Origin of the sequence: Gardnerella leopoldii, from assembly GCF_003293675.1 — a bacterium.
In the GTDB taxonomy this organism is placed as follows: Bacteria; Actinomycetota; Actinomycetes; order Actinomycetales; family Bifidobacteriaceae; genus Bifidobacterium; species Bifidobacterium leopoldii.
Genome location: NZ_CP029984.1, coordinates 115,344 through 173,014 on the forward strand (window position 1 = coordinate 115,344; position 57,671 = coordinate 173,014).

Sequence of the window (57,671 nt, forward strand, 5' to 3'; positions counted from 1 at the left end):
ACGTGCGTGAAGTGTTGGGTCGCATTTACGATTTCGCTAACGAAGTTCGTTCCGGCGCTTGGAAGGGCGTTACCGGCAAGAACATTAAGACCGTTGTAAACATTGGTATCGGCGGCTCTGATTTGGGTCCGGTCATGGTTTACGAAGCTTTGAAGCCATATGCTGACGCTGGTATTAGCGCTCGCTACGTTTCTAACATTGATCCAAACGATATGGCAGAAAAGACCAAGGATTTGGATCCAGAAACCACTTTGTTCATCATTGTTTCCAAGACCTTCACTACTTTGGAGACTTTGACCAACGCTCGTACCGCTCGCACTTGGTTGCTGAATAAGCTTCAGGAGTGCGGTGCTATTGACGGAAGCGACGCAAAGAAGGCTGAAGCTGTTGCTAAGCACTTCGTGGCTGTTTCCACCAACCTCGAAAAGGTTGAAGAGTTCGGCATCAACCCAACCAACGCTTTTGGCTTCTGGAGCTGGGTTGGCGGTCGTTACTCTGTGGATTCCGCTGTCGGCACTTCTTTGGCTGTTGTTCTCGGTCCAGAGCGCTTCGAAGAGTTCTTGAAGGGCTTCCACGCAATCGATACTTACTTCGCTGAGACTCCATTCGAGAAGAACGTTGTTGTGCTTCTCGGTATGCTCAACGTTTGGTATCGCAACTTCTACAAGGTTGCTTCTCACGCTGTGCTTCCATACGATCAGTACTTGCACCGCTTCCCAGCTTATTTGCAGCAGCTCACCATGGAATCCAACGGTAAGTCTGTGCGCTGGGACGGCACTCCTGTAACAAGCGAAACCGGCGAAATCTTCTGGGGTGAGCCAGGCACCAACGGCCAGCACGCTTTCTACCAGTTGATTCACCAGGGCACTCAGCTTATTCCAGCTGATTTCATTGCTTTCGTGAACACGCCAAATCCTACTAAGGATGGCGATCAGGATGTGCACGAGCTCTTCTTGGGCAACTATCTTGCACAGACTAAGGCTCTTGCTTTCGGCAAGACTGCTGATGAAGTTCGCGCTGAAGGCACTCCAGAGGAGATTGTGCCAGCTCGCGTGTTCAAGGGCAACCGTCCAACCACGTCCATTTTCGGCGATGCTTTGACTCCATTTAGCTTGGGCGAGCTTATTGCTCTCTACGAGCACATTACCTTCGTTGAAGGCACTGTGTGGGGCTTGGATTCCTACGATCAGTGGGGTGTGGAGCTTGGCAAGCAGCTTGCAAAGCAGATTACTCCTGCAATTTCTAAGGATGATGAAGCTTTGGCAGCTCAGGATGCTTCTACACAGAGCTTGATTCGCTTCTATCGCGCTCATCGCAAGTAAGATAGTAGTCATATAGGCAATCGTTTTTAGCGATTGTTGATTTATAAGCCTCTTGGCGTCAATTCGTCAAGAGGCTTTTTTGTTTAGCATCTGTCACTGAGTTTTGTAATCGTTAGACTGCGTAGAGCGCGCGGCGTGTCGCGTCAGAATGGCGGTTTTGCAACGGTTTTGCGGCTGGTTGGGGGAGTATTAAAGAGTTTCCTGAGAGTTTTCTGAGAAAAATCTTTAAAAACCTTGAAATTGACATTTTTACGAAAAATAACGCATAATACTGTATTTTTTACTCTTAAAAATAGTTTGACTGAAATATTTCCGCAAAAACATCGATGTTTTTTGTTAATGAGCTGCGCGTCTGCTCTTGACTTTTGCGAACGGGGGGGGGGTATGTTAATAGCAGCTTCCAGCCAGACGTTCTGCGCTGGTAGTTATTCACAAAAACTTAAGTTGTGAATATTTAGATTTTTCTTCGCACACATGGTGCGAAGGAGAAGAAGAAAGGAAAATATTATGTTGAATAAGAAGGCTATCGCCGCATTTGCTGCTGGCGCCACCCTCCTCTCTGGTTTCGCTTTTGCTGCTCCAGCAATGGCTTACAGCACAGTGTGCCCAGTACCAGCGCCTTATCATAAGGATGCTAAGCGCGTTGCAGACGCTGCTTACGATACTTATATTGGTGCCCAGACTGTTCTTAATGGTATGACTGTTTCTCCAGCTCCTGCAAAGGATTCTGAAGCTGAACATTATACTAAGACTAACGCTTCTGGCTTGTTGGAAAATACTGCTGATCCAGCTGCAGTCTCACATAATTTGTTTGAGAGGGTTCAGAAGTATGTGGATGCTTACAATGCTCATGTAACTTCTCAGAAGGCTTTTGATGAGCAATCTCGCCATGTAGCTGATCTTCAGGATGCATATCTTGGTGCGAAGTATATTCTTGAGCATTGCGCTAAGCCAGATTTAACTGAGCATGATATTAAGTTGGCTCTTATTAACAAGGTTCGTATTGCTAAGATGAACTTGGACAATGCTGATAACGAGTTTGCTATTGCCAAGAAGAACCTTATGGATGCTTATAAGGCTGCTGTTGCAGCTCAGGCTGAGTACAACAAGCGCAAGGCTGATTTTGATGCCGCTGAGCGTGCTTACCAGCTCTTCAAGGCTTCTGGTGTGAACGATTCTGCTACCGAGACTCGTTTGTTTGATACCATGAAGCGTGCTGCTGCTCATGTGACTCGTACTCTTGCTGCTTGGCAGACCGCTAAGGGTAATTATGATGATGCTTTGAAGAAGGCTCTCAAGGCTGAAGTAATTTACAATAAGGCTTTGGCTCTTTACAAGGCTGCTTACAATGAGGCTGTTGCTGGCGGTGTAGATCCATCTTTGTTGCCACCAGTTAAGACTTCTGATCCTTTGGATCCAAAGCTGAAGTCTATTCCAGGCATGAATGAAGCTTATGCTTCTGCTATGAATAGCAAGTTTGGTAAGGAAGTTAAGGCTACTACTCAGAAGGGTAAGGATACCAAGGCTTCTGCTCAGCAGAACAACAATGCTAACGGTGCTGCCGCTGGTGCAAACGGTGCCGCTGGTGCAAACGGTGCCGCTGCCGCTGGTTTAGCTAAGACTGGTGCTGCTGTAGCTATGGCTGCTGTTGCTGCTTCTGTGCTTGCTGGCATGGGTGCTGCTCTTCGCAAGATCCGTCACTAAGCTAAAAGCGCTAAATGTACATGGTGAGCGTATTTCAAATATGAATGCGCTCACCGCAATAATCTTGCACTCAACAATGGCATAGAGTGTAGGGCTCTTTGCTCTGGCGGATTTAAGTTTGCTTGTTTTACTGGCTATGCTGTTTTGCTAAAATTCCTTTTTTCACGGCATTTGCTAGTTCTTGTTTGCTTTTTCTGCTGTTGGGTGTGTTTGGCTTTCGGTTTTGTTTGAGCTACTAGGGGCTCATTCAAAGCCGAAAGCTTTTTTATTGCGTAAAAATCCTATTTTTAAACGATAAAGCTGCGCCTTTTGCGGCATTGCAATGTGTTTTGCTGCATGTTGACACAACTGCAACAATAATTTATAATGAGCACGGTCGGTAGGTAAGGCTACCACGGGGATACGGGTTGCTGCCGCAACACAGTGGAGACACTGCACGCTGGTTAACAGTCGTTGTCGAATTCAAGGCTTCGACTAATGCAACGCCACCGCCCTGCGAAGCTGAAGCTTGAACGACGTGGCACGCTTAACATGCGTTTGTGTGTTTTGGTGCGCCTCTGTTCTCTTGTAAACCTCCGATTCAATGATGAAGATTTGCGCCGGCAGCGCACTAACTTAAGGAGGTGATTTGCCGTGAAACATGACAGTAAAAGCCATAATTCTAGTACTCGTACTGATGAAGGCTCTGACACTATTGGCAGTAGTAGTTCGGATGTTCCTCCTGAATATATGAAGCCGGCAATCACCGAATTTAGGTTGCAAAACTTGCGAAATATATAACTTACGAAATACAACTTACGAAGTATAATTTACGAAATATAATTTGTGGAGTTAAAACGTGAGTTCTAGTTATTTGCGCCTGTAACGTAATCAATGGTGATACGGCTACGCAAGAATTTACGAAAATCTAAATAGAAATTCGCATAGAAATCTCAATAGATATCTGCGTAATAAATGAATAGAAATAAAAAATACACGAAAGTGAACCCACTTATTGCCTATTCGAGGACTTTATTATGACCGTATTTACAACTTCGCGCAAAGAAAGCGCAGGCGCGCAAGTCGACGAGAACACTCGTTTCTGGTCGGATATTATTGTGTGCGTTGGCATTATTGCCGTTTTTGGCGTAACTGCCTTCCTTATTCAGCGCATAAATCAACCGATTGGTCCAAGTGGCATACCATCTAAGGTATCCACGGACTTAATCAATCTGCCTTACTACACTTTGCGCTCAGTATTTCGCATGCTGATCGCATTAGTTGCATCTCTTATATTTACTATTGTTTATGGCTCTATTGCAGCTCGCAGTCGTAGGCTTGGCAAGGTGCTTATTCCTCTTCTAGATATTTTGCAATCAGTTCCAATTCTTGGCTTCCTTTCGGCAACTGTCACGATTTGGTTGGTAATTTTCCCTGGATCGATGCTTGGTGTTGAAGCCGCTTCGATTTTTGCTATTTTTACGAGTCAAGCATGGAATATGACTTTTTCGTTCCACCGTTCGCTGCTCAGCGAGCCAAAGGAACTGGATGAGGCAGTTCGTAGTTTGCAACTCACGCATTGGCAACGTTTCTGGGTGCTAGACATGCCTAACGCAATGATTCCTCTGCTTTGGAATTGCATGATGTCTGTTGGAGGCGGATGGTTCTTCCTTACAGCTTCGGAAATGATTTCCGTAAATAATCACACTTACGCTCTTCCTGGCATCGGTAGTTTTGTGGCACAAGCTGCTGCTGAAAATAAGCTTGGTCTTATTTGGTGGGCTATTGTGTCGATGGTGATTGTTGTTTTGGCACTTGACTTCTTCTTGTGGAAACCGCTTACAGCTTGGGCTGAGCGTTTCCGCATTACGCAAAGCGCATCTGATAATGAGCGTCACAGTGCTATTTTGACTCTTATTCGTCACTCTCATGCAGATGAAGTTATTAGTAAACTGTTTTTGCCAATTCGCGAGTGGCTTGAAAAAGTAACGCGCCCATTCGGTCGCACAGGCTCCAAGTGGCCTCACAAGGCTGCTCAGCATAAGCTTGGTGATTGGGTATTTAACGTTATTATGCTAATTATTGTGGCTGCTGGCGCTGCCCATATGCTTTACTTTGTGTATACAACTGCAGGTTTGCATGAGTTTATTACTGCAGGCATGCTTGGTGGCATCACTTTTATACGCGTTGCTGTGTTGATTTTAATAAGCTCGCTTATTTGGGTTCCTGTTGGTGTTGTAATCGGCATGAATCCTAAGATTTCGCGTATTATGCAGCCTATAGTGCAAATTCTTGCTAGCTTCCCAGCAAACTTCATCTTCCCGTTTGCTATGGCTTGGTTTATGGCTTGGCATATTGATCTTGGTTGGGGAAGTATTATTTTGATGGCTCTTGGTACGCAATGGTACATTCTGTTCAATGTTATTGCAGGTGCTAGTGCTATCCCTGATGATTTGCGTGAAATGACGCGCAGCTTCCGCTTGGATCGTACTTTGCGATGGAAGACGCTTATTTTGCCGTCTATTTTCGGTTCATGGTGCACTGGCGGTATTACAGCTGCAGGCGGTGCATGGAATGCTTCAATTGTGTCTGAGATTGTGGAATATGGAAAGAATCACATGGAAACTCAGGGTTTGGGCGCATATATTACTAATGCAACCACTTTAGGAGATTCTGCGCGCACTTTAGTTGGCGTAACTGTTATGAGCTTGATTGTTGTTTTAAGCAACCGATTATTCTGGTCGCCAATGCAACGTATTTCCGAAAAACGTTACGTATTGAATTAAATCGACTAATAAAATTTACTAATAAAATTTACTAATAAATCGCTTAAAATAACAAAATTTTATGAAAAAGATTGGCAAAATTATGAATACTTTAAAGAGCAATGCAAAAAAAGTGCAATCCTCAATTACAAGCGATATTATCGACGCAAAGCACATCAGTCAAAGCTTCACTTCTGACAGTGGCACTACTCAGCACGTTTTGCACGATATTTCTTTCACCCTTCGCGAAGGTGAAATCGTAGCAATATTAGGACGTTCTGGTGCTGGAAAATCAACTTTCCTACGCACAATGGCTGGTCTTGTGCAGCCAACAGAAGGCACAGTAACATATCGCGGACGCGAGCTGACAGGCCCAAACCCAGGGGTTGCAATCGTATTTCAAACCTTCGCTCTTATGCCGTGGCTTACAGTACAAGACAATGTGGAACTTGGTTTGCGCGCTAGAGGCGTTAGTAAAGAAAAGCGTACTGAGCTTGCTTTAGCTGCAATTGACGCAATCGGTTTGGACGGCTTTGAAACAGCATATCCTAAGGAACTTTCCGGCGGTATGCGTCAGCGAGTTGGTATTGCGCGCGCGTTGGTGCTACGACCGGATGCATTGTTTATGGACGAGCCATTCTCTGCTCTCGATGTGCTTACTGCAGAAAACTTGCGTCAGGAAGTTCTTAAGCTGTGGTCTAGCGAGGAGCGAGATATTAAGTCTGTGCTTATTGTGACGCACAATATTGAAGAAGCTGTGCAAATGGCTGATCGCGTTGTGGTTCTTGGATCTCATCCAGGTCACTTAATTGCTGATGTGAATGTTGATTTGCCTCGTCCTCGAGATAAGCACAGTGCTGAATTTGAAGCGATGGTTGATAATCTGTATGCTATTTTGACTGGTTCTGCTCCAGAAAGCGCTGCAGAGCAAGACGCTTCCGAAGATGCTGATTCTCAAGATCAAGCAAATAATGCAACTAATGAAGATGCTGAAGATAACGAAGCTGCAGCAATTGCAGATATGCTTATTCAGCGCCACCATGACGATGAAGATGAAGATAAGCAAAGTGAGGATGAAGCTGAAGCAGGTGAGGCAAAGGCAGAGCCTGTGGCTGTTCATTTGCTTCCAAACGCTACACCAGGTGGTATGGCTGGTTTGCTTGACGTGATTTCTGAAAACCCAGATGGCATTGATTTGGCTGATTTGGCAGCTGATTTGTCGTTTGAGATTGATGATTTGTTCCCACTTGTCGATGCGGGTACGATGCTTAATTTACTTACTGCAGAAAACGGTCATATTACTATTACTTCTGAGGGTGAAGAGTGGCATAATGCCGATATTTTGCACAGTAAGCAAGTTTTTGCTCGTCTTGCGATTGAACATGCACCTCTTGTGCACGCAATTGATCAAGCTTTGAGTAGGAATCGTAACGGAAAGCTTCGTGGCGAGCTGATTTTGGATTTGTTGCGCAGTAAGCACACGGATGCTTTGGCACGTCAGCAGTTTGATATTGCAATTAGCTGGGGTCGTTACGGCGAGTTGTTTGATTATGACGCTGATGATGACGAGTTGACTCGTACAGTTGAAACTGCTCCTCTCGATGGAGTTGTGCGCTGAAATAGTGCGGAATAGTGCGGAATTATGCTCAATAATGTCCATTATTGAGCATAATTTGGTATTTGTATGCTTTCGATAAAGGGATGCCGCATAGTTCTTTTATCTTTTAGGTCTAGTCGCTTCTTATTTAAGATTGCGCGGATCGGAAGCCCCCTAAAAGCGAACTTTTTGGGGAAAGAATTGCGTAGCACATTTGTTGCTAACGCTTACTATGCGTCGATATGCGGCGGCGATGGAGGAATATTATGGTAAATGCTGTAGAAGCATTTGATGCTAAGCATCTTAAGGCTGCTGAAGAAATTCCAGCTTTCCGTCCTGGTGATACCGTTGATGTCAACGTTAAGATTCAGGAAGGCAACAACACTCGTATTCAGACTTTCACCGGCGTTGTGATTGCTCGTAAGGGTGCTGGCGTGCGTGAAACTTTCGTTGTTCGTAAGGTGAGCTTCGGCACTGGTGTTGAGCGTCGTTTCCCACTTCATTCTCCAGCTATCGATTCGATTAAGCTGGTTCGTAGCGGTCGCGTTCGTCGCGCTAAGCTTTACTACTTGCGCGCTTTGCGTGGTAAGGCTGCTCGTATTGCCGAGCGTCGCGATAACTCTGCTAAGTAAAATGGAACTTATGTGAAGGGTATTTGTTATGACTGATGACACGCAAATTAGCGATACTCATATCGTTTCAGTAGCGGGTCATGGTATAGATCCTTCACCGGTTCCACCAGAGCCGGAAGGAGATTTACCTTCCGGCTCTCGCATGTTTAAGCGCAAAAATAGAAAAGGTAAGCATTTTGCACATTCTAAGCGTGCTAAAAATGACCGCCTAACTTTGCGCGATGCTATAACATGGTTCGGTATTCCAGTATTAGTAGTGATACTTATTCGTGTGTTCCTATTTGGAGCTTACACAATTCCTTCTGGCTCTATGCTAGATACTATTCATATTGGCGATTATGTTATTACAACTAAGCTAACTCCGCGCTTATTCCCATTAAAACGTGGAGATATTGTTGTTTTTGAGGATCCTGCACATTGGTTGAGTGGTGAAAATTCTTCCGGTGCTGTTGGCAAGGATTTAATTAAGCGTCTTATTGGTTTGCCTGGAGATACTGTTGAATGTAAAGGCGCTGGGCAGCCTATTGTTGTGAACGGTGTTCCAATACGAGAATCTTCCTATATTCGTCCTGGTGTTGACCCGAGTGCTTTTCCGTTTAAAGTAAAAGTCAAAGCCGGTCACGTGTTTGTTTTGGGTGATAATCGTTCTAATTCTGCAGATTCACGATACCATCGCAATGATGGCGATGACGGTTTAGTTCCTATTTCCAAAATCGAGGGCGTTGCTGTGTTTAGATCGTGGCCGCTTGATCGAATTGGTCTTTTAGACGAACATCATGATGATTTTAACAATGTGCCTGATCGTCCTGCAAAATAAAAGTATTAGCGCAATGAGTATTAACGAAATTGTATTAGCGCGACTTATATCAACTGATTTCAATTATGCCAAATAAATCATCCAATATACCGCTTGTTCCATCATTTAAATATGAGCAAGATCTGCTTTGCGAAGGCTATGATTGGGTTATTGGTCTTGATGAAGTAGGAAGAGGCTCTCTTGCAGGTCCTGTGATGGTAGGAGCTGTAGTTATTGGAATTAAACAAGTAAAAGAAAACTATATGCCTGAAGGCTTAGCTGATTCTAAATTGCTGAGCGAAAAGCGTCGAGAAGAGCTTTATGAACCGTTGCAAAAATGGTGTACAACTTGGGCAGTCGGATCTTGCACTAACACAGAAATTGATGAGTGGGGCATTAGCTATGCGCTTGGTGTCGCTGCATTAAAAGCAATTTCTAAAGTTGAAGAAGATATTAAAAAGCTAAGTTTTAGCGTAAATGCGAATACGCGTGCGAATACGCGTGCGAATTCAAACTTTCGTATTGCCGCAATATTGGATGGACCTTGCGATTATATTGACAAAGTCGCAAATACTTTTGACGCTCCTTACGTTCCTGAGCCTGTAAAAGTTCATACTTTAGTAAAAGCAGACAGGCAGTGTGCGAGCGTAGCTGCAGCTGCAGTTTTGGCAAAAGTTACTAGAGATAATCTTATGGTATCTCTTGCTAAAAATCCGCAATATGAAGCCTACGATTGGGCAAGTAATAAGGGTTACGGTTCTTTAGCTCATCGCAATGCCATTAAAAAAGTAGGACCTAGCGATTTGCATAGATTGTCTTGGCATTTATAAGCGAGGGTGCATATGGCAAAAAATGAAGCAAAACGCGTGTCAATGATCGATGTTGCGCACGCTGCTGGTGTAAGTCATCAAACTGTTTCTCGCGTTATTAATAATTCTCCTGATGTTTCTGCTAGCACGCGAATTAAAGTTCTGCGAGTTATTGAGCAGCTTGGGTATTATCCGAGTAATTCAGCACGCGCATTAGCAACTAAGAAATCGCGTACTTTAGGGCTTATCGTTGGTGCAGAAAATAGAACATCTCGAAACATTATTGCTCCTATAGAAGCGCAAGCAAAATCTCGTGGTCTTTTTCTTTCTATTAGCATGGTCAACGAAACATTATGTGAACAAAGTGATATTCAAGATTTATGCGAGAGTTTTGAAGAGCAAAATGTCGACGGATTAATAATTGACGCTCCAACAGATGCAATATTTACGTCACTGTGTCGTACGCGTATTCTTAAGCCGTGCGTATGCGTTACTGCTACTCATGGTGCAATAAGCGCGCATGAAGGCATGAATATGTTGCGTTCTCATAGCAACGTTGAGTATTCAATGATTGGTATTAATCAATCTCGCGCAATGAACGATATTGTGTCACTTATTGCGCATTATGGACATCGAAATGCCATTTATATAGCAGGTCCTTCGCAATGGAGAGGTGCTGCAACGCGACTCATTGCATGGCGTTCACTTTCAACTGCTCAAGGTATTCATTCGCATATTGTGCAATGTACTTCGTGGAAGTCTTCTGAAAGTTACGCGCGAATGAATCATATGATTGAGAAATTTGGCATAGATGGCATTGCATTGCCGACTGTTATTGTTGCTTCAAGCGATGAGCAGGCAGTAGGAGTTGTGCGTTCCTTGTATGAGCACGGTTTGAAAATTCCAAGTGATATTAGTGTTGTTGGTTTCGGCGATATTCCGGCAATAAGTGATTTTTTCCCACCTCTTACAACTGTGAGTCTCGATATGCAGCAATTAGGGTCGTTGGCAGTGCGTGAAGCTTTGAGATTAATGAATCATGGGCCTGAGCCAGCATTCCCAGATATGTCTCATGGAGTTGGGCAAATACCTGCTGGCTTAAAATTGCGTTCTTCTATTGGTGCCGTATTGAGATAATTTTGCGATTGTGAAAAATTGCATTAAAAAATTATTGAGAATAGAATTAAGAATGGTATTTTTAATTATTTAAATATTGCGTGAAACAGTTGTGAAACAACTTTATTTTCTTAATGCTAATATCTGGCAAAATGGCTTAAAATCAGCATAATTACGCGGATGCCGGCGTGTTGATGGTGTGTGTGAAGCGTAATCTTAACATCAGTTGGGAGTGTGTGGTTTTTTGAATAAATATGGAATAAAGAAAAGGATCAGGAGATGATAAATCGCTGCTTTGCGTTCGTGCCAGGAATTAAGCATCTAGTTATTTTAAGGTCGGCGTGTCTTGCGATTTCTTATCTTGTAAACATAGCTTTTGTCTACGTTTGCGTTGGGATGTTGTCTCCAGTATTAAGACCTGTTCGTTCTACTGGAACTTCTTTAATGAGTTCTGTTGAATTTACGTCTTACATTATTGCTTTAGCTGCTATTATTTTGCTGAAATATGCAGTTTTTTACTGGTCGTGTACTGTTTGTGCAGAAATTGAGTCGCGAATAGCTATGCGTTTGCGCCCTAAAATGTTGCACGCAATGTTATCTCTACGTTCTGTAGATATTGAAGATTCTCATGACATTACTTCTTTGCGTGTAAATGAAGATATTTTTGCAATACAAAGTTTTGTTGCTTCTTTAGTTCCACAAATTATTGCAGCTATTCCTGTTCCTGTAGTTGTTTCTGCAGCACTATTTACAGTTAACCCTGCTATAGCCGGGATTTGCGCATTAGCTGCATTGTTTAATGTCGCTTCTCTTATATTCTCGTTGGCACTAAGCCCAGTATCGTGGCGTTGTGTAAGTGCGTTATTTGCCTATGTTATTGCTGGACTCGCAATTGTTGCAACTGTTTGGTTATCTTCCGTTAAAGGTGTAGGTCTTGCTGCAGCTCTGTTAACAATGCCCTTGTTAATGTTAAGCGTCCAGCCACTGAGAATTGTTGGTAAGAATATGCATGTAGTTAAGCATGCTGTTCATGGTTTGGATCATGTTGAAGCATTGTTGAAAATGGTTACTGATTCTCCTGCTCCAATAGCATTTAGTGACGATGGTTCAACATTATCTTTGCCTGATGGCTCAACCAATATTGCTTTGCGTATGCGATGCAATATTTCGGAAAATAATGCGAACACTAATGAAGCCCAGCGTTTATCGATAATTGCAAAATCTGGTGAATTGCAAGTTATTCCAAGTAAATATCATCATGTTATGCGTGAGAAAATACTTTCTGGTACAGGTTTTAACAAATCTGCTGACATATTGCTTTCTTATAGCGACCGTTATGATATTCATGAAGATGATGTTTCTCCATTTGTAGTTTCTGAAGTATTTGACGCAAACGATAGTGCATCTTACTTGTCGTTGAATGATGCAAGTTCTGCAGCTTTAGCAGATATTGTTACTATAGTTAGCGAGCGAAGTCATCTATTTTCCACAACATTGCGAGAAAACTTACTTTTGGCTGCTCCAACAGCTACGACTACTGCGATGTGGGATGCATTGCGAGCTGTGCGAATAGATGGCGTTGTTTATGCCGATTACGACGGTCTAGATATGCCAATAGATAGACTTTTTAATAATCCTGAAGCATCCTATAATTCTGAAGATTTAAAGCGTCGTGTTATTCTTGCTAGAGCAATTTTAAGACACACTAAAGTGTACGTTTTTGATTATTCCCAATGTGATATTAGCAATCATGAAGCTGAAGAAATTGTTAAAATATTGCGTCGCATAGCGCGTTATGCGAATGTAATAGTGTTAATGCCAAATGATGCTGGAATTAGCGCAACTGATGAAATAGCAACTGTAGAATCGTATCGTCATGTTGCTAATGATAGTTCTAAAAATATTACGCAACTAAATCAATTAAACGAATCTCAGAACTCGCAAAACTCACGAAACTCGCAAAACGTTGAGCAAGCTCAGCAAGATCCTAATAAAAACAAGCATATTTCTTCTATTGCAAGTATTGCTTACACTTATGAAGTGAGAACAATCTCAAAGTTCAAACGTGCTATTTTTGCTTTTATATCAATGTTTAGTACTGCTCTCAATCTTGTTTCTGCAGTATGTATTCCTGTTGCTATTGTTTCAGCAATGTTTGCTGTTGCAGGACGTCCAATATTTGGTTTTGTAATGCAACAGTGTGTGCTTGTTGCTGTTGCTTGTATGGCAGTTCGTGCATTAACTCTTGTTACAACATTTGCAGGTGTAGATATGCATCACGAACGTTGGCATAAAGCTCATATCAGCATGAATGTTGGAATGATATTTGCAGTTGTGCCGCTTATGGTTGTTTTGTACTATTTCGATGCGAATTTGTCTTATGTAGCTATTGCTTCGTGCGTGTTTATTATGTTTATTGTTCCTCGATACTTACTTATACGCTCCAAGCATATTGCAAATAAAGTGCGCATTGAACAACATGAAGTTGAGAATGAAGTAAGTGATATTGAACTTGGTATCGATGAAGTACTTGCATTTAGGCAAGGTGAGCATTGCGTTAATCGAATGGTTACTTCAATGCATAAAGTTTCTCAACAAAGAATGCGTTTGGCTCGTAAAAGTGGAGGCATGTCGGCACTTGTTCTTGCTATATCGTTAATTAGCATTTCTGTAGCAGCACTAGTGGTTTCTCACACTATCCATCCAGTTCCAGCTAATATTCCAGCATGGAGCACTGTTTATGCTGTTATGGCAATGGTTTTGCTTGTAATTATGATTCAGCAAGTTGTAGATGTTGTTTTACAAAGAATACCGTCTGTTATGAGAGTTAAGAGCAGTAACTAACTTTAATTTAAAAAATATAGAATATGCATAAGTTGGGTTGGGGGACTGGACATGCGTAATCGTTGTAACAAGAGGCAGTTTCTTGCGCTGTTTTGGATGCTGTTGTTTGCTGTTTTATGTGGGATTGTTATTGGCTTGTTGCTTCCTAAAATAAACAGTAACGTTGGGAAGATTACAGGAGAATATGAAGCAAGCGGAGAAGCTGCGCAAGCATTGAAAAAATTGCGTATATCTAAGCCTTATCGTTACGGGTACGAGCGTCAAGTATTTGGATATCGTACTACTGACGATGACGGTAACGGATGTGACGTTAGGGAAGATGTTTTAGCGCGTGATTTACAAAATGTGAAATACAAGTACGCAGGATCTTGCCAAGTGCGTTTCGGCTTGTTGCATGATCCGTATACTGGCAAAGATATCAACTTCGTGCGTGGGCGAAAAACTAGTGCCTTAATTCAAATAGATCATGTTGTTGCATTACAAAATGCGTGGGAATCTGGAGCATGGAAATGGAATCGTGCAAAACGATTAAAATTTGGCAACGATATGATGAATCTACTCGCGGTTGAAGGAGCTGCTAATCAAGAAAAAGGTTCCGCGTCCGCAGCTTACTGGCTTCCTTCAAACAAAACCTTTAGGTGCGAATATGTTGCTAGGCAAATAGCTGTTAAATATAAATATGGTTTAACTGTAACTCGCGAAGAAAAGCAGAGTATGGAAAGCGTATTGCATAACTGTTCTGCACAGAAATTGCCAAAGTAAGGATTTTGCTCAGTCTAGTATCCTTAAAAGCGACTTAGTAAGCGTTTAATAAGCATTTAGTAATGATTATGGGTGTGATCGTGCATTACGTCGTGATGCTCTGCTGAATGAGGAATATGCAAAACGCGCATACGGTCAATAGCTCTACGCGCAAGATTGTGAGCAGAACCTGTGCCTTCGCCCTTGACTCCAAAAATAACGATAAGAGCCATAATTCCCGTAATAATAGCACTAATGCGCAAAGTCCATTGAACTCCAAAAATACTAGCAGCAACATCGGCAGCGTGACCTGTGCCAGAATGGTGAAGAGTTGTCAATACTGTCATTGTAACTACTAAAACAGGTGCTCCAATAGCGCCCCAAAGCTGACGCATAGTATTAGTTACAGCCGAACCGTCGCCAAGCTCTTCCTTACGCAAACAATTAAGTGACCACGTAGTTATTGGCATAAGCAAGAATCCCATGCCAATTTGGCGAGTAAACTGCCAAATGGAAATCCACCAAATCCACGTATCCATGTCAATAAGACTCATCATTACAGTGCCAAAAAACAGAATAATAGAGCCTGCCATAGCAACTGGGCGCACTCCAAAGCGATCTAGCATACGACCACCAAAATACTGCGAAATAGCCATGCCGAACGCTCCAGGAAGCAGAATTAAGCCGCTCATAGTTGCTGAAAAACCACGATCAGACTGAATATAAAGCGGAATAAGCACCATAATTGAGCTGAAAGCAAAAAATGTAAGGCAAGCGCAAATAGTACCTACCATAAAGTAGCGGTTTTTAAGCACATTAAGACCAAGAAGAGGAGTGTGACCGCGTTTTTGCGCTCGCAACTGCCTTATAACAAACCAAGCAATTCCAAAAGCACCAATAATCATAGGAGCCCAAGATAATGGGTGGGAAATTCCGCATCCTTCAATATTAGTGAATCCAAACATGAGTCCGCCGAAGCCGATAACCGAAAGACCAACCGAGAAGAAATCAGCATGCGCGTTAAGATCATGTTCTCCAAAATTATGCAAGAAAAATACTGCTAAAACGACGGATAGCGCTCCGATAATAGTAAGAGAGCAGAAAATAGAACGCCATCCATTAATATCAGTTTGCAAACCGCCAATAGTAGGACCGATTGCTGGAGCAATACTCATAGCCATGCCAACGCTTCCCATTGCCACACCTCTGCGAGTAACAGGGTAGACGGAGAATACGGTAATTTGTAAAACAGGCCACATTACGCCAGTGCCAATAGCTTCAAGAGTTCTGCCAACAAGTGCCATCATAAAGTCGCTACTAAGCCATGCAAGTACGGATCCAAAAGTAAAAAGCGACATGGAAGTAATAACAATTTGGCGAGTAGAAAAGCGTCTTGTTAAAAATGCTGTAAGTGGAACCATAATTGCCATAATCAGCTGGAAAATAGAAGTAAGCCACTGACCAGTTGTGACGCTTATGCCAAATTCTTGAACTATTGTTGGCAATGCTGCAGTAAGTTGTAATTGTGCGAAATTGCCAATAAATGTAATAAACGTAAGAATAGCAAGAGAAATTAAAGCAGGACGTGTAAGACGATTGTTATTGTATGCTTCTTCGCCTGTTAGCGCATGGCTGAGATTTTGGCTTTTATTAGACAGCCATGTTGAGTGCATCAAAATAAAACATCCTTTTTATTCTTAAACGTAGTTTTTCTTAAGCATATTTTTAAGCATAGGTGGCAAAAGTCAATCGACTTAAGTCTATTCTCTTATCTATTACAACGAAAAATTGTAAGACTTAATTTGCGCAAAACAATAATATCTAGACTGATTCTAATCAGTAGCTGTGGTAGGAAAGCCAATGATTGTAAGCGCCTTGAATGGAGCCATAACGACCATTGCAATAATTCCAGAACCAGCGGAGCTGAGTTTGATAGTTAGTAGCCCAATCAGCTCCGGCAGAAGCCATTTTTCCGCCTGGCAAAGCTTGAGGTAAACCGTAAGCTCCAGAAGGATTCATTGCGTTTACGCGCCAGCCAGATTCATGAGAAATAATAAATACTGTTGCAGTAAAATCAGCTTCACTATAACCGTTAGAAATAAGCCAATCGTGAGCCCATTGTTGCATCTCGCCAGCAGGAACAGTCGTGCCGATAGAAGCAGCTAAGCCAAGTCCGGCAGAAGAACCGCCAGTTCCAACAAGAATAACCTTATCTTTTGGAGCTTTTTTAACATAAGAAGCAAAAATATTAGAGGAAACTATTTTTCCCTTAGTTCGAGTAACTATTTTTGCTGTTTCCATTACGCCGTTAGCGCCTTCACTTTGCACCTTCTCAGTACCTTTTGGAAGTGCAGCAGTTTCCTTTTTAACGACGTTAAACGCGATTGGGTCGTCGGAATTTTCTAATTTTGCGCCTGCACGATTAATAGTAATAACAGTTGATTCGCTAACTTTAGTTGTAAGAGATGGAGTAACAACATCGTGTGGCTCAAGAGTGATATCCCCGGCATCAAGAACGGATTTTACATCAGTGAAATTAGTGCCCAAAATAGTACGATGATGACCATTTATAACAACGTTAACATATGAAGTTGCGCTATCATGCAACATGCGACGGCTAGCACTACGAGAAACTTGCGAAGAATCGGTTGCCGAATAAGAAGTAACCTGAACAGCGTGACCTTTAGACGAAGCGTAAAAATCTCGCGAGGCAAAACCAAGTATCACCAAAGCAATGAAGCCTAAAATAACCGCGCTAACTCTAGCCCACTGTCGTAAACTGAGTGAACCAAGCGTAACAGTATGCTTACGGTGACTGGCCATAACCCTCCTTATTTCTGCAATTACTCTATTGATATTTGCAAACGCTCGCAACGTAGAGTAATAAAACTAAAATGTATGTGCAAAACGTATATGCAAAACCTCACATATTGTATCTCATGGCATAGTCTATAAATCAGGATTCAGAATCATTAGATTCGTAAGATTTAGCTTGTTCAACCAAATCTTCTAAATCAGAAGCTAGTAATGCTCCAGCTTGTCTATAAATAACTTCGCCGCGCTTAATAACCATTACTGTTGGAACAGCTTGGATTTGAGCAGCTGCAGCAATCTCGTTGCTTTTGTCAATATCAACTTTTACGAAAGGAATTTCGGGATATTTTTCACTGACCTTCTCAAAAATAGGACCAAAAGACCTGCATGGACCGCACCACGTTGCCCAAAAATCGACAACAACTATTTCATTTGTCGAAGCAATCTTCTCAAAATTTTCTGTAGTAGCATGTATTGCTGCCATATTACTCCCTCAATATTTTGCGTATTTGCTTTATTGTACGTGCCGCCTTGCATAAATGTTGTCGATAGTGCGCTTATCTGTCGTCTTGCGGCACTAGGCTAGGAGTCATGCTTGATATCCAATTTATTCGTGAACATGCCGACGTAGTTAAGGAATCGCAGCGCAAGCGCGGTGAATCCGTTGAGCTCGTCGATGAAGTATTGCACAACGATGACTTGCGTCGTACTGCTCTTAAGGCTTTTGAAGAGGCTCGCGCTGAGCAAAAAGCTATTGGTAAGAAGGTTGCAACAGCTAGCGCGGAGGAAAAGGTTGCTCTTATTGCCGAAACTAAAGAATTAGCTTCGAAGGTTGCAGAATACAAGGCTGAATCCGAAAAAGCTACTGCCGACTACACTACAGCAATGTGGAAGCTTTCTAACATCGTTGAAGATGAAGCTCCAGAAGGCGGAGAAGACGATTATGTTGTAGTTAAGAAGGTTGGCACACCTCGCGATTTTGCAGCTGAAGGTTTCGAGCCAAAGGATCATTTGACTCTTGGAACTGGCGTTGCTGGAATTGATATGCGTCGCGGCGTGAAGGTTGCAGGATCTCGCTTCTACTTCTTGCGCGGTGCTGTGGCTCGCCTGCAAATCGCAATGCTTACTATGGCTGTTGATCAAGCCGAAGAGCACGGTTTTACGCTTGCGATTACGCCAACGCTTGTGCGCCCGGAAGTAATGCGCGGAACTGGCTTCTTGAATTCTCATGCGGACGAGATTTACCGTTTGCGCGAGCCAGATGATCAGTATTTGGTCGGTACTTCCGAAGTTGCTTTGGCTGGTATGCATGAGGATGAGATTCTTGACTTAAGCGATGGTGCTTTGCGTTATTGCGGTTGGTCGAGCTGCTACCGTCGTGAGGCTGGTGCTGCCGGAAAGGATACTTCTGGTATTATTCGCGTGCATCAGTTTGATAAAGTTGAGATGTTCGTTTATTGCAAGCAGGAAGATTCTCGCGCTGAGCATCAGAAGTTGCTAGGCATGGAGCAAGAAATGCTTGCTAAGGTAGAAGTGCCTTACCGCATTATTGATACTGCTGCAGGTGACCTTGGTTCTTCTGCCGCTCGTAAGTTTGATTGCGAAGCTTGGGTTCCAACGCAAGGACGTTACCGTGAGCTTACTTCTACTTCTAACTGCACTGAGTATCAGGCTCGCCGCTTGAATGTGCGTGAACGTATGGAAGATGGTGGAACTCGTCCAGTTAGTACGCTTAACGGCACTTTGGCTACTACTCGCTGGCTTGTGGCTATTTTGGAAAATCATCAGCATGAGGATGGTTCGATTGATATTCCGAAGGCTATGCAGGCTTATATGGGTGGCAAGGAAGTCATTGAGCCAACTAAGTGGGAAGCGTGAGTTTGCTCGTGCACAAACACGGCGTTTGTTTCAAAAAATCGTTTAATTAACTACAAAGCCCGGGAAATTACCTGGGCTTTGTTTTTTAGTTGATAAGTTTTTTGAATCTGGGTGTTGTGTGTTGCGTTCTATACGTGATGATATGCTTACCACTTGTGCGTTAAAAGCGGCAATTTGATTGCTTTCGCGCGCAAATGGATGGGTGTCCGAGCGGTCTAAGGAGACGGTCTTGAAAACCGTTGTAGGGAAACCTACCGCGAGTTCGAATCTCGCCTCATCCGCGAATTAACTAAGCCTAAAGCATGTGAAATTGCTTTAGGCTTTTTTAATTCGCCGAGCTCGGGAAATTAGCAAATTGCGGCAGAAACTTTACAGCGGTGTAAAGAAACGGTCGGTTGTGCGCGGAATAACGGCAGAAACTTTACAGCAGCGCACAGTTTATGCCGCCTACGCACCAAAAAACGGCAGAAACTTTACGTGGGTGTAAAGGAACGGTCGGTTGCGCGCGAGAATCCGATTGAAACGTGCGCTCGCTCGATTTTAGCGCGTGGAATAATGACGCTCTTGAGAAGTGATTGCGTCAAGGAAGAAGTTCGCACCTTCGCGGCAAGACGTGCTGCTTTCGAAATCTTCCGGAGCGTAAGGCGCAACGCTTTCAAACATCTCCTCGTAATCAGCAACGCTTAAACGCACGCGCGAATCAAGCATATCCGCATGCTCGCGCGCAAACAGCGCATTTCTAAATCCTGGCGCAATCGTGCCGCTGAAAAATTCACCAACAGCGCCGGAGCCGTAAGAAAATAGCCCAATCTTATCGCCGCTTTTAAGTGCAGTAAGATTACTATTTTCGCAAGTAAATTCGTCTAACTCAAGTAAAGACAGCAATCCCAAATACAGGGAACCCGTATAGATGTTGCCTACGCGACGGCTGTACTTCGTGCTGGTTTCATAGCGCGAAAGTAAGCGATTGCGCGACGACTCGCTTAGGTTGCTATTATCGCAAGAATCCATCGCAGCCTTAAGCGCCTTCAAACCCATTTTCGTATACGGCAAGTGGAAGCACAATCCGGCAAAATCGTTGAAATTACAACCGTTTTGCGCACAATACTTTTGCCACACGTCGCAGAAAAATTGTATGTACTGCTCAGTCGAAAACTTTCCGCGAGCAAGCGCAGTGTCTTGGTAAACAGGTCGCCAAAAGTCCTGAATATCAGCGGATTTCACAACGCTATCGTCGTTAATTTTAAGCACGTGCGGATTCGCGCTCACAAGCATTGCTACAGCCCCTGCTCCCTGCGTTACTTCGCCAGGTGTAGCAAGACCGTAGCGCGCAATATCGGCTGCAATAACAAGCACTTGCGGATTTTTTTCGGCGTGCGCGCGCACGTAGTCACATGCCATCATCAAAGCCGCGGTGCCGCCGTAGCAAGCTTCTTTTACTTCAATAGAGCGCACCCACGGCGTGAGTTTTAGCAGATTTTGAACGTACAGAGCACTCGATTTACTTGCGTCGACGCCGCTTTCTGTGCCGACGATTAGCATTTTGAGTCGATTGCTATCGATGTGGGGTAGCAGTGGGAGCGCAGCTTGCGCGGCGAGAGTGACGATGTCTTGGTGATTTGGTGGCACAGATTGTTCGCTTTGACCGATTCCGATTGTGAATTTGTTAGGGTCGATTCCGCGGTGTTCCGCCAGTTCTTCGAGGTTTAGGTAATAGTGCGGCGTTGCGAAGGAGATGCGGTCGATGCCGACGGCAAGGGGAGTGGTTGCGGAGGTTGTGGTTGCTGATGTTTCGGTATTTTGTGTGTTCATTTGTCCTAAAATTCCTAAATTTTTCTTAATTTTTCTTAATTTTTACTTGATTCTCGTAACTTTTGAAGTAATTGCGTAACTTTTTCTGTAGTTCTTTCTGCAGGGCTAAGTTGCAAAATATCATGCGCGATTTCCGTGATTTCCGCACCTTTGGCACCTGCTGCAATTGCTAGGTTTGAAGACTGTAATGCCATATGACCTGCTTGAATTCCAGGGCCTGCTAGTGCGCGAAGAGCTGCAAGATTTTGCACCAAACCGAGCGCGGCAAGCGTGTTTCTAAAGTCGTTTGCGTTTTTGTAATTACCGATTTTGATCGCGAGTTTTGCCATTGGAAGCGATGAGATTGAGCCGCCAACAATGCCGATCTGTAGCGGAATTTCAATACTGCCATGGAGTATGGTTTTTCCGTTTAAAGTTTCGGTGTTCCACTTTGACAGTGGTAGGTAGCGACCGGAGCGCGCCGCCCACGCGTGTGCTGCCGATTCTAGCGCTCGCGTATCATTTCCTGACGCGAGCGCGGCTCCTGCGATTCCGTTTAGGATTCCTTTGTTGTGCGTGGCGGCGCGCGCAGGGTCGCTGGCGGCAAGCGCGCTCAATGCCGCGATTCGGCGCGCAAGGCGTTTTCCTTCGCTCTCTCGCTCAGAGTCTTCCAGCCGCCTGGATGCCAGTGCTTCAACCGGTATATGCACTTCTGCTGTGGTGGCAACGCGGCTGGTGTTTGTGAGTATTGCCACTAGCGCCTGCACACCGAGCCAGCTCTCCAGCTGGGCTTTGACGGCTTCGCCCATAGTGTTTACTGTGTTGGCGCCCATTGCGTCGCATGTGTCTACGTCAATCTCGAGCTTTGCGAAGCCGTGCAAAGCTGAAGCGCGGCATTTTCGCGCGCCGCCACCCCTTTTACTCATTGATGGGTGTGACTCGTTTGCAATGCGCAACAGTTCTGCAACCTTTTCTTTATCTTCAACGATTCTGCGCAAGCGCGCCGCCACGCTCCCGTCTGCGTCCTCAAAAGCTATTTGCGCTGTAGTCACGTATTGTGGGGAACGCGCAATAATTCCGTATCCAACGTCAGTCGCCGCGTCAAATCCAACGTCAGTCCCCGCGTCAAATCCAGCGCCAGTCCCCGCAGCAATTCGCGCCCCATTGCACGCAGCTGCAATCACGGACGGCTCCTCGGTTGCAACCAGCACGTCCCGCATTTCGCCGTTCACAATCAGCCCACGCACAACGCCAACCGGCAGCGTATACTTTCCAATTTGATGCTCAATCATATGATTTGCAACGTCTGCAGGAATTGTAGTATCAGAACTTTCCGCAAACTGTTTAAGCAAAAATGTTGCATCAGCATCGTTAATTGCGCCCTCATTTTGCAAGGTTTTTATGCGATTTTCCACGCTTAATTCGCGAAAAGCAGTCATCGAAATCACCTCATGATTTGTAGACTACGAATGCTTCTGATCGCTTCGCATTCTGACTTAGTTGTTTTGCAGTCTGACTTTATTGTTTTACATTTTGGCTTGATTGTTTCGCATTCTAATTTGCATAGAAACGCCGATTCCGCCGCCGACGCACAGCGCAGCAACTCCATTTAACTTATTGCTATCTCGCAAAGCGTATATAAGCGTCGTCAAAATCCTAGCTCCGCTAGCGCCCAGCGGATGACCGAGTGCAATTGCTCCACCGCGTACGTTTAGTTTTGACTCGTCAATATGAAGTTGCTCCGAAACGGCAATGCTTTGCGCTGCAAACGCTTCGTTTATTTCGAATAAGTCAATGTTGTCAACGCTGCTACCGGTCGCATTTAGCATGCGTTCCATCACATGTTTTGGAGCATATCCCATTAAATCTGGGTCGATTCCGCCTTCTGCGAATCCCACAATTTGCGCAAGATATTCAATTCCGTGCGCTTGCGCGTAATCTTTGCTCATAAGCACTAGAGCTGCAGCTCCGTCGTTAATTCCGCTTGCGTTTCCGGCAGTTACAGTCGATTCGTGCTTGCAAACTTCGTGCTTGCAAACTTCGTTCTCGCTAATTTCGTTCTTGCCAACTTCGCAAGTCGCGCCCGAAGTTTCTTCCGATGCTTTAAAAAGCGTGCGCAATTTCGACAACTGCTCTAAAGACGTATCTTCGCGAGGATGCTCGTCTTGAGTTATAACAGTTCCGTTTGCAAGCGTTACTGGCACAATTTCAGAAGCAAAATCGCCTCGTTTAATAGCGGCAACAGCTTTTTGGTGAGATTTAAGTGCAAAAATATCTTGTGCTTCGCGAGTGATACCAAATTTTGCTGCAACATTTTCTGCAGTAACGCCCATTGCGTCGCCAGTAAAAGCGTCGTTTAAGCCGTCTCGTTGCAAACCGTCAATAAGCGCAAAATTCCCGTATTTGTGTCCGCTAAATCGCGAATTAGTTGCGTAAAACGGTACGTTGCTCATGCTTTCAGTGCCGCCTGCAACAACAACTTGCGCATCTCCCATAACGATTGCGGATTGTGCTAAACGCACTGCTTTTAAACCGGATCCGCATACTTCGTTAATTGTCATTGCGCAGCTAGAAGTATCTAAGCCTGCTTTTAACGCAATTTGGCGAGCAACGTTTTGTCCGCTGCCTGCTTGTAATACGTTTCCAAAAATAGCTTGATCCACGTCGTGTGAGCTAATTCCAGCGCGTTCTATTGCTGCTTTTGCTGCGATTGTTCCTAAATCAACTGAGGAAAGCGAAGATAAGCTGCCGCCGAATTTGCCAATAGGCGTACGTACAGCGCTTGCAATCACCACATCAGTCATATGTTTAGCCACCTAATCAATTGTTTGTTGCAATACGTGTTGAAGTATACCAACCGGACTACTTTATCGTATTTTTCGACAAAATTACCATTTGCGAAAAATTTTTCTCGTTTCCTTCACAATTAAACGTGCTTCAGTGAGTTCGCTCACCCGAATCCGACATAAACTTTACAGCGGTGTGAAGTTTCGGTCGGCTACGCGCCTGAAAGCGGCATAAATTTTACAGCGTTGTAAAGTAACGGTCGTTTGCTCGCCAAATAGCGGCAGAAACTTTACAGTCGTGTAAAGTAATGGTCGGCTACGCGCCTGAATCTGGCATAAACTTTGCGCTCGTGTAAATTAAGGGTCGTATTTTCCCAAACCTCCTGAAGCTTTGCGCCAGTGCTTCTGCGAAAAGTGGTTTTGTAGCTTTGCGCCTGTGCTCTGCAGACGTTGCGTCTGTAGCTTTGCAGTAATGCTTTGCTAACAGCGATTATTTGTTGCTTAGTGAACTTTAACAGTATTGCTCTGCAGACGTTGAGTATTTATTGCTTAAAGAACACTAGCTTTGCGCTGCTGCACACACTACACCAGGCACTCCTACCACACCACAAAACACTAGCGGTTTTACTAGTAGTGAAGGGTGGGTGTTGCTTGGTCGGAACAAATATTCGTGCGGTGAGATTTGAGATTTTTCGCACTGAGCGCGGCGAACGTCAGAGCCGCAGGCTGCTGATTCGCCAAGGGAAGAAGAAAAATCGAAAAATCTCTGCGATAAAACGAGGTTATTAATGGTTAGCACGCAGAGTTTGGGGGATTTCTCTACGAGCGCTAAAAGAGGACTGATGGAGCAACATTCTTTAAAGAAAGGCGAACACAATAAACGCCTTTAACAGTCAAGGCGACTGAAGGACGGGACGCGCGAGGAGAGAAATCCCCCAAACTCGCGCCACGGCAAGCAAGAGCGGAGCGCTGTCCTCACGGCTAATCGCCGTTCGGCTGAGCTTGCACGGAAAGTCCACTGGACTTTCCGTGCAAGCTCACGCTCCGAATTGCTTTCGCGTGCTACGTTCTAAGCGCGAAAGCAGGTCGGAGCGCTACTTACGGAACGAAATCGACCCATCAACAGGATCCATCGCGTCAACAATCGCCAGCGAATCCAAATCATATCCGGCTTCACGAAGCGCATCTCCACCACCTTGGAAGCCCTTTTCGATAGCGATTCCAATGCCTGCAACGCTAGCTCCAGCATGATTGCAAATGTCGATTAATCCTTGTAGAGCTTTGCCGTTCGCCAAAAAATCATCCAAAATAAGCACGCGATCTTCCGCACTTAAATACTTACGTGACACAATCACCGGAAACTCGCGCTGCTTTGTAAAAGAAAATACCGTAGATACGTATTGGTCGCCATCGAGATTAATTGACTGAGCTTTCTTTGCAAAAACCACAGGAACTCCACCAAAATGGCGTGCTGCAACACATGCGATTCCAATACCAGAAGCCTCAATCGTAAGAATCTTAGTAATATTTGCGTCGCGGAAATGCTCAGCCCAAGCGGCTCCCATATGATCAAATAAATTCACATCGCACTGGTGGTTCAAAAAAGCGTCTACTTTTAATACATTGCCTGGTTTTACGATACCATCTTGGAGAATGCGTTCTTCCAATTCTTGCACGATGCGCCCCTTCTTACGAACAATTACTTGCAGTACGCTCAAGCATACCCACGTTCGTGACACAATACGAGTAAAAACGACTGCAGCATGTGGTAAACCTGATTAGATACGTGCGCAATTAAAACGTGGGGGCGTTTTATTGCTGAAGCTAAAACGTAGGTAATTGGCAGCATCAATGGAGTACAAGTATGAGCGTAAGTATGGGCGCAAGTATGAATGCAAATATGAGTGCAAAAGATAGCGATTATGGATATGTAAGTGATTTGTTGGGGAATCCAGTTGATTCGTTCGATTCTGACAATCATTTTTACGAGAATGTTGCGGATGCGAATGATTATGCCAACTACAGTTACGACGAGTATGCTGACGCTTACGCTAAAGAGCCTGATTTTACGCAGCAAGAATATGCGTCTGATCAAGAATCAGTGCCTCCTCAAGAATCTCAAGAATATTCCCAAAATTCTGCACATTCTAGAGTTGCAGTTGACGCGCAAAAACTACTCGACGGCTTAAATCCGCAACAATCTCAAGCAGTCCAATACGACGGACCGGCACTGCTTATTGGAGCAGGAGCTGGAAGTGGCAAAACGCGAGTTCTTACGCGAAGAATAGCTTGGATATTAAGCCAAAAAGGTGCCTGGTCAAGCCAAATTCTTGCTATCACTTTTACAAACAAAGCAGCTGCCGAAATGCGTGAACGTTTAAGCAATCTTATTGGCAGCGAAGCAAATACTATGTGGGTTTCGACGTTCCATTCTGCATGTGTGAAAATACTTCGCAGATCAGGACAGTATATTGGCTTAAAATCAGGCTTTTCTATTTACGATACTTCCGATTGCGAGCGATTAGTAAAAATTATTGCAACAGAGCTTAACGTTGATATTAAGCGTTTTACGCCACGCAGCATTTTGGGCAAGATTTCGGATTGCAAAAATAGTTTAATCACTTGGCGTGAGCAACTAGACATGTATGCTAACGATTACAAGCCGGGTGTTGCAGGTCAACAAATTGCGCACGCTGGCAATTCTGAAGCCGTTTACGCAACTATTTATGCGGAATATCAGCATCGTTTATCTCAAGCAAATGCGGTTGATTTTGACGATTTAATTATGCGAACTGTGCAACTCATGCGCGAAGTACCAGAAGCTGCGCAATATTACCGTCATAAGTTCCGCTATATTCTCGTAGACGAGTACCAGGATACGAATCACGCTCAATACGAGCTTATTCGCGAGCTTGCAGGAGTGGATGTAAAACAAAATAGTGCGTATGTAAAGCAAAATAACGCAAATGCATCTCAGCAAAATAGCACTCCTGCATCAATCACAGTTGTAGGCGACTCCGACCAGTCGATTTACGCTTTTCGCGGAGCAGATATTCGCAATATTCAAGACTTTGAAAAAGATTTTCCAAACGCTACAACTATTATGCTTGAGCAAAATTATCGCTCTACGCAAACTATTTTGGATGCTGCAAACGCAGTTATTTCGCATAATCAAGGACGAAAGCCTAAAAAATTGTGGACGGCATTAGGTAAGGGTGCTCCAATTACTGGTTATGCAGCAGACAGTGCTCAACAGGAAGCAGCTTGGGTTGCGCAAGAAATAGCGCGATTAGCAGGTGAGGAGGGTGTTGCTTATTCGGATATGGCGATTATGTATCGCGCTAATGCACAGTCTCGTTCGCTGGAAGATGCGCTCGTTAAAGCAGGTCTTCCGTATCAACTTGTTGGCGGCACGAAGTTTTACGAGCGTCGCGAAGTAAAAGATGCGCTCGCATACTTGCAATCTATGGCAAACCCAGATGACGATGTGAATATGCGCCGAATTTTGAATGTGCCTAAGCGTGGGCTTGGAGCGCGTGCGGAGGCTTTGCTAACGCTTTACGCTCAAACACAAGGAGTTAGCTTCTGGCAAGCTTTGGAACATTTGGAGTCAATCGAAGGCATGCCAACTCGCACCGCAACCAAGCTTAAAGAGTTCCGCGAGCTTATGCACAATTTAATTACTTGTATGCAAAACGATGACTCGAAACCTTCTAAAGTTATTGACAGCATACTGAACGACAGTGGTTTGCTGGAGGATTTGCAACGTTCTGAAGATCCTCAAGATGCCGCTCGCGTGGATAATTTGTCGCAATTGCAGTCGGTTGCAGCTGAGTATGAGCAGAATACGCCGGATGCTAGTGTTGCTGGATTCCTTGAAACGACGGCGCTTGTGGCTGATTCGGATCAATTGCCGGATGAAAATGAGGACACTGGTAAAGTTACGTTGATGACGCTTCACACAGCTAAGGGCTTGGAGTATCCGGTTGTGTTCCTAACTGGCATGGAGCAGGGAACTTTTCCGCATTCTCGCGCTTTGGAAGACGATGGCGAGCTTTGCGAGGAGCGTCGTCTTGCTTATGTTGGTATTACTCGAGCTAAGCAGCGTTTGTATGTTACTCGTGCTGCTGTTCGTGCGCAATGGGGGCAGGCTCAAGATATGCTTCCAAGCCAGTTTTTGGATGAGATTCCAGATAATTTGATTGATTGGAAGCGCAGAGAGTCTGATGTTGAGCGTTGGGGCGCTTCGTCTAGGCGCGGCGATGATTTCGATAGCGATTTTGATAGTGATTTCGGTGGCTGGGATGACGATTATAGCGATGCGTTTAGTGAAAAAACAACTTATGGTGGAAGCAGTTACGGTTCTGAAAAGTCGCATGGCTCTAAGTCTTACGGAAGAAATAAATCGTATGGCTCTAAGTCTTACGGCTCTTCTTACGGAAAGTCTTATAGCAAGTCTTACGGATCTTCTTATGGCTCGTCTTATGGCTCGTCTTATTCTAAATCGAATTGGTCTAAGTCAAGTGCAGTAAAAACGCGCAAAGTTACTGCAAAAACTGCGACTTCAACAAGCGCAACAAAAGTTGGTTCAACTTCTGCAGTTATGAATAAAGACAATCATCTAAATATTCAAGACTTCCAAGTTGGCGACAAAATTACTCACGATACTTACGGCTTAGGAACCGTGTTAGCAACGCAAGATAAGGGCAGAAACTCAATTATTACAGTCGATTTCGGCTCCGATGGAGTAAAGCGACTAATGCTTAGAGTTGCACCAATCGAAAAATTGTAAAATCTTTTATTTATGCACTTTAATGTAAGATAAATTTTTAACAAGGACGTGGCGTTTGCTGGTGTGAGCGCTGAGAAGCGTGTTGCATTAACGAAAATGTGACACTAAAAAATAAAAACATACATTTCATGAGGTATAAATTATGAAAAACAAATTATTCGCATCAATTCCTGCAATTATTTTCGGCCTGCTTATTGCCGTTGCACCATTGACGTTTGCAAAGCCATGCTCAACCGGAGGCATGCACAAAATGCATATGATGATGCAACCTATGGCATGCTACTACACAGGTCGTGCAGCTATTGGAATTGGTTTAGTTATTGCAGTACTTGGAATTATTGCGCTATTTGTTAAAGAAAATGTTCGCATTGGTTTAAATATTGCTGTAGTTGTGAACGCTTTGCTTATGCTCGCTGTTACAACATTCCTTATTGGCGTGTGCAAGAGCCCAATGATGCACTGTGCATCGGTTATGCGTCCAACACTGATTGTTCTGTCTGTGCTCGCATTAGTGTTCGCAGCTGTTTCCGTGTATTTGGATAATAAAGAAAATTAATAGTTCAAATAGTTCGAAAAGCTTAACAAAGCAAAATTATGCGCACTATTACGCTAAAGCGATTGCCGCTGGAAAATCTTAAACGCAAGCCATTGCGCACGGCTGCACTTATTGTTGTATCTGCGTGCTTGTCTGCAATATTTTTCGGCGGCTCGCTGATTTCTATGAATCTTGAACGCGGCTTGAACAGTATGCGAGAACGCATGGGAGCCGATATTATGGTTATCCCTCAAGGTACGCATACTAAAGCAGAAGCGCTGCTTACAAACAGTGGTTCAAGCACTTTTTATTTCACTAACAATATTGAGAATTTAGTAAGACGCTCTCCGGGTGTGCAAAAGGCGAGTGCACAAACGTATATTTCTTCGCTTTCTGCAGGATGTTGCGCTGAAAAATTACAAATTATTGGTTTTGATCCCGATTCTGATTTTGTTATAGGTCCTTGGATTTATTCTCAACATAAGCAGAAGTTGCAAAAAGGCGAGATGATTGCTGGCGCAAATGTAATCGTGTCTTACATGAATACTGTTCGTCTTTTTGGACACCAATGGCCTGTAGCTGCGCAGCTTGCAAAAACCGGCACAAGCATTGATAATTCAGTGTTTGTGCGACGCGAAAGTGTGCCGCAAGTAGTTGAGTATTCGACGAAAGTAGGGCATACCGCTATTCCAAAGGAATATGCCAAAAAAGCAGTTTCTGCAGTTCTTGTAAAAGTACAAAAAGGTTACAGCGCGAAAGAAGTTGCAAAAAATATCCGCAAAACAACTGGTCTTTCAAGCATTGGCATAGTTTTTCCGGGCGGAATTACAGCAACTACGCAAGCTAATCTTGGTGTTTTTACTCGCACGTTGACTTTTATAATTGCTGCGTGCTGGCTAGTTGGATTGCTAGTTTTAGTTGCAGTGTTTTCAACATCTGTAAACGAGCGTAAAAAAGAGTTTGCTTCTCTTCGCATACTTGGCACAACAAGAAATATGCTTTTAGGTGTTGTAGTTAGAGAATCTACGATACTTGGCTTAGTTGGTGGCGTATTGGGTGTTGCGTCTGCAAGTCTTATATTGTTCCCTTACAGTTCTCTTATTTCTGAACAATTGCAGCTTCCGTATTTGGAAGTGACTGCTCTACCAGTAGCAGTGCTTATGTTAGCGTCTGTGCTACTTGCGCTTGTTGCAGTTGTTGTAGCTTCAGCGCTTACTACATTGCGTATTGCTATGCGCGAAACGTATTTGACACTTAGGTCAGGTGAGTAAGTATGGAAGATAAGAGTCAAAAACTGCCAAGTAATGAGTTTGATAGTTTACCTGTTGTTGAACTTACTCGTGTAACTCGCGAATTTATGCGCAGAAAGCACAAATTTTTTGCAGTAAATAACGTGAGTTTTGCGCTAAATAGCGGCGATTTTGTGGCAATCGTTGGAAAGTCAGGTAACGGAAAATCTACTTTACTAAATTTGATTGCTGGGTTATTGAAGCCAACGCATGGAAGTGTAAAAGTTTGCGGCGAAGAGATTTCTGAACGCACTTTTAGTGATGTCAAGATGTCTCGTTTGCGCGCATGTGATATAGGTTTTGTGACGCAATCGCAGACGCTTTTGCAAAATCTTACTGTGCATGACAACATACTTTTACCTGTGCAAATTGCAGCTAATGCTTGTGAAGTAAGTAAGTCTGCTGAAAGTAAGTCTGCTGAAAGTAAGTCTGAAGTAAGCGAAGATTCAAACGAGACTCGCGCGTTAGAACTTTGCAAGCAATTGCATATTGAAGATTTACTGTGGTGCTACCCAAGTGAGCTTTCGGGTGGTGAAATGCGTCGCGTAATGATTGTGCGCGCGCTGATAAACAATCCGAAGCTTCTTATTCTTGACGAGCCTACTGGCGATTTGGATTTAGAGCATACTCGCATAGTGGTGAAAATGTTGCGCGAGGCTGCAAAAAATGGTGTGGCAGTGCTCATGGTAACTCACGATGTTGAGGCTGCTCGCTGTGCGGATCGCACATACACAATGGATTGCGGATTGACTTGCCGGAGCGCTTGAAGCGTAGCGCGCGAAGGCACTTCAATCCGGAAACTCGCTAAAGTTGGAAGTCCAGTGGACTTCCAACGCGAGTTTCGCAAGCGAGCGCGTTACTCGCGCGAGCGTTTTGGCTGGTTTGTGGAACATTTGCCGGGGAACTTACAACGTGAGTTTCGCGCTCAGTACGAAAATATCAACAATTATTCTTACGGGTGTGTAGAATCAGAAACGATGCCTATTTTGTGTAAGCATCATCTGGAGCCTTAGCCCATCAGTGGGTCGGCGCGCGGTAGTTATGGCGTTATTTCAACGTTTTAATACTTGCACGTTCGTGTGTTAGCACGAAGAAGCACTGGAGAGGCCGGCTCAGCGTGAGTAATTTTTAGGCGATTTTGCAATCGACTAAAAACTTGGTTCACGTTCCGTTCAGATAACGACAGAATTAAAGGATTAGTTATGACTAATATTCAGCGTTCTCGCCGTCAGGTGCGTCTTTCTCGCGCCCTCGGCATCGCTTTGACCCCAAAGGCTCAGCGTATCTTCGAGAAGCGTCCATATGCTCCAGGTGAGCACGGTCGCACTCGTCGTCGCACCGAGTCCGATTACGCAGTACGTCTTCGCGAGAAGCAGCGTCTTCGCGCTCAGTACGGTATCTCCGAGAAGCAGCTTCGTGCTGCTTACGAGAAGGGTACGCACACTGCAGGCCAGACCGGTGACGCAATGCTCACCGATTTGGAAACTCGTCTTGATGCTTTGGTTTTGCGCGCAGGCTTTGCTCGCACCACCGCCCAGGCTCGTCAGTTTGTTGTACATCGTCATATTTTGGTTGATGGCAATCTTGTTGATCGCCCATCTTACCGTGTGAAGCCAGGTCAGACCATTCAGGTTCGTGCCAAGAGCCAGACCATGGTTCCATTCCAGATGGCTGCAGAAGGCGTTCATCGCGACGTTTTGCCAGCAGTTCCTGGTTACCTCGATGTGAATCTTGCCTCTTTGAAGGCTACTTTGACTCGTAAGCCGGAAGTCGATCAGATTCCAGTTGAAGTCAACATTCAGTACGTCGTCGAATACTACGCTCGTTAATTCGCCGATTTAATTCTTAAGGACATACCGCTTGACCCCTGTTGCGCGTTCGCGTGGCAGGGGTCAATGCGTTTTTGTCGATTTCATCGGTTGGTTTGGTGTTTTCGACAGTTTCGTTGCGAATTTTGTTTATTTCACCAAATGGTTTGGTGTTTTCGACAGTTATGTACCGCTTAGTGCAATAATGGAGCTATGTTGCTGCATCTTTATTTAGTGCGTCACGGACAGACGCTATTTAATCGCTATAATCGACTGCAAGGCTGGTCAAATTCTCCGCTTACTGAAAAAGGTTTGAAAGATGCGGACACGGCTGCAAAAAAGCTAGAAAATATTGCTTTTGCTGCAGCTTACTGTTCGGATACTACTCGCGCGCAAATCACAGCACAACGTATTCTCGATGCAAATGAAGCTGCCGGTAACGTGCGCCCGACGCTTATAAGCGATATGCATTTTCGCGAGCAATGCTACGGCTATTTTGAAGGTCAAGATATGCAAATGGCTTGGTGGGCTGCAGGAGCGCCTCACGGAGCGCACACTTATAACGAAATCGTTGAAAAATTTGGGCTTGCAGCCACGCGTGACATGCTTAAAGAAGCGGATCCTTTTCACGATGCCGAATCAGATATCGAATATTGGACTCGCGTAGAAGAAGGTTTTGCGTTAATTGCTTCAAATTCTTTGCTTAACGATGGAGATAATATTTTGCAAATTTCGCATGGCAACACTCTGCTAAGTCTTATGCACCGTTTTGCGCCTGCAGGCTACGATTTAAGCGAACGTCCTCAAAACGGAAGCGTAACCAGACTTGATTTTGACACTACCAAACCTATTGATAATGCCATTACTATTCGAGGCTATAACGAGTAGATTCTACTGTTTAACTTTGTTATATGCGTCTTTACCGTTCGTTAATCTTAAGTCATTGCGAAGGGTTTTAATACGTAGTTTGATTTGCTGTTGTATGGCTTTTGATACTGCGAAATCTTAGGCAAAATGGTATAGAAAGAGGTTACGATGAGCGTTGGAGACATAGCTGCTCTTATTGCTGCGATTGCGTTTGCCGTGCTTTCTGGCTTTTTGATTTATCCGTTAATCAGATTAGGCAGATTGTTTGATCAGATTGCGAAAACAATTAAAGAGTCGGGTGAGCATGCGATGCCGGCAATCGATGAGTCTGTTACAACTATTAAGCAAGTTAATAAGACTCTTGACGACGTAAACGCTGTTTCAGGAGCTACTCGCACAACCGTTACAAATATTAGTGCTCTAACAGATTTGTATGGTGCTTTCCTTGGAAAACCGCTCGTAAAAATTGCAGCTGCCGGTTACGCTCTAAAAGATACTGTTTCTTCTTTCTTCAATAAGCCGACTGTGCCAACAGACAAGAATAGTGCCAATCGTAACGCTTCAAAAGAATCCTCTGACAAGAATGCAACTAATAATGCAAGCAGGGGGGAGTAATGTTCAAGCGTTTATTTTGGATGTTTGTTGGCATTGTAATTGGTGTTCTTACAGTTACGAAGGCTCGTGCATATGTTAAAGCAAAAATGCCGTCTTCTGCTAGTCGTTTTATATTTGATGAGGAACCGAAAAATATCACATTGCGCACAGTAATGGGATTGTTTAAAGATTTCAATACTAGCCGTAAAGAGCATGAAGCTGAGCTTAATTCTCGTTATGCTAATCGTAGAAATAGGGAATTTTAAATAAAAAACGAGTTTTTCATAATTTCGTTACTTTGCTAAGTTTAGTTAAGTTAAGTTAAGTATTGAAGTACTATATTGAATGTTTGCATGATTGCGTCGTGCGTCATGCGGCACGATTTCGTGTGAGCGTTGCATGTGGCTTTTGTTTATGACAGTTATTTGTGACGGTTTGCGTGGGTCTTGCTAAAAATTACACAAGGAGTTCGTACGTATGCGCACAGCAGAAATTGCAAAGCGTTATCTTGACTATTTTGCTAAGAATGGTCATATGGTTGTTCCTTCGGCTTCTCTTATTTCGCCGAACCCAACTACGTTATTTACTATCGCAGGCATGGTGCCGTTTATTCCTTACTTGCTCGGAGAGCAGACGCCTCCTTCGCGTCGTATGGCTTCGAATCAGAAGTGCGTTCGCACTCTAGATATTGACGAAGTTGGTAAGACTACTCGTCACGGCACCTTCTTCCAGATGGTTGGTAACTTCTCGTTTGGCGATTATTTTAAGGAAGAAGCTATTCACTACGCTTGGGAGCTTTTAACTAGTCCTCAAGATAAGGGCGGCTACGGTTTTGACCCTGAAAAGCTTTGGGTTACTACTTATACTGACGACGATGAAGCCCGCGCAATTTGGAAGAACGAAGGCTTCGACCCAGAGCATATGCAAGTTTTCGGTATGGAAGATAACTTCTGGACTACCGGCGGTCCTGGTCCTGGCGGCCCATGCTCCGAAATCTACGTGGATCGCGGTCCTAAGTATGGTCGCGACGGAGGCCCAGCTGCTGACGAATCTCGCTTTATTGAGATTTGGGATTTGGTTTTCGAAAATTACCAGGTAGATAACGTCAAATCTAAGACTGATTTGCATATTGCTGGCGAACTCGATCAAAAGAATATTGATACTGGCGCTGGTTTGGAGCGTTTGGCTTACCTTATGCAAGGTAAGGAAAATATTTACGAAACTGACGAAGTTTACCCAGTTATTGAAGCTGCAGAAAAGCTTAGCGGCGTAAAGTACGGCGATAATAATGATGCTGACGTGCGTTTCCGCGTTGTAGCAGATCACGTGCGTTCCGCTTTGATGATTATGAGTGATGGCGTGCGCCCAAGTAATGTTGGCCGCGGCTATGTGCTTCGTCGTCTTCTTCGCAGAACTGTTCGCGCAATGCGTATGCTTGGTGTGCAAGATCCAGTTTTACCAACCTTGTTCCCAGTTTCTAAGTCTGCTATGGAGCCAAGCTATCCAGAGCTTAACGATACTTTCCACGAGGTTAGCGAAGCGGCTTACGGTGAAGAGGACGCTTTCCGTCGCACTCTTGAAAAGGGCACAACTATTCTCGACTTGGCTGTTGAAAAAGCTAAGAAAGAGCACAAGGATGACCCTATGGTTGGCGGCTCTGACGCGTTTACTTTGCACGATACTTACGGCTTCCCAATTGAGCTTACTCTTGAGATGGCAGCCGAGCAGGGTGTTAAGGTCGACGAAGCTAAGTTCCGCGATCTTATGAGCGAGCAGAAAGGTCGCGCTCGCGCTGACGCTTTGAAGAAGCGTCACAATGTGGACGTTAGCGTTTACGACGATATTAAGAAGTCGCTCGAAAAGCCAATCGACTTCCTCGGTTACACCGACTTCTCAAGTCGTTCAAACGTTTTGGCAATTGTTGAAGCAGGCAAGGGTTCTGTTAAAAGCGTCACAGCTCCTGCAAACGTTGAGATTATTCTCGATCGCACGCCATTCTATGCTGAGCGCGGCGGTCAGATTGCAGATCAAGGTGAGATTATTTCCGACGACGGCGCAATTTTGGAAGTCGACGATGTTCAGCGTCCAATCAAGGATTTGATTGTTCACAGCTGCCGACTTACTGAAGGTACTTTGAGCGTTGGTTCTCCTGTAAACACGAATATTGATCAGGTTCGCAGGGCTGCGTTGGCGCGTTCTCACACCGCTACTCACACTCTTCACAAGGCTTTGCGCGAAGAGCTTGGTCCACAGGCTACTCAGCGTGGTTCTGTAGTTGATCCAGATCGTTTGCGTTTCGACTTCCAGTGGCCAAAGGCTGTCGATAAGGATGCGCTTTCTCGCGTTGAAGCTCGCGTAAATGAGCGTATTCGTGACGATTTGCAGGTAGTTCCTAAGGAAATGCCAATCGACGACGCTTTTAAGCTTGGAGCAATGCACTTGTTCGGCGAAAAGTACGGCGATGTTGTGCGCGTTGTTGAAATCGGCGACGGTTGGAGCCGTGAGCTTTGTGGCGGTACTCACGCTAAGAGCACTGGAAAGATTGGTATGGTAACTATTCTTTCCGAGTCTTCTATTGGCTCTGGTGTGCGCAGAATCGACGCTCTTTGCGGTGAAGCTGCGTACGAGTATGGCGCTCGTGAACACACTTTGGTTGCGCAATTAGCAGACATGGTTAACGCTCGTCCAGACGAGTTAGCTGAACGTTTGGAATCTTTGCTTAACAAGATGAAGGATTCTGATCGTAAGCTTGCATCTGTTTACGAAGCTCAATTAAATGAAGCTGTACCAACATTAGTTGATGAAGCAAAGAATAGTAACGAAAAAGTTAAGTTGGCTCTTAAGAATGTTGGCAACTTTGGCTCATTCGATGCTTTGCGTAAGACAGTTCTAGATATTCGCGCTCGTTTAGGTGAAGATGCTCCAGTGGTTGTTGCACTTGCTGGTGTTAATGAGGACGATCGTCCAATGATCGCAGTCGCTACAAACGAAGCTGCTCGCGGTCTTGGTGCTAAGGCTGGCGACTTGGTGCGTACTGCTTCCAAGGTGCTTGGTGGCGGCGGTGGCGGCAAGCCAGACTTCGCTCAGGGCGGTGGTACAGACGCTTCTAAGATTGATGAAGCTCTCGAAGCTGCGAAATCAGAAGTAGCTAAGCTCGCCTAGTGCGTGTCTTACAGCTTAAAAATTTACGAATCATACCAAAAGCAACACGAAATATGGTGTGGTTAGGTATTGATTTAGGTGACGCAAGGGTCGGACTTGCACTTTCCGACCCTGGTCTCACCTTTGCACATCCTATTGGTAATGTGCAAGTGTTTGGAGATTCCTTCCGTGCTATAGATGAAGTGCTTGAAGTTATTGAAGATAACAATGTAGAAAAAGTTGTTATAGGCTTGCCTTTGCAACTCGATGGCACTGAAGGAAAATCTGCTAAAAAAGCTCTGCGCTGGGGGAAGAATCTAATAAAACGCATGCAAATATTGCATGATGAAAAAGATTGGGCATTGGATTATATGCCAGAAGTAGTTTGGAAAGATGAGCGTTTGACAACAGTAAGTGCTCATCGTCAGCTTTTGCAAGCAGATCTTTCTACTAAAAAGCATCGCCCAATGGTGGATCAGCAGTCGGCAGTGTTGATTTTGCAGTCTGCTCTCGATTCAAAATATGCGCAACAAAACTAGTAAAAGTAAATGAACAAAAGTTAGAAAGTAGAAGAGGAGTGTCAAATGTCCGATAGTTTTGATGAGTTCTTTGACAATCATGCACAATGGACTGAGCATGATGATTCTCCTTCATCGTCTACTTCTAACGGTTCAGATTCGTCAGGAAAATCTCGCAAACGAGCAAAAGCGCGTCTTGCTGCAAAGAAGCGTAAACGTCGAGCAAAAGCAGTTTTAGCTATATTGATTGTGTTCGTGCTATGTGTTGTTGGTTACGTTGGATACAGTGCTGTGCGTGCGTGGCGTTTGTCTCAGAACAGTGAAGCTGTTGCAGATTGGTCGGGTCCTGGTTATGGATCTGTTGAGTTTACAGTCGATACTGGCGAAGGCGCTATTACAGTTGCTGAAAAACTAGTGAAAGCGAATGTTGTTAAATCGCAAGCTGCATTCACTTCAGCTGTTTCTGCAAATAATAAAATTTTGTATCCTGGCGTTTACTCACTGAAAAAACATATGGCTGCTATTGATGTAGTTGATATTCTTTCAGATCAAACAAAAGCAGGCGGATTCCTTGATGTTCGTGCAGGGGATCACGCAGCAGACGTTTTGCAAAAAGCTTCAACATTATCTGGAATAAGTTTAGATAAATTCAAGGCTGCGTTAGCTGATGGCGCCGCAGGAATTCTGCCTGCTGAAGCAAACGGTAGCGTTGAAGGCTGGCTAGAGCCTGGAGTTTATAACGTAAAAGCTATGAAAAGTGCGGATGCTATTCTTTCCGCAATGGTAAAAAAGCGTATTGAAAAACTTGATTCTCTTGGAATTCCTAAAGGTAAAGATAGAGAAAAAGCCTTAATTATGGCGTCTATTGCCGAAGCTGAAGTGAATAATCGCGAATATTATGGCAAAGTTATTCGCGTAATACTGAACCGTTTGGCAAAAGATATGCCGTTAGGAATGGATTCTACTGTTGGTTACGGCGCAGGAGTAAAACCTATTAAACTCACGCAAGCAATGCTTGACGATGCAAATAATCCGTATAATACACGTATTCATAAGGGTTTGACCCCTACGCCTATTGGCATTGCTGGCGACAGCGCGTTGCTTGCAACCATTAAGCCTCAAGATGGTCCATGGCTTTACTTCGTCACTACGAATTTGAAGACTGGTGAAACGAAGTTTGCGGATAACAAAGACGACTTTTTGAAATTCCGCGACGAGTACAAGCGCAATAATCCCGAAGGCAACTAAACTAAGCTTATTTTTGTTTGCTGTGGCGCGAGTTTTGGGGGATTTCTCTCCTCGCAAGTTCCCGTCCTTCGTCGCTTTGGCTGTTAGAGGTTTTTGTGTCTGCTTTGTTCTTTAAAGAATGTTGCTTCCTCAGTCCTCTTTTATTGCTCGTAGAGAAATCCCCCAAACTCTGCGTGTTTAATCTTTAATAACCTCGTTTTATCGCAGAGATTTTTCGATTTTTCTTCTTCGCTTGGCGAATCAGCAGCCTGCGGCTCTGACGTTCGCCGCGCTCAGTGCGAAAAATCTCAAATCTCTACCACACTGATATCCACACGACTGAATGGTGCGAAATTAAAATATTAAATAAAAATATAGCTTTTAACCACATAGATGTGTTGAGGTTGTAACAGTTTCGCAAGTTTTCGTAATCTGCTTTAATGAAGCAATTAATTATTACGATACTATCGGTGCTACCAACGCTCACATGTTTAATTTCAGTTTGCGCAACAGACATAAAAAGTCGCGTAGTGCCAAGACTTTGGGTTGTTATTGCAGGAATTTTTCAATCTTTTGCGAATCTCATATATTCGATTATTTTATTTAGAAATATTAGCGTGCTTATTTTCGGCTGGATTTCTTGCGTAATTATTTTTGTAATTTACTGGAGTATGCGAAAAATTTCCGCAAAAAATGCTATTGGCTTCGGAGATGTTACGAGCGCGTCAATGATTGCGCAAGCCTTGGTATTATTCGGCTTTGACTGCTTAATTTACTGGTTCGCTTTAGTTGGAGCAGTTGGCTTACTTTGGCTTTTGCTATGGAAAATTTACTGCAAAATCTGCTCTCCAACCAACGCATCAATACCATTCGTACCAGTAGAAGCAATATCTGCAATACTCGCAGCATTGCTGTCAATAACAACCAGCTCAATACTTGGTAGTTAGTAGAGTAGAGTATTTAGACGCGTAAATTACTTGAGAATGGAGAAATGGCATGCTTAGATGGCAAACGGCAGGGGAGTCGCACGGTGAAGCGTTAGTAGCCATGATTGAAGGTTTGCCGGCTGGCGTGCACATTACTAGCAACGATGTAGTTTCGGCACTTGCTCGCCGTCGCCTTGGTTATGGTCGTGGAGCGCGTATGAAGTTTGAGCAAGACAAAGTGCGTCTTTTAACTGGAGTTCGCCACGGCGTAACGCTTGGTTCTCCGATTGCTGTAGAAATCGCGAATACAGAGTGGCCAAAGTGGACCGAAGTAATGAGTGCAGATCCTTTGGATCACGAGGTTGAGCAAGTTGGCAGAAATGCTCCTTTGAGCCGTCCTCGCCCAGGTCATGCGGATTTAACTGGCATGCGCAAGTACGGTTTTAATGATGCTCGCGAAGTTTTGGAGCGTTCGAGTGCTAGGGAAACAGCTTCTCGTGTGGCTTTGGGTGCTATTGCTGATGCGTTTTTACAGCAGGCTTTGGGTGTGCGCACAGTTGCGCATGTTATCGGCATCGGCGGCGAATACACTAACAAAAGTTTAGCTTTACCAACACCAGATGATGTTGCCGCTCTGGATGCTTCTCCAGTTCGCACTCTCGACAAAGATGCTGAAGCTAAAATGATGGCTCGCATCGACGAAGCAAAAGCAAATGCAGATACGCTCGGTGGAGTAGTGGAAGTGCTTGCTTACGGTATGCCTGCAGGAGTTGGCACATACGTTGAGTCGGATCGTCGCTTGGATGCAGCTCTCGCGAGCGCGATTATGGGAATTCAGGCTATTAAAGGCGTGGAAATTGGCGACGGTTTTGCAGAGGCAGATCGCCCTGGATCGGCCGCGCACGACGAAATGGTAACAGGCGAAAACGGGAAAATTAAGCGTCTTACTAATCGAGCTGGAGGAATTGAAGGCGGAATGTCGAACGGCGAAATTATTCGCGTGCGCGCTGCAATGAAACCAATTCCGTCTATTCCACGCGCTTTGTGCACAGTGGATGTGCTTACTGGCGAAGCTGCTCAAGCTATTAATCAGCGCTCAGATTTCACTGCTGTGCCAGCTGCTTCTGTAGTTGCAGAAGCGATGGTAAGGCTTACTTTAGCTAAGTATGCTTTGGAAAAATTCGGCGGAGATTCTTTGCAAGAAACGCGCCGAAATGTGGAGTCTTACGTAGCTTCCTGGCCGGAGAATATGAAATGAGCAACACTAAACTTCCGCTAGCTGTTATTATTGGCATGCCTGCTGCTGGGAAAACGCGTGTTGGCCGTGAAGTTGCGCATCTTATGAATCTGCCTTTTTATGATACAGATGACATGATCGAGTGCGATATTGATATGTCAATACCGCAATATTTCGAGGAATATGGCCAGGATGCTTTTCGTGAAATAGAAGCTCGCATAGTGCGAGAGGCAATTTTAGGAGATACATCTGCAGAAGATTCTACAAAGGGAATAGTTTCGCTTGGTGGCGGTGCGCCTATGCGTGAAGAAACTCAAAAAGTTTTGCGTGAGTATATGCGTAGTGGTGGTCGCGTTGTGTATTTGCAAGCAAATGCTAAAGAGGCTATTGAGCGCGCAAGCTGGAATAATAATCGTCCTATGTTTTCTGGAGAAGATGCGCAAAAGCGTTGGATGGAATTATTTGAGCAGAGAGATCCTGTTTTTAAGGCGGTATCGAATATCCACATGCAAACAAAAGGTTCGACTCCGTATATGGCTGCAGAAAAATTAAGGAATATGATTATGCAACGTATTGTGCACGTAACAGGTGAGGGAATTGAACCATACGATGTGCGAATTGGCGACGGTGCAATGCAACTTCTGCCGCAAATGCTTGGAACTAAGCCGGTTAAAGTGGCGTTAGTTCACACGCAACCTGTTCAGCGTCATAGCGACAAAGCTCGAACTATTTTGCGCCAATCTGGTTACGAAGTTTTCGACATGCTAATTCCGGATGCAGAAGCTGGAAAAACTATTAAAGTTGCAAGCGGATTGTGGGCTAACTTGGCAGAAGCTGGTTTTACTCGTTCGGATGCAATTGTTGGTTTAGGCGGGGGAGCAGCAACGGATGTCGCTGGCTTTGTTGCTGCAACTTGGATGCGTGGAATTCGCTATGTAAACTGCCCTACTTCGCTTCTTGCGATGGTTGACGCGTCTACGGGCGGTAAAACTGGTATTAATACGGATGCTGGAAAGAATCTAGTCGGCAGCTTTTACACTCCAGCTGGCGTTTTAGCAGATACTTCTACGCTTGCAACTCTTCCAAACGATATTCTTATTGAAGGCTTGGGTGAGGTTGCAAAATCTGGTTTTATTCGCGACGGTGAAATTTTGAAGATTCTTAGCGATGCCAATAATGCGAAGCTTTTGCGTGAATTTAATGGGGATGATTTAGAAAATAATAACGAACTTCACGAACTGCTCGTGGAGCTTATTGAACGCACAGTTAAAGTAAAGGTGTATCACGTATCGAGCGATTTAAAAGAGCAGGGTTTGCGCGAGTTTTTGAACTACGGGCATACGCTTGGCCACGCGATTGAGCAGATTGAGCATTTCCGCTGGCGTCATGGAAACGCTGTAGCTGTTGGCATGCTTTTTGCGGCGGAGCTTGCGCAAATTTTAGGATATTTGGATGCGGGAGACGTTGCGTATCATCGTTCGCTTTTGGATTCGCTTGGATTGCCAACTTCGTGGCAGTGTGCAAAAGATGCGGATGCTGCTTTTGAGTGCGTGCTTAACCTTATGCATCGCGACAAAAAAGCGCGCGGCAACATGCTACGTTTCGTAATTTTGGATGGTATTTCGAATCCTATTCATCTTGACAACCCGCCTATTGAAGCAGTTAAAGAAGCTTTCGAGCGCGTTTATAAGCAAAATTAATTAATCTTGCGAGGTAAAAATGGAAAATCAGCATACAAAAAAAGTGCTTGTTGTAAACGGGCCGAATTTAGGTCGTTTAGGCGTGCGACAGCCGGACGTGTACGGTAGCGAGAACTTTGAAATTTTGCGCGAGAAATGCGAAAAGTGGGGTGCGGAACTTGGGTTTGAAGTAGAAGTGCGCCAAAGTGACGACGAAGCTCAAATGGTTCACTGGATGCACGAAGCTGCCGATACTCATACGCCCGTTGTTATGAATCCTGCCGCTTTTACGCACTACAGTTACGCGCTCGCGGACGCGGCTCACATGGTTTTGGATGCTGGAGTTCCGTTAATGGAAGTGCATATTTCTAATCCTGCTGCGCGCGATGCTTTTCGTAAAATTAGCGTAATTAGTCCTGTTGCAACCGGCACTATTACAGGCATGGGATTGTACGGCTATAAGCTCGCTTTGGAAGCTGTTGCGCATCTTGTTTGATTTTGTTCGATTTTTTGCGAATCAACACCCAGCGTCGAGGCTCGAAGATACTATGGAGTTCCATGGTTAGAAGACAACATGGTAACTCTCAGGAGCATATTACAAAGCATATTTTTGTCACTGGTGGCGTAGTTTCGTCCCTCGGAAAAGGCCTTACAGCATCATCTTTAGGCCGACTTTTACGCAGTCGCGGATTGCATGTATTACAACAAAAACTCGATCCTTATATCAACGTTGACCCGGGTACAATGAACCCATTCCAGCATGGTGAAGTCTATGTTACGGAAGATGGAGCGGAGACAGATCTCGATATTGGTCATTACGAGCGATTCCTCGATGTTTTCTTAAGCCAGAAAGCGAATGTTACAACTGGTCAGATTTATCAGTCTGTGCTTCGTAAGGAGCGCGCTGGCGAATATTTGGGTCAGTGCGTGCAGGTTATTCCGCATATTACTGGTGAAATCAAGTCGCGTATGCGCGCTCAAGCTTCCGACGATGTAGACGTTATTATTACGGAAATTGGCGGAACGGTTGGCGATATTGAGTCCCAGCCATTTTTGGAGGCAGCTCGCGAAGTTCGTCGCGATTTAGGTCCTGAAAACTGCATGTTTGTGCACGTTTCTTTGGTGCCTTATATTGCTGCAGCTCACGAATTGAAAACTAAGCCAACTCAGCATTCTGTTATGATGCTTCGCTCTCTTGGCATTTCTCCAGACGCGCTTGTCTTGCGTTCGGATCGTCCGCTTAATCAAGGCATCAAAGACAAGATTTCGCTTATGTGTGATGTCGATGCTGAAGGCGTTGTGAACTGCGTCGACGCTCCAAGCATTTACGATGTGCCGAAGATTTTGTTCAACGAGGGTTTGGACGCTTACGTTGTTCGTGAGCTTGAGCTTCCATTCCACGATGTTGATTGGAACGAGTGGGAAGATTTGCTTGAGCGCGTGCATCATCCAAAGCATGAGCTGAACATTGCAATCGTTGGAAAGTATATTGATTTGCCAGATGCGTACCTTTCTGTTACCGAAGCTATTAAGGCTGGCGGTTTTGCAAACTGGGCTAAGGTAAACGTGCGCTGGGTTGCTGCAGACAAGTGCGAAACTCAAGAAGGTGCGGCTGCGGCTCTTGACCAAATGGATGGCATGGTTATTCCAGGCGGCTTCGGAATTCGCGGTATTGAAGGTAAAATTGGCGCACTTCGTTACGCTCGCGAGCACGGTTTGCCAACGCTTGGTCTTTGCCTTGGCTTGCAATCTATGGTTATTGAATACGCTCGTCACGTGCTTGGACTTGAGGATGCTAATTCCACTGAGTTCGAGAAGGATTGTGGCGATCCAGTAATCGCAACTATGGAAGAGCAGAAGGATATTGTGGCCGGTAAGGGAGATATGGGTCACACAATGCGACTTGGCTCTTACCCTGCAACGCTTGAAGAAGGCTCTATTGTTGCTGAGCTTTATGGCACTACGCATGTTACTGAGCGTCACCGTCACCGTTATGAAGTGAACGTGGCATATAAGGATCGTTTGCGTGAAGCCGGCTTGCGTATTAGCGGTCAAAGCCCAGATGGTAATTTGACTGAGTTTGTGGAGCTTCCAAAGGAAGTTCACCCATTCTACGTAGCAACTCAAGCTCATCCAGAGTTTAAATCTCGCCCAACTAAGCCTCATCCACTGTTTGCTGGCTTGGTTGCGGCTGCTCTTGAGCATCAAGAGGCTTCTCAAAATAGCAAGGAAGATAAGTAGACTTAAGTAAGATTTAAGTAAGGCTTAAGTAAAGCTTAAGTGGGACTTAAGTAAGAATTAAGTAAATAGAAATAAGCGGTAAGACTTGGTTTTCCTAAGTTTTGCCGCTTTTTAATTCGTAAACGACCTTTTCTTGACAACGCTGCAAAGTTTTTGCCGCTTTTTGGCGCGTAACCGACCGAAACTTTACTACGCTGTAAAGTTTCTGCCGTTTTTTGGTGCGTAAACGACCTTTTCTTTACACTCGCGTAAAGTTTCTGCCGTTTATGTTTTATTAGATTGTGATAAACATTACGTTTTGCACGTAACACGGCTATACCAAGAAATCGCATTACGCGGTAACCTTAGATAGGTGATAATTGAGTGGGGAGAGTGCAAAAGTAGCGCTTTGGGGAGCAGCTTTTGCCAATTAATACGTACCGCGCGCAGGTGTGCGTTAAGTATGGAGGTGTTACAGGCTTTATGAGCGATACTAGCAATATGAGCGATGCTGGCAATATGAATGATACTGGCGTTACTGGCGATCTAAGCGTTGCAGCAAGTGATGGCAATAATCCAGCAAAAAATAAAGCTGCAGACGTTGAGATGAGCCAGTATGTGGCAGATCGCGCTCGCGTAAACGAAGAGAAAATCCGTAAAGACGAGCAGATTGTCGCTGAATTTGGCGATTACAATTACGGTTGGCATGATTCGGATGCTGCAGGCGAGGCTGCGAAGAAGGGTATTGACGAGTCGGTTGTTCGTGCAATTTCCGCTGACAAGCACGAGCCGGAATGGATGCTAAATCTTCGTTTGCAAGGTTACCGCGCATTTTTGCAAAAGCCGATGCCGGATTGGGGCGTGGATTTAAGCGGTTTTGACGCGGATGATTTTAAATACTACGTGCGTCCGGTTCACGATCAAGCGAAAACTTGGGACGATTTGCCAGAAGATATTCGCAAAACTTACGACAGGCTCGGCATTCCGGAAGCTGAGAAAAAGCGCTTAGTTTCAGGCGTTGCAGCACAGTATGAGTCGGAAGTTATTTACAATTCGATTCGCGAAGACTTGGCTGCGCAAGGCGTAATTTTTGTTGATACGGATACAGCAGTGCAAAAGTATCCGGAGCTTGTAAAAAAGTATTTTGCAACTGTGATTCCAGTTGACGACAACAAGTTTGCGGCTCTTAACACAGCGGCTTGGAGTGGTGGCTCGTTCGTGTACGTTCCAAAAGGCGTGCACGTGGATATTCCGCTTCAGGCTTACTTCCGCATTAATACGCCGAACATGGGTCAGTTTGAGCGCACGTTGATTATTGCAGACGAAGGCTCTTACGTGCATTATGTTGAGGGTTGCACGGCTCCAATTTATTCCACGGATTCTCTTCACGCTGCAAACGTTGAAATTGTTGTGGAAAAGCATGCGCGCGTGCGATACACAACCGTTCAAAACTGGTCAAATAACGTGTATAACTTGGTAACTCAGCGAGCTTACGTGCGCGAAGGCGGCACAATGGAGTGGGTTGACGGCAACATCGGCTCCAAAGCTACTATGAAGTATCCTGCTTGCATTCTTGCTGAGCCGTACGCAAAAGCAGAAACTATGTCTTTGAGCTTTGCTGGACGCGGTCAGTATCAAGATACGGGTGCGAAAATGATTCATTTGGCTCCGCACACGAGTTCAACGATTGTTGCTAAGTCGATTTCGCGCGGCGGCGGACGTTCAGCTTACCGCGGTCTTGTGAAGATTATTAAGGGCGCGAAGGGCTCTAGTTCGTCTGTTGTGTGCGATGCTTTGCTTGTTGACGATTTTTCGAGGTCGGATACTTATCCGCATGTTGACGTGCGTGAAGACGACGTTTCAATGGCTCACGAGGCCACTGTTTCCAAGGTTTCGGAGGATCAGCTTTTCTACTTGATGAGTCGAGGGCTTGAAGAAAAAGAGGCTATGGGCATGATTGTTCGCGGCTTCGTAGAGCCGATTAGCCGCGAACTTCCAATGGAGTACGCGCTTGAGTTGAATCGCTTAGTTGAGTTGCAAATGGAAGGATCCGTGGGCTGATGAGCGAAGATTTAAAAGAGAATTTAGGCAATAAAATGACGGAAAAAGAAATTACTATTCCTGTAGCAGATCCTAATGATCCGTATGCGGTTCCTGCGGCAATGCCTTCTAGCGCAGACAAATCCGTGCGCTCGTTCAACGTGGAAGATTTTGCGATTCCAACGCGTAAGCAGGAAGATTGGCGATACACTCCAGTTGAGCGAATTTCCGAGTTTTTCGAGCGTTTTAAACCATCTAATAGCATTCATGTAACGCTTGAAGGCGTTGGTGGAGCTGCTTTGGATGATTCTTATGTTGGAAGCGACGGTTCCGTAAGTTTGCAAGTAAAGCCGCAAAACGAGGCTCCTCACACCGGAATGAAGCCTTCTGATCGCGCGGCTGCAGTTGCGTGGAATGCAACGAAACAAGCGCGCGTGCTTCACGTATCTGGCGAAATTAAAAAGCCAATCGTGCTGAAAATTCAGGGTAATAATGTTAATGCGCTTGACGCACTGCACTTAGTAATCGAAGCGGATTCTCGCTCGAATGCTGACATTATTATCGAACATACCGGCTGCGCGAAACTTGCAGAAGGTGTGGAAATTATCCTCGGAAAACACGCGCACGTTTCTACTACCTTTATTCAAGAATGGGATTCGGGCAGCAAACACGTTGGAAATCAGCGTATTCACGTGGGTGAGGGAGCTTCGCTTCGTCACACGATGGTCACTCTTGGTGGAGATGTTGTGCGTATTCGCATGGATCAAGATTTTGGCGGCGAGCAGGGCGATTTGAACATGCTCGGCATGTATTTTGTGGATCCTGGCGAGCATGTTGAGCATCGCACGATGGTTGTGCACAATTATCCGGAATGCAAGTCGCGAGTAGTGTACAAGGGTGCTTTGGAAGGAAAAGGCGCGCATTCAACTTGGGTTGGAAACGCGCTTATTAAGCCGGAAGCTCCTGGCACAGATTCGTACGAGTTGAATCGTAATTTGGTGCTCACTCCTGGAGCAATCGCTGATTCTGAGCCGAATTTGGAAATTGAAAACGGAAATATTATTGGTGCCGGTCACGCAAGTTCAGTCGGTAGATTTGACGACGAAGAGCTTTTCTACTTGCAATCGCGCGGAGTTAGTGAGATTGAAGCCAGAAAGCTTGTTGTGCGTGGATTCTTTAACGAGCTTATTGAAGAAATTGGCGTTCCGGAAATTGTTGATCACTTAATGAAGGCAATTGAGCGCCGTCTTGCAAGAACGGAAGAATAGGAGAAAAACATGTCAACTTTGGAAATTAAGGATTTGTACGCTTCTGTAGAAACAAAAGAAGGTCGCAAGCAAATCTTAAAAGGCGTAAATCTTACAGTTAATTCTGGCGAAACGCACGCAATTATGGGTCCTAACGGATCTGGAAAGTCTACTCTTGCATACACTTTGGCAGGGCACCCAAAGTATGAAGTCGATTCCGGTCAAGTTCTTCTCGACGGCGAAGATATTTTGAAAATGACTCCTGACGAGCGCGCAAAAGCCGGATTATTCCTCGCAATGCAATACCCAGTAGAGGTACCGGGCGTATCTATGACGAACTTCCTTCGCACTGCAAAAACTGAAGTCGAAGGCAAAGCTCCATCTTTAAGAAGCTGGGTGAAAGAACTTAGCGAGGCTATGAAAAAGCTTCGAATGGATCCAAAATTTGCGTCGCGTTCTGTAAACGAAGGATTCTCTGGCGGCGAAAAGAAGCGCGCGGAAGTTTTGCAATTAGAGCTTTTGAAGCCGAAGTTTGCAATTTTGGATGAAACTGATTCTGGTTTGGATGTTGACGCGCTTCGAATTGTGTCTGAAGGTGTGAATCGCGCCAAAGAAAACACCGGTTTGGGCATTATGATGGTCACGCATTACACACGAATTCTCAAGTATATTAAGCCGGATATTGTGCATGTTTTTGCGCAAGGTCACTTTGTAAAGACTGCAGGACCGGAGCTTGCGGACGAGCTGGAAGAAGAAGGCTACGACAAGTATTTGCCGGAAGGTACAACCGAGTCGGCGCTGGCTTAAGCGCGGTTCAAGTGCAGTTTAATCTATCTGTATATTCGTAAAAATAGCGTTAAAATAGCGGTTTAATATGACTACAGTGACTACAGAAAATATTATGCGAGAATTTAGCGATTTGCGCTCGCAGTTTCCGATTTTAAGTCGCACAGTTCACGGCACTTCGCTTCACGATACTGTGCACGGAAAACCCTTGATTTACTTGGATTCTGCAGCTACTTCGCAAAAGCCGCAAGTTGTAATCGACGCTGAAAAAGAGTTTTACGAAACAATTAACGCTGGTGTGCACAGGGGAGCGCACGAGTTGGCTGCACTTTCGACGGTTGCGTTTGAACAAGCGCGCGCGAAAGTTGCGTTGCTTGTTGGAGCGTGCGCAGATGCTGGCAGCGAGGAAATTATTGTTACTCCGGGAGCTACGGGCGCTCTTAATCTTCTTGCAACTGCTATTGGTAACGCTAGTGCGAAGGCGAGAATTTGCAAAAAAGACAGTGCTGATTTGGTTGATTCTGCAGATTTCCGCAAAAATTTTGCGCTTCAAGAAGGCGACGTAATAGTCGTATCTCGCGCGGATCACCATTCTGTCTTGCTTCCATTCCAGGAGCTGGCTCTTCGCACGGGAGCAGAGCTTCGCTGGATTGACGTAACAGAAGATGGTCGCGTGCGCACGGATGCAGATTATTTGCGAACAATTATTGACGAGCGCACGAAAATCGTTGCAGTTACGCATATTAGCAACGTTACTGGCGCTATTACGGACGTTTCGTCGATTTGCAAGCGCGCTCACGAAGTCGGCGCGATTTTTGTGCTTGACGCATGCCAGTCAGTTCCGCATATTCCAGTTGATTTTCACGCATTAGACGTTGATTTTGCGGCATTTAGCGCGCATAAAATGTATGGTCCTACAGGAGTTGGATTCTTGTATGGTCGTCGCGAGCTTTTGAATGCGCTTCCGCCTGCGAATTTTGGCGGCTCAATGGTGGAGCTTGCTTGGCTTAACAAGTCGGCGCAATACATGGATGTGCCTTACCGCTTTGAGGCTGGAACTCAGCCTGTTGCGCAAATGGTTGCGGCAGGAGTTGCAGCGGATTGGCTGCGCTCGTTGGACATGAACCGAGTTGCAGAGCATGAGCAGGAAATTGCTGCAGAATTGCTAAAATTACGGGATGTTCCAGGCGTTCGCGTTTTGGGTCCGACTGATTTAGAGAATCGAATTGGCACAGTTGCTTTTGAAGTTGAAGGCGTGCATCCGCATGATGTTGGACAGTTTTTGGACGCGCAGGGCATTGCGATTCGCGTCGGGCATCATTGTGCTCAGCCGATTCACCGTCATTTTGGCGTGTACGCTTCGAATCGTGCTTCTGTTGGCGTTTACAATACGATTGATGAGGCTCGTGCGCTTGTTGAAGCAGTCTCACACGTTCGCGCCTACTTTGGCGCATAATATTGTTAGCGAGCGAGTTGGAGAAGTTAGCGAGTTAGTCAATCGAATCGGCGAGTCAACGAGTTAGTGAGTAGGTAAGGAGAGCGTATGTTTGATATGGGTTTTGGTACAACAGGTGCTGGTTTTGCAGATGCGGCTGGTGACGGCTTAGAAAGCATGTACCAAGAAGTAATTTTGGATGCTGCGCGAAATCCGCATGGCAAAACTCATTTCGAAAGTACGGACGAGCTCGCACAAGCGGAATTGCAGGAAGAATCTCAAGAATCTGCAGAAAATACAGAATCTACAAAATCTCAAGAATCTGCAGGAAATACAAAATCTGCCGAAATTACCTTAAATAATGCTCACGAAAGTTGCGCTGTTGCATCTGGAGAAAACTCTGCTTTAGGTCAATCGCACCAATTCAATCCAACTTGCGGCGACGAAGTTACAATGCGAGTAGAGCTTTCACGCAGCGCCAATAATGACGAAACACCAATAGTATCAAGTATTAAGTGGGACGGTCACGGCTGCTCGATTTCGCAAGCAAGCCTTTCAATGATGGTTGATCTAGTCGAAGGAAAATCGGTTGACGAAGCCTTGCGATTAGACGCGCTTTTCCACAAACTTATGGAATCTCGCGGCGCAGGTTTTGAAAACGAAGAGGACGAAGATGCGCTGGAAGATGCAATGGTTTTGCAAGGCGTATCGCGCTACCCAATGCGAATTAAGTGCGCGCTTTTGGCGTGGGAAGGCTTAAAAGACAGCATTGCAAAAGCCTCGCAAAACTTAAATCCGCAAATTCTTGGCAACTTGTAAAATCGAACTTTGGTACAAGCAAAGCAAGGAATATTATGGCAGAAAATCAATCGGCATCTGAGGTGACGCATGAAACGCATCCTGCGAATTTAAGCGCAAATGACATTGGCCGAGTTACAGAAGATGATATTTTAGACGCTTTACACGATGTTGTGGATCCTGAGCTTGGCATTGATGTGGTTGATTTAGGCTTGGTTTATGGCATTGAAATTGATGAGCTTGGGCGCGCAATTATTACTATGACGCTTACTACTCCTGCATGTCCGCTAACTGAATTGATTGAGGATGAGTGTGCGAATGCGCTCGCAGGCTTGGTCGAAGAGTTCCGCATTGACTGGACGTGGAAGCCGCGTTGGAGCGTTGAAAACATTAATGAGGACGGTCGCGCGCAGCTTGAGGCGCTTGGCTACAATCTCAACAGTTTGCAAGCGAGTTTTGCTGCAGGAATGTACGGTTCTGGCGTAGTTGGCGATGCGTCGATGAGTGCCGGTATTCCGCCAACTGTGTGAGTATTTGGTTGGTGTGCTGTTTTGTTTTGTTGTTTCTGTTTTGAAAGCAACGTATTGCACAAGTGGGAATTATGGGCGCTGAAATAAAAGCAGTTAGTGCAAGCGGTATCTGTGATATTCGCGATATAAATGATGTGCGCGATATAAATGATGTGCGCGATGATATGCGCGATGATGTGCGCAAAAATAGTATCCGCGAGTATGCTTCGCGCGGAATGACTGACGTTGTTTTCGACTTGCAATTGCTTGTAGATTGGGATGTGCGCCGCACTCTGGATGCAGATTATCCGGATTTTATTGGGGAAGTGCTCTTTAGTTTCGAGCCGGAATGGGGTTTTGAGTTTCACGAGTCATTGCGCGAGGCTGGGTGGAGCAGAAAGCAAGCGATGGATTCGTTTGATGAGCATCACGGACCGGCAGTTACGTGGCTATATCGCTTGTATTTTGAGCGTTTCGAGCGCGGTTTTGCTGGCGAACGCGCGGATGCTTCGGCTGTGGCACGCGAGTTGATTGCGAGCGGCGTGCGCGTGTGGGCACTTGGTAACGCTTCTTGCGATTGGTTAAACTGCGCGCGCAAAACTTGCCCAATACTCGGTGAGTTAAACGGTGTTTGTGCATCTTACGAATCGCATTTGCGCAAACCTGACGTAATGCTTTACCGCGCGTTTTTGCAACACGCCGGTCTTTCCGCTGCTTCCACGCTTTTTCTCGAAAGTGATTCTCGCGCCGCTTCTGCAGCGTCGTTGCTTTATTCTTAAGCTGCGCGCGTGCGCGACGACCTGCTTGAGCGCTGCGATTTAGCGCGCGAAAGCAATTCGGAGCGCCGAGCTTGCTCAGGGTTGAAAGCACAGTGTGCTTTCAACGCAAGCGAGGTCTGCCTTCGTCTCGATTGACGAAGGCAGGGCAGGTTCGCGTGGCGGTGCTTTAGAAACTAGGTTGTGATTGGTGTGCGCTGACGACCTGCTTTCGCGCATGTTCCTCACGGCTTTTGGTAGCCGTTCGGCTGATTTGGCATGTGAAGCACAGTGTGCTTTCAACGCAAGCGAGGTCTGCCTTCGTCTCGATTGACGAAGGCAGGGCAGGTTCGCGTGGCGGTGCTTTAGAAACTAGGTTGTGATTGGCGTGCGTAACGAATGAATCCGGCGCTCAAGCACTTTATTGCGCGCGCTCGGCCGCTTCGAGCGAATCGTAGCCATACATGCGCACAGTATTCGCAATTATCATTTGCGTAAGATTTAGATTTTCCGTGCGCAAATTATTTACAAAACGCTGGTATTTTGCGAAAGTTGCGTCAGAATATGTGCTTAATTCGCCTCGCAAATACGTTTCAAAAGACGTATTTTCTGCCGTATCCTCGCTAGTTTTAAGCACGCGCATCGCAAGACCTAAATGCGGGTAGCGATTGCGAAAATCCGCAGCCCACTCGACTTGCGTTAAAATAATCTGCTCCTGCGCGCTTTTTCTAGGCTCCAAAATCGGCTTAATATAAGGCTTAATCGTGCGCTCAAAAATTTCCGGCGCAGTCGACTCCATCATTCGCGCATACTTTTCCGTAATCAAATTGCGTCCATCGCTATTCGCGCGCTCAAGATCCTGTTTATAAGACTCCTGCAAATCAAGCGGCCACGCCAAAAATTGACTCATGCGCATAATGCGAAAAGTTGGCCAGTTTCCTTGGCAATTCGCGCGTCCGCCTTCGTTTTCTGTAAGCTGGAACTGATCCCACTCGAGTTTAGTGATTTCTTCCGCAAGATTTTCTGTTTTCGGATTTTGCGTTTTCGGAAGATTTTGCGTTTTCGGATTTGCTGATAAATCGTACATCATAAGCTCCTTAAGCACGCCGCACGCGAATTAATATGCGCTTCAACATACGGCCGTTGCCATTCCAAAAAAGTTTCGTCGCAATCGCTTAAGCCCTCGTATTGCAGTTCGCGCACAATATCCTCGCAAATGCTGTCAATTATTTGCGAAACTTGCTTTTGCGCAAGTCCAGCGCCCTTGCCGCCTTCGCCAAAACCGTCGCCGCCAAAGCAAGCAGCGGAAGAAAGTTGCATTATCGACTCAAGTTTGCTGCACACTTCCGGAAGCCTAGAAGCCATGCGATTGCTGAGCTTGCGCAATGCTGCAAACTGCCACTTGTAGTACGGCAAGTAGTCTGCAGTTACGGGATTGTTGAGCAAAAACACGAGTGAAGCGGTTGCGCGCACGAATTCGTTGATAGAAAGCCACGCTGCGGAAGCGTCTTTGCGCGCGATCATGCGTGGGAAATTGTACTGGCCAGCTTGCGAAATCATGCCAAGTCTGCGTGAGATTAGTGAGATTCGCACGTCGTCCGGCATGAGCTTGAAGCTTTGGCGCGCCTTTGAGAACTCTCCAAGAGGATCCGCGAAAATTTTGCCATTCGTTGCTGCTGCAAGCGTTGACTCGCTTAGCGATAGCCATAAGTGCGGCTCGTTTTGGCTTGGAGCGGTGGGGAAGCCGGTTAGATTTTCGAAAAATTCGCTTATGCTGAACACTCCGACGCGCTTGCTGCTTTCGCATGATTTAGCGCGCGGTGTTTCGTTGCGAGAGCCAAAACCGGCGTATTTTCGCGGAAGTGCGTCGTAAGCAGTCTGCAAATCCGCGCCGATTTCCGCGTAATCTTCGTCGGTAAGCCATAAGCAGAATCCTGGTCCAAAATCGTGATCGCGCGAAATCTCGTCGTCAAAACCATAACATTCCGATCCATGACCAACTAATCCTGCAGCTATGCGGTTCTTGTATTTCGCAAATTTTGGCTGATCAAGTAACGGCTTTCCGTAAGTTTGCCAATATGATTGCGCTAATTGCATGCCAGTTTTTATATTATGGTTTGCTGCGTTCTGGTTTGCTGCGTGTGAGTTCGTTGAGTGTTGTTCTGTTATATCTTGGTTTGCTGATTCTTGAATTTCTGTAGATTCTTTCGTAACTTTTTCTGCCAACTCGCGCGCCTGCCGCAAATTTTCTGCCGTAATCGCGTAAGATTCGCTATCTTTTCCGTAGCATCTCGCAATCAAATCAAGTGCCTTACTGTAACTTTTCTCAGCCTGAGCGTACTCGCCGCGCGCGCACTGTACTTGCGCAAAACCTGCCAATGCAGAAGCGTAGTGCGGCTGATTTTCGTTATTCCCCGCGACGTACATGCGAACGCTGGTCGAAGCGTGTTCAAAAGCGGAGTCAAGAGTTGCGGATTTGCTGTTTGTGCTGGTGTTAGGATGCGAGCACTCCTGTGAGCACTCCTGCAACATTGCAAGCGCAAGATTCGTGTGCGTAGCGGCAATATCGATGTCGCGCTCAGGATCCGTGCTCGTATTTTGCAAAATTTCAAGCGCATGATTGAGCTCCTCAATTGCATCATGAGTGCGACCGGTTTCGCTGTAAAGCATCGAAAGATTGTTGTGAAGCGCGGCAAGCTTGCGGTTTTTAGCGCCGAGCGTTTCGGCGGATTCGTTAAGAGCTTGAGTGTAAATTTTTTCGGCGCGATCGTAGCTGCCTGCCGCGCGAAGGCTTGTGGCGGCGTTAATTAGCGTAGTTGTGCCGGCTTCGGTGCCTGCTAAATCCATCTTTTTTGCCAAATCTAGCGCCTTATCAATGATTGGCTTGTTTTTTGCGTACTCTCCGCGCGAACGGTAAAATCCCATGAGTTCGTTGAGAACTGAAAGCTGCAGGGGATTGGCTTCGGCAAGTTTTCGCAAAAGATACGTCTCGATCGCGTCAGCGCCCGCGTGATTCGCAAACATTTCGTCAAGCTCACTATAAAATTGCGCAGCGTTCTCCATCAAAGCTCCCTTGCTATTGCGCTTGTTCACAATCAATCGACTTCAACTTTACAGTCATGTAAAGAAACTGCCGTTTTTACGTCAAAAACCGGCAGAAACTTTACACACGTGTAAAGAAAAAGTCGTTTGCGTGCGAAATAGCGGCAGAAATTTTACAGCCTTGTATAGGAAACGTCGGAATTGCGGTGGGGGGGTGATTCTGGAAATCAAAAGTCGGGCTGGCGGGATTTGAACCCGCGGCCTCTTCGTCCCGAACGAAGCGCGCTACCAAACTGCGCTACAGCCCGATGCTGAAACTCGCGAAAGCATATGCGCATAAAAGTTCCAACAACGTCCGTAATGTTACAGGTTGGCTAATACAAATTATTGTAAAGCGTGTGCAAGTTGCGCAAAGTAAGTCCCGCGCAAGTATATTGCGTACAAGCTGCGGAATTCCTTTGTAAACATATTACAAATTATCGCTACAGCTTCTGTGTAAACATATCGCAAATTAGCACTGCAAGTCGCGTATAAAACCTGTATTACCTACTGGCTACAATTAGCGTTTATGACTGACACCAATACTGCAATGTCTGCCGCGCAAAGTGCCGCAGAATCTGCCGATAAAAATGCAGCAGAAAACGAAGCAACAGATACCGTCAATGAAATTGACACTGTTGAACATGCCGAAATGTTACTCGCTCAAGACGAAGCAATCGCCAAGCGCGTAAACGAAGGCGCAACTCTGGATGAAGCAATCGACCCAAGCAATAAAGAATTTGGACCGCAAGCTCATCCTGAGCAGGTACAGATGCGCGTTGCTAAGCGCGCAATGATGATTAAGGAAGGCGTGCAGCCTTATCCTGTGCATCTTAACGTTACGGATACTATCGAAAAGGTGCGTGCTGATTTCGATGGCAAGCTTGAAGCTGGCGAAGAAACCGATACTGAGGTTGGTATTGCAGGCCGCGTGCTTTTCTTGCGTAACGCTGGCGGCTTGTGCTTTGTTAAGCTTTCTGCCGGTGACGGTACTACGATTCAGGCGATGGTTTCCAAGAAGGAAATTGGCGAAGAATCCATTAAAAGCTTCAAGCAGATGGTGGATTTGGGCGACCACCTTTACGTGCGCGGTCGCGTGATTTCTTCTAAGACCGGTGAGCTTTCCGTATTCGCAACCGAGTGGGCGATTGCAGCTAAGGCTTTGCAGCCGCTTCCGGCTTTGCACAAGGAATTAAGCGACGACACTCGTACGCGTAAGCCATATATTGGCATGATTGCGGACGAGAAGATTCGCGATATGGTTCGCAGGCGTTCGCGCGCTGTGGCTTCTCTTCGCCGTACTTTCGACAGTCATGACTTCTTGGAAGTCGAAACTCCAATGTTGCAAACGGTTCACGGCGGTGCTGCTGCTCGTCCATTCACAACTCACATGAACGCTTTCGACATTGATCTTTATTTGCGCATTGCTCCGGAGCTTTTCTTGAAGCGCTGCTTGGTTGGTGGCATTGAGCGCGTGTTCGAAATCAACCGCGACTTTAGAAACGAAGGCGTGGATGCAACTCACGCTCCAGAGTTTACAATGCTTGAGGCTTACCAGGCTTACGGCACTTACGATACGATTGCTGCTCTTACCAAGGAGCTGATTCAAAAGGCTGCACTAGACGCTTTCGGTTCAACTAAGGTGACTTTGCTTAACGGCGAAGAGTACGATTTTGGTGGCGAATGGAAGCAGATTACCATGTACGGCTCGCTTTCTGAGGCTTTGGGCGAGGAGATTACTCCGGAAACTTCTGTTGAGCATTTGGGCGCGATTGCGGACAAGCTTGGCGTTGAGCGCGACGAAGTTGAGAATCACGGCAAGTTGGTTGAGCACTTGTGGGAGCACTTCTACGAGGATAAGCTTTACGCGCCAACGTTTGTGCGTGACTTCCCAGTTGAGACTAGCCCGCTTGTTAAGGGTCACCGCACGAAGCCTGGAATGGTTGAAAAGTGGGATTTGTACGTGCGCGGCTTTGAGCTTGCAACCGGCTATTCTGAGCTTAACGATCCTGTTGTGCAGCGCGAGCGCTTTGTTGCTCAAGCTAAGGATGCTTTGGCTGGCGATGTTGAGGCAATGGATATTGATGAGGACTTCATTGAGGCTCTCGGCGTCGGCATGCCTCCTGCTGGCGGCATGGGAATGGGTATTGATCGCTTGCTGATCGCTCTTACGGGCGCAACTATTCGCGAAACAATTACATTCCCACTCGTAAAGCCTCTTCGCTAGTTGACGCAAAGTCAAAGTTAATGTAAGTGTTAATGCAAGTAGTCGTATGAAACGAATAGACTAGGTAATTATGACATACAAATTAGTATTGCTCCGACATGGTCAGAGCGCATGGAATAAGACCAATCAGTTCACTGGTTGGGTTGATGTACCGCTGACTGAGCAGGGTGTCGAGGAAGCTAAGCATGGTGGCGAGCTTCTTAAAGAGAAGAACGTTCTTCCAGACATCGTGTTCACTTCTTTGCTTCGTCGTGCTATCAATACCGCGAATTACGCGCTTGATGCAGCCGACCGCCTTTGGATTCCAGTTCGTCGCAGCTGGCGTTTGAACGAGCGTCACTACGGTGCTTTGCAAGGCAAGAATAAGTCTGCAATTCGTCAGGAAT

At 45.4% G+C, this 57,671-nt stretch carries 47 protein-coding genes, 2 tRNA genes and 1 riboswitch (2 of these 50 cut by a window edge); of the genes, 38 read left to right on the forward strand and 11 right to left on the reverse strand.

The window, feature by feature from the left end; translation table 11 throughout:
* Window positions 1-1,322, forward strand: partial view of a glucose-6-phosphate isomerase gene (pgi, locus tag DOD25_RS00595; RefSeq protein WP_004105339.1) — the 3' portion only. Its footprint begins 373 nt before the window's first position; only the last 1,322 of its 1,695 coding nucleotides appear in the window; its start codon lies off the left edge, out of view; the stop codon is at window positions 1,320-1,322.
* Window positions 1,323-1,829: 507 nt separating this feature from the next.
* Window positions 1,830-3,026: a hypothetical protein gene (locus DOD25_RS00600; RefSeq protein ID WP_112928512.1), complete on the forward strand. Its 1,197-nt coding sequence runs from the start codon at window positions 1,830-1,832 to the stop codon at window positions 3,024-3,026.
* Between the two features lie 243 nt (window positions 3,027-3,269).
* Here DOD25_RS00600 and DOD25_RS06375 read toward each other — a convergent pair whose 3' ends face one another.
* The gene (locus tag DOD25_RS06375; RefSeq protein ID WP_162720531.1) at window positions 3,270-3,422 is read right to left on the reverse strand and encodes a hypothetical protein; all 153 of its coding nucleotides are present in this window, start codon (window positions 3,420-3,422) and stop codon (window positions 3,270-3,272) included.
* Window positions 3,395-3,555, forward strand: a riboswitch (M-box (ykoK) riboswitch). (Overlaps the previous gene by 28 nt.)
* Before the next feature lie 104 nt (window positions 3,556-3,659).
* Here DOD25_RS06375 and DOD25_RS06395 point away from each other — a divergent pair.
* The 9 genes from DOD25_RS06395 to DOD25_RS00640 all read left to right on the forward strand — a co-directional run bounded on the left by DOD25_RS06395 (window position 3,660) and on the right by DOD25_RS00640 (window position 14,326).
* Window positions 3,660-3,806, forward strand: a complete 147-nt coding sequence (locus tag DOD25_RS06395) for a hypothetical protein (RefSeq protein ID WP_004574037.1) — start codon at window positions 3,660-3,662, stop codon at window positions 3,804-3,806.
* Window positions 3,807-4,042: 236 nt separating this feature from the next.
* Window positions 4,043-5,791 carry an ABC transporter permease gene (locus tag DOD25_RS00605; RefSeq protein ID WP_004105335.1) on the forward strand — a complete coding sequence of 583 codons (1,749 nt, stop codon included), beginning with the start codon at window positions 4,043-4,045 and terminating at the stop codon, window positions 5,789-5,791.
* A gap of 82 nt (window positions 5,792-5,873) precedes the next feature.
* On the forward strand, window positions 5,874-7,388 hold the full coding sequence (locus DOD25_RS00610) for an ABC transporter ATP-binding protein (protein WP_032842404.1): 1,515 nt from the start codon (window positions 5,874-5,876) through the stop codon (window positions 7,386-7,388).
* Window positions 7,389-7,633: 245 nt separating this feature from the next.
* A complete protein-coding gene (rplS, locus tag DOD25_RS00615) occupies window positions 7,634-7,999 on the forward strand; it encodes a 50S ribosomal protein L19 (protein WP_004105329.1) in 366 nt (121 codons plus the stop codon).
* Window positions 8,000-8,027: 28 nt separating this feature from the next.
* A complete protein-coding gene (gene lepB / locus DOD25_RS00620) occupies window positions 8,028-8,816 on the forward strand; it encodes a signal peptidase I (protein ID WP_004105326.1) in 789 nt (262 codons plus the stop codon).
* 65 nt (window positions 8,817-8,881) lie between these two features.
* The gene (locus DOD25_RS00625) at window positions 8,882-9,625 is read left to right on the forward strand and encodes a ribonuclease HII (protein WP_112928513.1); all 744 of its coding nucleotides are present in this window, start codon (window positions 8,882-8,884) and stop codon (window positions 9,623-9,625) included.
* 12 nt (window positions 9,626-9,637) lie between these two features.
* A complete protein-coding gene (locus tag DOD25_RS00630; RefSeq protein WP_004105321.1) occupies window positions 9,638-10,741 on the forward strand; it encodes a LacI family DNA-binding transcriptional regulator in 1,104 nt (367 codons plus the stop codon).
* 258 nt (window positions 10,742-10,999) lie between these two features.
* Entirely contained in the window at window positions 11,000-13,564 is a 2,565-nt protein-coding gene (locus tag DOD25_RS00635) for an ABC transporter (RefSeq protein WP_064340569.1), read from the forward strand.
* Window positions 13,565-13,615: 51 nt separating this feature from the next.
* Entirely contained in the window at window positions 13,616-14,326 is a 711-nt protein-coding gene (locus tag DOD25_RS00640; protein WP_004574033.1) for an HNH endonuclease family protein, read from the forward strand.
* A 56-nt stretch (window positions 14,327-14,382) separates the two neighbouring features.
* Here the strand turns inward: DOD25_RS00640 and DOD25_RS00645 are convergent, their stop codons facing one another.
* The 3 genes from DOD25_RS00645 to trxA form a co-directional block, all read right to left on the reverse strand.
* A complete protein-coding gene (locus DOD25_RS00645) occupies window positions 14,383-15,978 on the reverse strand; it encodes an MDR family MFS transporter (RefSeq protein WP_064340570.1) in 1,596 nt (531 codons plus the stop codon).
* Between the two features lie 163 nt (window positions 15,979-16,141).
* On the reverse strand, window positions 16,142-17,128 hold the full coding sequence (locus DOD25_RS00650) for an aggregation-promoting factor C-terminal-like domain-containing protein (RefSeq protein WP_032842330.1): 987 nt from the start codon (window positions 17,126-17,128) through the stop codon (window positions 16,142-16,144).
* Between the two features lie 133 nt (window positions 17,129-17,261).
* Window positions 17,262-17,603 carry a thioredoxin gene (gene trxA / locus DOD25_RS00655; RefSeq protein ID WP_004110313.1) on the reverse strand — a complete coding sequence of 114 codons (342 nt, stop codon included), beginning with the start codon at window positions 17,601-17,603 and terminating at the stop codon, window positions 17,262-17,264.
* Between the two features lie 107 nt (window positions 17,604-17,710).
* Here trxA and serS point away from each other — a divergent pair, with 107 nt between their 5' ends.
* Both serS and DOD25_RS00665 read left to right on the forward strand, forming a co-directional pair.
* A complete protein-coding gene (gene serS, locus DOD25_RS00660) occupies window positions 17,711-18,997 on the forward strand; it encodes a serine--tRNA ligase (RefSeq protein ID WP_064340571.1) in 1,287 nt (428 codons plus the stop codon).
* A 196-nt stretch (window positions 18,998-19,193) separates the two neighbouring features.
* Window positions 19,194-19,278 (forward strand) — tRNA-Ser (locus tag DOD25_RS00665).
* 259 nt (window positions 19,279-19,537) lie between these two features.
* Here DOD25_RS00665 and DOD25_RS00670 read toward each other — a convergent pair.
* From DOD25_RS00670 to DOD25_RS00690, 4 genes are all read right to left on the reverse strand, one after another.
* On the reverse strand, window positions 19,538-20,809 hold the full coding sequence (locus DOD25_RS00670; protein ID WP_101885904.1) for a hydroxymethylglutaryl-CoA synthase: 1,272 nt from the start codon (window positions 20,807-20,809) through the stop codon (window positions 19,538-19,540).
* A gap of 35 nt (window positions 20,810-20,844) precedes the next feature.
* Window positions 20,845-22,227 carry a hydroxymethylglutaryl-CoA reductase, degradative gene (locus DOD25_RS00675; RefSeq protein ID WP_064340378.1) on the reverse strand — a complete coding sequence of 461 codons (1,383 nt, stop codon included), beginning with the start codon at window positions 22,225-22,227 and terminating at the stop codon, window positions 20,845-20,847.
* A gap of 87 nt (window positions 22,228-22,314) precedes the next feature.
* On the reverse strand, window positions 22,315-23,592 hold the full coding sequence (locus DOD25_RS00680) for an acetyl-CoA C-acyltransferase (protein WP_064340379.1): 1,278 nt from the start codon (window positions 23,590-23,592) through the stop codon (window positions 22,315-22,317).
* Between the two features lie 1,076 nt (window positions 23,593-24,668).
* Window positions 24,669-25,250, reverse strand: coding sequence for a xanthine phosphoribosyltransferase (locus tag DOD25_RS00690; RefSeq protein ID WP_004110321.1), 582 nt, complete (start codon window positions 25,248-25,250; stop codon window positions 24,669-24,671).
* 188 nt (window positions 25,251-25,438) lie between these two features.
* Between DOD25_RS00690 and DOD25_RS00695 the strand changes: the two genes are divergently transcribed.
* The 23 genes from DOD25_RS00695 to DOD25_RS00810 all read left to right on the forward strand — a co-directional run bounded on the left by DOD25_RS00695 (window position 25,439) and on the right by DOD25_RS00810 (window position 52,001).
* Complete coding sequence (locus DOD25_RS00695; protein ID WP_112928514.1) at window positions 25,439-28,366, forward strand: ATP-dependent helicase; 2,928 nt, start codon at window positions 25,439-25,441, stop codon at window positions 28,364-28,366.
* Window positions 28,367-28,508: 142 nt separating this feature from the next.
* Window positions 28,509-28,922, forward strand: coding sequence for a DUF4418 family protein (locus tag DOD25_RS00700; protein WP_101885908.1), 414 nt, complete (start codon window positions 28,509-28,511; stop codon window positions 28,920-28,922).
* 38 nt (window positions 28,923-28,960) lie between these two features.
* Window positions 28,961-30,172, forward strand: a complete 1,212-nt coding sequence (locus DOD25_RS00705) for an FtsX-like permease family protein (protein ID WP_064340382.1) — start codon at window positions 28,961-28,963, stop codon at window positions 30,170-30,172.
* A 2-nt stretch (window positions 30,173-30,174) separates the two neighbouring features.
* Window positions 30,175-30,957, forward strand: coding sequence for an ABC transporter ATP-binding protein (locus DOD25_RS00710; protein WP_064340383.1), 783 nt, complete (start codon window positions 30,175-30,177; stop codon window positions 30,955-30,957).
* A 435-nt stretch (window positions 30,958-31,392) separates the two neighbouring features.
* Window positions 31,393-32,019, forward strand: coding sequence for a 30S ribosomal protein S4 (gene rpsD / locus DOD25_RS00715; RefSeq protein WP_004105277.1), 627 nt, complete (start codon window positions 31,393-31,395; stop codon window positions 32,017-32,019).
* Window positions 32,020-32,211: 192 nt separating this feature from the next.
* On the forward strand, window positions 32,212-32,886 hold the full coding sequence (locus tag DOD25_RS00720) for a histidine phosphatase family protein (RefSeq protein WP_064340384.1): 675 nt from the start codon (window positions 32,212-32,214) through the stop codon (window positions 32,884-32,886).
* Window positions 32,887-33,033: 147 nt separating this feature from the next.
* Window positions 33,034-33,480 carry a DUF948 domain-containing protein gene (locus DOD25_RS00725; RefSeq protein ID WP_004105272.1) on the forward strand — a complete coding sequence of 149 codons (447 nt, stop codon included), beginning with the start codon at window positions 33,034-33,036 and terminating at the stop codon, window positions 33,478-33,480.
* Window positions 33,480-33,725 (forward strand): hypothetical protein, encoded by a 246-nt coding sequence (locus DOD25_RS00730; protein ID WP_004105270.1) that lies wholly within the window; start codon window positions 33,480-33,482, stop codon window positions 33,723-33,725. The genes DOD25_RS00725 and DOD25_RS00730 overlap by 1 nt, the downstream gene beginning before the upstream one ends.
* Window positions 33,726-33,936: 211 nt before the next feature.
* Entirely contained in the window at window positions 33,937-36,621 is a 2,685-nt protein-coding gene (alaS, locus tag DOD25_RS00735; RefSeq protein WP_064340385.1) for an alanine--tRNA ligase, read from the forward strand.
* A 53-nt stretch (window positions 36,622-36,674) separates the two neighbouring features.
* Complete coding sequence (ruvX, locus tag DOD25_RS00740; protein WP_004119274.1) at window positions 36,675-37,139, forward strand: Holliday junction resolvase RuvX; 465 nt, start codon at window positions 36,675-36,677, stop codon at window positions 37,137-37,139.
* 45 nt (window positions 37,140-37,184) lie between these two features.
* Window positions 37,185-38,366, forward strand: a complete 1,182-nt coding sequence (mltG, locus tag DOD25_RS00745) for an endolytic transglycosylase MltG (protein WP_112928515.1) — start codon at window positions 37,185-37,187, stop codon at window positions 38,364-38,366.
* A 509-nt stretch (window positions 38,367-38,875) separates the two neighbouring features.
* Entirely contained in the window at window positions 38,876-39,292 is a 417-nt protein-coding gene (locus DOD25_RS00750; RefSeq protein ID WP_004105258.1) for a hypothetical protein, read from the forward strand.
* A 49-nt stretch (window positions 39,293-39,341) separates the two neighbouring features.
* Window positions 39,342-40,529, forward strand: a complete 1,188-nt coding sequence (gene aroC / locus DOD25_RS00755; RefSeq protein ID WP_112928516.1) for a chorismate synthase — start codon at window positions 39,342-39,344, stop codon at window positions 40,527-40,529.
* Entirely contained in the window at window positions 40,526-42,208 is a 1,683-nt protein-coding gene (locus tag DOD25_RS00760; RefSeq protein ID WP_112928517.1) for a bifunctional shikimate kinase/3-dehydroquinate synthase, read from the forward strand. Before aroC ends, DOD25_RS00760 begins: the two co-directional genes overlap by 4 nt.
* Before the next feature lie 19 nt (window positions 42,209-42,227).
* Window positions 42,228-42,683 carry a type II 3-dehydroquinate dehydratase gene (locus DOD25_RS00765; protein WP_064340465.1) on the forward strand — a complete coding sequence of 152 codons (456 nt, stop codon included), beginning with the start codon at window positions 42,228-42,230 and terminating at the stop codon, window positions 42,681-42,683.
* Window positions 42,684-42,745: 62 nt separating this feature from the next.
* Window positions 42,746-44,428 carry a CTP synthase gene (locus DOD25_RS00770; RefSeq protein ID WP_004119263.1) on the forward strand — a complete coding sequence of 561 codons (1,683 nt, stop codon included), beginning with the start codon at window positions 42,746-42,748 and terminating at the stop codon, window positions 44,426-44,428.
* 585 nt (window positions 44,429-45,013) lie between these two features.
* Entirely contained in the window at window positions 45,014-46,468 is a 1,455-nt protein-coding gene (gene sufB, locus DOD25_RS00780; protein WP_217428707.1) for a Fe-S cluster assembly protein SufB, read from the forward strand.
* Entirely contained in the window at window positions 46,468-47,715 is a 1,248-nt protein-coding gene (gene sufD, locus DOD25_RS00785) for a Fe-S cluster assembly protein SufD (RefSeq protein ID WP_112928518.1), read from the forward strand. Before sufB ends, sufD begins: the two co-directional genes overlap by 1 nt.
* A 9-nt stretch (window positions 47,716-47,724) precedes the next feature.
* Window positions 47,725-48,501, forward strand: a complete 777-nt coding sequence (gene sufC, locus DOD25_RS00790) for a Fe-S cluster assembly ATPase SufC (protein ID WP_004105229.1) — start codon at window positions 47,725-47,727, stop codon at window positions 48,499-48,501.
* 94 nt (window positions 48,502-48,595) lie between these two features.
* Window positions 48,596-49,936 (forward strand): SufS family cysteine desulfurase, encoded by a 1,341-nt coding sequence (locus DOD25_RS00795; RefSeq protein ID WP_162720547.1) that lies wholly within the window; start codon window positions 48,596-48,598, stop codon window positions 49,934-49,936.
* 87 nt (window positions 49,937-50,023) lie between these two features.
* Window positions 50,024-50,734, forward strand: coding sequence for a Fe-S cluster assembly sulfur transfer protein SufU (gene sufU / locus DOD25_RS00800; RefSeq protein WP_112928520.1), 711 nt, complete (start codon window positions 50,024-50,026; stop codon window positions 50,732-50,734).
* 35 nt (window positions 50,735-50,769) lie between these two features.
* Complete coding sequence (locus DOD25_RS00805) at window positions 50,770-51,243, forward strand: metal-sulfur cluster assembly factor (protein ID WP_064340461.1); 474 nt, start codon at window positions 50,770-50,772, stop codon at window positions 51,241-51,243.
* A gap of 71 nt (window positions 51,244-51,314) precedes the next feature.
* Window positions 51,315-52,001, forward strand: coding sequence for an HAD family hydrolase (locus DOD25_RS00810; RefSeq protein WP_196776768.1), 687 nt, complete (start codon window positions 51,315-51,317; stop codon window positions 51,999-52,001).
* A 397-nt stretch (window positions 52,002-52,398) separates the two neighbouring features.
* Here the strand turns inward: DOD25_RS00810 and DOD25_RS00815 are convergent, their stop codons facing one another.
* From DOD25_RS00815 to DOD25_RS00825, 3 genes are all read right to left on the reverse strand, one after another.
* On the reverse strand, window positions 52,399-53,064 hold the full coding sequence (locus DOD25_RS00815; protein WP_112928522.1) for a DUF4125 family protein: 666 nt from the start codon (window positions 53,062-53,064) through the stop codon (window positions 52,399-52,401).
* A complete protein-coding gene (locus DOD25_RS00820) occupies window positions 53,064-55,040 on the reverse strand; it encodes a DUF4037 domain-containing protein (protein WP_112928523.1) in 1,977 nt (658 codons plus the stop codon). The genes DOD25_RS00815 and DOD25_RS00820 overlap by 1 nt, the downstream gene beginning before the upstream one ends.
* A 213-nt stretch (window positions 55,041-55,253) precedes the next feature.
* A tRNA-Pro gene (locus tag DOD25_RS00825) sits at window positions 55,254-55,327 on the reverse strand.
* Between the two features lie 260 nt (window positions 55,328-55,587).
* Between DOD25_RS00825 and lysS the strand changes: the two genes are divergently transcribed.
* Together lysS and DOD25_RS00835 are read left to right on the forward strand one after the other, a co-directional pair.
* Window positions 55,588-57,285, forward strand: a complete 1,698-nt coding sequence (gene lysS, locus DOD25_RS00830; RefSeq protein WP_112928524.1) for a lysine--tRNA ligase — start codon at window positions 55,588-55,590, stop codon at window positions 57,283-57,285.
* A 70-nt stretch (window positions 57,286-57,355) separates the two neighbouring features.
* Window positions 57,356-57,671, forward strand: the beginning of a protein-coding gene (locus DOD25_RS00835) for a phosphoglyceromutase (protein WP_004119231.1). The gene runs 425 nt beyond the window's last position; only the first 316 of its 741 coding nucleotides appear in the window; it begins with the start codon at window positions 57,356-57,358; its stop codon lies beyond the right edge, outside the window.

Excerpts from the sequence above, each read along its gene's own strand:
- DOD25_RS00600 (WP_112928512.1), top strand. The coding sequence starts at position 1,830 with ATGTTGAATAAGAAGGCTATCGCCGCATTTGCTGCTGGCGCCACCCTC.
- DOD25_RS00605 (WP_004105335.1), top strand. The coding sequence starts at position 4,043 with ATGACCGTATTTACAACTTCGCGCAAAGAAAGCGCAGGCGCGCAAGTC.
- DOD25_RS00610 (WP_032842404.1), top strand. The coding sequence starts at position 5,874 with ATGAATACTTTAAAGAGCAATGCAAAAAAAGTGCAATCCTCAATTACA.
- rplS (WP_004105329.1), top strand. The coding sequence starts at position 7,634 with ATGGTAAATGCTGTAGAAGCATTTGATGCTAAGCATCTTAAGGCTGCT.
- lepB (WP_004105326.1), top strand. The coding sequence starts at position 8,028 with ATGACTGATGACACGCAAATTAGCGATACTCATATCGTTTCAGTAGCG.
- DOD25_RS00625 (WP_112928513.1), top strand. The coding sequence starts at position 8,882 with ATGCCAAATAAATCATCCAATATACCGCTTGTTCCATCATTTAAATAT.
- DOD25_RS00630 (WP_004105321.1), top strand. The coding sequence starts at position 9,638 with ATGGCAAAAAATGAAGCAAAACGCGTGTCAATGATCGATGTTGCGCAC.
- DOD25_RS00635 (WP_064340569.1), top strand. The coding sequence starts at position 11,000 with ATGATAAATCGCTGCTTTGCGTTCGTGCCAGGAATTAAGCATCTAGTT.
- DOD25_RS00640 (WP_004574033.1), top strand. The coding sequence starts at position 13,616 with ATGCGTAATCGTTGTAACAAGAGGCAGTTTCTTGCGCTGTTTTGGATG.
- DOD25_RS00645 (WP_064340570.1), bottom strand. The coding sequence starts at position 15,978 with ATGCACTCAACATGGCTGTCTAATAAAAGCCAAAATCTCAGCCATGCG.
- DOD25_RS00650 (WP_032842330.1), bottom strand. The coding sequence starts at position 17,128 with ATGGCCAGTCACCGTAAGCATACTGTTACGCTTGGTTCACTCAGTTTA.
- trxA (WP_004110313.1), bottom strand. The coding sequence starts at position 17,603 with ATGGCAGCAATACATGCTACTACAGAAAATTTTGAGAAGATTGCTTCG.
- serS (WP_064340571.1), top strand. The coding sequence starts at position 17,711 with ATGCTTGATATCCAATTTATTCGTGAACATGCCGACGTAGTTAAGGAA.
- DOD25_RS00670 (WP_101885904.1), bottom strand. The coding sequence starts at position 20,809 with ATGAACACACAAAATACCGAAACATCAGCAACCACAACCTCCGCAACC.
- DOD25_RS00675 (WP_064340378.1), bottom strand. The coding sequence starts at position 22,227 with ATGACTGCTTTTCGCGAATTAAGCGTGGAAAATCGCATAAAAACCTTG.
- DOD25_RS00680 (WP_064340379.1), bottom strand. The coding sequence starts at position 23,592 with ATGACTGATGTGGTGATTGCAAGCGCTGTACGTACGCCTATTGGCAAA.
- DOD25_RS00695 (WP_112928514.1), top strand. The coding sequence starts at position 25,439 with ATGAGCGTAAGTATGGGCGCAAGTATGAATGCAAATATGAGTGCAAAA.
- DOD25_RS00700 (WP_101885908.1), top strand. The coding sequence starts at position 28,509 with ATGAAAAACAAATTATTCGCATCAATTCCTGCAATTATTTTCGGCCTG.
- DOD25_RS00705 (WP_064340382.1), top strand. The coding sequence starts at position 28,961 with ATGCGCACTATTACGCTAAAGCGATTGCCGCTGGAAAATCTTAAACGC.
- DOD25_RS00710 (WP_064340383.1), top strand. The coding sequence starts at position 30,175 with ATGGAAGATAAGAGTCAAAAACTGCCAAGTAATGAGTTTGATAGTTTA.
- rpsD (WP_004105277.1), top strand. The coding sequence starts at position 31,393 with ATGACTAATATTCAGCGTTCTCGCCGTCAGGTGCGTCTTTCTCGCGCC.
- DOD25_RS00720 (WP_064340384.1), top strand. The coding sequence starts at position 32,212 with ATGTTGCTGCATCTTTATTTAGTGCGTCACGGACAGACGCTATTTAAT.
- DOD25_RS00725 (WP_004105272.1), top strand. The coding sequence starts at position 33,034 with ATGAGCGTTGGAGACATAGCTGCTCTTATTGCTGCGATTGCGTTTGCC.
- DOD25_RS00730 (WP_004105270.1), top strand. The coding sequence starts at position 33,480 with ATGTTCAAGCGTTTATTTTGGATGTTTGTTGGCATTGTAATTGGTGTT.
- alaS (WP_064340385.1), top strand. The coding sequence starts at position 33,937 with ATGCGCACAGCAGAAATTGCAAAGCGTTATCTTGACTATTTTGCTAAG.
- ruvX (WP_004119274.1), top strand. The coding sequence starts at position 36,675 with ATGGTGTGGTTAGGTATTGATTTAGGTGACGCAAGGGTCGGACTTGCA.
- mltG (WP_112928515.1), top strand. The coding sequence starts at position 37,185 with ATGTCCGATAGTTTTGATGAGTTCTTTGACAATCATGCACAATGGACT.
- aroC (WP_112928516.1), top strand. The coding sequence starts at position 39,342 with ATGCTTAGATGGCAAACGGCAGGGGAGTCGCACGGTGAAGCGTTAGTA.
- DOD25_RS00760 (WP_112928517.1), top strand. The coding sequence starts at position 40,526 with ATGAGCAACACTAAACTTCCGCTAGCTGTTATTATTGGCATGCCTGCT.
- DOD25_RS00765 (WP_064340465.1), top strand. The coding sequence starts at position 42,228 with ATGGAAAATCAGCATACAAAAAAAGTGCTTGTTGTAAACGGGCCGAAT.
- DOD25_RS00770 (WP_004119263.1), top strand. The coding sequence starts at position 42,746 with ATGGTTAGAAGACAACATGGTAACTCTCAGGAGCATATTACAAAGCAT.
- sufB (WP_217428707.1), top strand. The coding sequence starts at position 45,014 with ATGAGCCAGTATGTGGCAGATCGCGCTCGCGTAAACGAAGAGAAAATC.
- sufD (WP_112928518.1), top strand. The coding sequence starts at position 46,468 with ATGAGCGAAGATTTAAAAGAGAATTTAGGCAATAAAATGACGGAAAAA.
- sufC (WP_004105229.1), top strand. The coding sequence starts at position 47,725 with ATGTCAACTTTGGAAATTAAGGATTTGTACGCTTCTGTAGAAACAAAA.
- DOD25_RS00795 (WP_162720547.1), top strand. The coding sequence starts at position 48,596 with ATGCGAGAATTTAGCGATTTGCGCTCGCAGTTTCCGATTTTAAGTCGC.
- sufU (WP_112928520.1), top strand. The coding sequence starts at position 50,024 with ATGTTTGATATGGGTTTTGGTACAACAGGTGCTGGTTTTGCAGATGCG.
- DOD25_RS00805 (WP_064340461.1), top strand. The coding sequence starts at position 50,770 with ATGGCAGAAAATCAATCGGCATCTGAGGTGACGCATGAAACGCATCCT.
- DOD25_RS00810 (WP_196776768.1), top strand. The coding sequence starts at position 51,315 with ATGGGCGCTGAAATAAAAGCAGTTAGTGCAAGCGGTATCTGTGATATT.
- DOD25_RS00815 (WP_112928522.1), bottom strand. The coding sequence starts at position 53,064 with ATGTACGATTTATCAGCAAATCCGAAAACGCAAAATCTTCCGAAAACG.
- DOD25_RS00820 (WP_112928523.1), bottom strand. The coding sequence starts at position 55,040 with ATGGAGAACGCTGCGCAATTTTATAGTGAGCTTGACGAAATGTTTGCG.
- lysS (WP_112928524.1), top strand. The coding sequence starts at position 55,588 with ATGACTGACACCAATACTGCAATGTCTGCCGCGCAAAGTGCCGCAGAA.